The organism is Rhodococcus sp. AD45-ID, assembly GCF_003023755.1.
GTDB classification, from domain to species: Bacteria; Actinomycetota; Actinomycetes; order Mycobacteriales; family Mycobacteriaceae; genus Rhodococcus_F; species Rhodococcus_F globerula.
In genome coordinates this window covers 1,256,347-1,313,506 of record NZ_PYHL01000002.1, presented here as the reverse complement: position 1 = coordinate 1,313,506, position 57,160 = coordinate 1,256,347, and the positions used below count along the sequence as shown (strand labels likewise).

Below are 57,160 nucleotides of genomic sequence, written 5' to 3'. Positions count from 1 at the left end.
AGAACATCCTGGCTCTGCGTTTCGCGAACCAGCTATTCGATCCGATCTGGAACGCGCACTACGTCGACCACGTTCAGATCACGATGGCCGAGGACATCGGTCTCGGTGGCCGCGCCGGATACTACGACGGGATCGGCGCCGCTCGCGACGTCATCCAGAACCACCTGCTGCAACTGCTGGCGTTCACCGCGATGGAAGAGCCCATCAGCTTCGAGCCGCTCAACCTGCAAGCCGAGAAGATCAAGGTCCTCTCCGCCACCAGGCTCGCCGAACCTCTCGACGAGACCACCGCCCGTGGCCAGTACACGGGCGGCTGGCAGGGTGGTCTCCCGGTTGTCGGGCTTCTCGAAGAGGACGGCTTCGCGGCTGATTCCATCACCGAGACGTATGCGGCCATCACGCTCGAGGTCGACACTCGACGTTGGGCCGGTGTGCCGTTCTACCTGCGCACCGGTAAGCGTCTGGGTCGCCGGGTCACGGAGATCGCCGTGGTCTTCAAGCGTGCGCCGCACCTGCCGTTCGACAAGACCATGACCGACGATCTCGGCCAGAACGCATTGGTCATCCGGGTGCAGCCCGATGAAGGCGTGACCATGCGCTTCGGGTCGAAGGTTCCGGGATCGAGCATGGAAGTACGCGACGTCAACATGGACTTCTCGTACGGCCAGGCCTTCACCGAGTCTTCACCCGAAGCGTACGAGCGACTCATCCTCGATGTGCTGCTCGGCGAGCCGTCACTGTTCCCGGTGAACGCTGAAGTCGAATTGTCTTGGGAGATCCTCGATCCCGTCCTCGAACATTGGGCTGCCGGCGGCAAACCGGACCCGTACGAGGCCGGTACCTGGGGACCGGAATCCGCCGACGAAATGTTGAACCGCACCGGACGCGAATGGAGGCGACCCTAGTGATTCTCGATTTGCCGTCAACCACCACGGTCCAGGTCAGCAAGAAACTGGTCGAGGTACGCAAGACCGGCGGCGCTGTCACGTTGGGTCGTGTGTTGACTCTTGTTGTCTGCACCCGCGACACCGGCAACGCCGAAGAAGCGATCGAGGCAGCCAACGAAGCAAGCCGCGAGCACCCGTGTCGCGTCATCGTGCTGCTGCGCGGCGACGAACAAAGCGAACCACGCCTCGACGCCCAGATCCGCGTCGGCGGCGACGCCGGCGCCTCGGAAGTTGTGGTGCTACGTCTCTACGGTCCGCTGGCAGATCACGAGAGCAGTGTTGTCATCCCGTTCCTGCTCCCGGACACACCGGTAGTCGCGTGGTGGCCGCTCGAGGCTCCCGCGATTCCGGCCAAGGATCCGGTGGGCAAGCTCGCCGTCCGTCGTATCACCGACGCCACCGGCGCACCCGATCCGACGGCGACTATCAAGGGGCGACTCGCGTCGTACACTGCCGGAGACACCGATCTGGCGTGGAGCCGCGTCACGTACTGGCGCGCACTACTGGCGTCGGCGCTCGATCTTCCGCCACACGAAAACGTCACCTCTGCTGTGGTGTCCGGCCTGAAAACCGAACCCGCACTGGACATTCTGGCTGGCTGGTTGGCTGCGAAGACCGGAGTTCCGGTATACCGCCGCACCGGCGCACTGAATGTGGAGTTGAAGCTCGAGACGCGCAGCATCTCCATCAGCCGCCCACAGGAGGGCACAACTGCAACGCTGATCCGGACAGGTCAGCCGGATGCACTTGTGTCCCTTGGTCGCCGGGAGACACGCGATTGCCTCGCCGAGGAACTACGTCGACTCGATCCTGACGAAATCTACGAAGAGGCGCTGGCCGGCCTCGAGAAGGTGACATATGAGTGATGTTGTCGTAGAAAAGTTTTCGGACGCGGGCCAGTTGGTCGATGCGGCCGCCGCACGTTTGGTAGACACCATCGTCGAGGCTCAGAAGGCTCGCGGCGTTGCGTCCATCGTTCTGACCGGAGGCGGAACCGGCATCGCACTGCTCGAAAAGTTGCGCAAAACTCCCGGTGATATCGACTGGGCGCAGATCGACCTGTACTGGGGCGACGAGCGTTTCCTCCCGGCCGGCGATCCGGAGCGTAACGAGGTTCAAGCGCGCGAGGCGCTACTCGATCATGTTCCGGTCGATCCGGATCGGGTACATCCGATGGCTGCGTCCGACGGCATCTACGAAGGCGATCCAGACGGCGCGGCAACAGCGTACGAGCAGTTGCTGGGCGCGCAGGCGCACGGCAAGCAGGTCCCCACATTCGACGTACACCTGCTTGGCATGGGCGGCGAGGGACACATCAACTCTCTGTTCCCGCACACAGACGCGGTTCGTGAAGAGTCTCGTTTTGTGGTCGCGGTGACGGACTCCCCCAAGCCCCCGCCGGTCCGCATCACTCTGACTCTTCCCGCCGTTCAGCGCGCGAAGGAAGTGTGGCTGCTCATTTCCGGCGCGGCAAAGGCTGAAGCTGTTGCTGCTGCCGTTGGCGGCGCTGCAGCGGTCGACTGGCCATGTGCCGGCGCCACAGGATTGGTTGCCACCCGGTGGTTCCTCGATTCGGACGCTGCCTCGCAGTTGCCCTGATCTCAGATTCACTCCGGCCGGGAGTCGTCTTCGGGCGACTCCCGTGCCGGTGGAACTTCTGTGGCCACTCCCCCACGCCGGCCGCTACGCACAATCGCTAGCCTGCTCGAATTTCTTCGTGCCACAACCGAACTCATCGGCGTGACACCGTTTCTCCACTCGGCACTCTGCCCGACACAACGATTCATGTTCCCCCCCGGTCCATGTTCTTGAGCACTCATGAATTTTGACGCGCCCAGAGCGCTTTCGGTTCCTCCTGCGTTTCGAGGCCTTGAACGTGGCAGCGCCGGCGAGCAGAATCGGACAATGGCGTGGACACCTCAACGTGATGCCCTACGCGGGCGTGTAGCTGTTGTTGCCGGGGCAACGCGGGGCGCTGGACGCGGAATCGCCGCAGCATTAGGCGAGGCGGGCGCCACGGTTATCTGCACTGGACGGAGCACGTCCACCGGCATCCTTCAATCGGACTACCCGCGGAGCGAAACCATCGAGGAGACCGCCGCTCTGGTCACCGAATTGGGTGGCGTCGGAGTACCGATTGCCGTCGATCACCTCAAGAGCACTCGAGTTGCTGATCTCGCTGAGCAACTACGCACCGACTACGGACAGATCGACGTCTTGGTCAACGACATCTGGGGCGCAGAGTTACTCAAGGGTGGACCGGCGGAGTGGAACACTCCGGTATGGGAACACGATCTGGACAAAGGCTTTCACATCTTGCGCCTGGCGATCGACACCCACATCACCACGTCGCATCATCTGCTGCCGCTCATGATCGATCGGCCAGGTGGACTGGTTGTCGAAATAACCGATGGCACTACCGAATACAACGCCTCGAACTATCGCATCTCGGTGTTCTACGACTTGGCAAAAGTGTCGGTGAACAGGCTCGCATATTCGCAGGGCCATGAACTTGGCCCGTTCGGATGTTCCGCCGTTGCCATTACTCCGGGTTTCCTGCGATCGGAGATGATGCTCGATAATTTTGGTGTCACAGAATCGAATTGGCGCGACGCACTACTGCCGAATCGGGATGGGCCGACTGCGCCACCTGATTTTGCTCATTCCGAGTCGCCGAGATTTGTCGGACGCGCAGTGGCCGCCCTTGCCGCCGATCCGAATCGGGCCCGATGGAATCAACGATCTGTCAGTTCGGGTGAACTCGGAGCAGAGTACGGGTTCGCCGACATAGATGGTTCGAGGCCCAACTTCTGGCAGCCGAAGCCGGACTAATCGACGGCACGATGGTCGTCGCGCTTGTCCTCGACCTCACGCAATGACCACCCTTGAACAAAGCGCTTCGCGTTGACCAAATATGCACGAAGGTGGGTAGTCAATCTCGAGATTTCCCAAGGTTCCAGATTCGCCATACCTAATGGTCTCATTTCAGTACGCGTGGGTAGATCGGGGGCCTGACCCATCACTCCGGTTTGATGAACCGAGCTTCGACCGTCGGCGAAACTGGGATGAGGTGGACAATCCGTTCAGTGACCGGCACCTCCCGGATGGCAGTGATCGCCTCCCACTTAAACGCGCCACACTCATTTGTCGGCAGGTCCGGAGCGAGCAGTCCCAGGCCTTGATCGTCGACGAGCCACACAATCGGAGGTGTCGGCTGGTCCACAAAGCAGGTGCGCATTTCCGGCGGTGTATCTGATGGAAGCCGGTAGCCTGCAATAACGGCGTCCATATCGCCCTCGCGTCGTTCCTCGACCCACGACACTGAGTGCTCTACGACGCCAGCGCTCCAGTCACCCTCACAAGTGACCACTCGGACGGGCACAAAATCGGCCGGGATAGGTCGCGGTTCGGGTACCGGTGCTGCTGCCTGCGGCAAGTCCGAGAATCCGAGAAGATTGCCGGCCAGGCAGGTTGGTTCCACCAGGCCAGGCACATTCACTCGCGACGTCGGTGGCGCAACGTCGTCCGCGTTGTTGCTCGGCGCACCACATCCCACTAACAAGGCGACGGTCGCAACGCCCAGCAATTCCCGTGAACACCGCATAAGGCACCATACTGCTCAATCGATTGTCGATTGCACAGTCGACAACGCTCGGTGACGATATGTTCGACACGTGACCACAGAAAGCCCCGAGACGATCGACCAGTACATCGCGTCCTTCCCGATCGATGTGCAACCTGTGCTCGAGAGCGTCCGTCAGACCATCCACGAAGCAGTTCCCGGCGCCGGCGAAACCATCAGCTACCAGATGCCGACCTTCACGGTCGACGGCAAAAGTCTGGTGCATTTTGCCGGATGGAAACACCACATTTCGATGTATCCACTCCCCGAGGGCGACGCCGAATTCGAGAAGGCAATCGACCCGTATCGATCAGCCAAAGCGACGGCGAAGTTTCCGTTGAACAAGCCGATCCCGCTCGACCTCGTCGCGAGGATTACCGAATTGCTCGCGGCCAGACACTAACCCGGTTTTCCGAAGGCTTCCAACATCCGCGCGCGAATTGTGCATCCGCGCGGTTGATCAACCGCGCGGATGCACAATCCCCCTGCGGCAGTGGCGGTATCGAAGGTTCAGCCCGCCGGAAGCCTTGTTGCATCCAAGGCGTTAGGCCGTCTATCGGACAGTCGCGATTCCGGCCAGGATGAGATCGATGCCGGCAAGAAATTGGTCGCGGTCGTCGTGATCGCGCAACTGCGGTGCCACCTGACGTAAGAACGGGTACTCGGCTGAGTCGAGTTGTTCCCACCCCGAGGTGATTGTCGCGAGGAAGGCCGATCGATCCGTCTCGCGTGCGTGAAGGCGGGCCCCTGCGGCATACTGTCCGGCCAGCCCGAGGACATAGTTCACGAGTGCGGAAGCGCAGTCGAACTGCGCGGATTCGGGAACTCCGAGTTCTTGGAGTTGCCGGCCAACACCTTCGAACATCTGCAGCACCGCGGACTGCCACGGCTCACGTGAGAGCTGGGTGCCGACCCACGGGTGTGCGTCGATCGCGTCGAAGACATCGAGAACAGTAGTGCGGATGGTTTCCCGCGGCGTCGCCCCTGGAACGACGCCGGTCATAACACGTGTGACGACGTCGGTGGTCGTCGCTGCAAGCAGTTCGTTCTTGTTTGCAACGTGCCAGTAGATTGCGCCACTTCCGGTTGCCAGGCGAGACGCCAACGCGCGAAATGTCAGCGCGCCCTCGCCCTCGGTGTCGAGGATCTCGATCGCGGCCTCGACGATTCGCTCTTTCGACAGTGCATCCGTGCGTCGTTCGTTCCGCTGCGACTTTGTGTCCATCTGTCCATCTTGACATATCTGGAACACTGTTCCAAGATCGACAATGGAACAACGTTCCAATCTCATTGAAAGGAATTAAGACCATGACAACTCCAGTCACGATCATCGGAGCCGGCCTCGGCGGCCTCACCCTCGCGCGTGTCCTCCACGTTCACGGCATCGCTGCAACGATCTACGAGTCGGAACCCTCCAAAGGAGCCCGCACGCAGGGAGGCCAGCTCGACATCCACGAAAACAACGGACAACTTGCGCTCGCAGCGGCCGGTCTCACCGACCAGTTCCGCGCGATCATCCACGAAGGTGGCGCGGCTTCACGGATACTCGACCAACACGGCACGGTGCTCCTCGACGAACCGGACGACGGCACCGGTGGACGGCCCGAGGTGCTTCGCGGGGATCTTCGCCAGATCCTGCTCGACTCACTACCTGACGGGACCATTGAGTGGGGACGGAAAGTGTCCAGTGCCGTTTCCCTCGGCGACGGCCGGCACGAACTCACCTTCGACGACGGCACAACCGTCACTACCGACCTTCTCGTGGGCGCCGACGGCGCGTGGTCGAAGATTCGACCTCTACTCTCCGACTCCACACCCGAGTACGTGGGCACCGTATTCATCGAGACATACCTGCACGATGTTGACGAGCGACACCCTGCGACAGCCGACGTAGTCGGCGGCGGCGCTCTGTATGCGCTCGCCCCAGGTAAGGGAATCACCGCGCACCGCGAGTCCGGTGGCGTCATTCACACGTACGTTCAACTGAACCGGCCCGCCGAGTGGATTGCGAGCATCGATTTCACGGACACCGCCGCATCGATCGCCCGAGTCGCGGCCGAATTCGGCGGGTGGGCACCAGAACTCACCGCGCTCATCACCGCGGGCGAAACCGCGCTGATCTCGCGTCCGATCCACGCTCTCCCAAATGATCACCAGTGGGACCACGTTCCGGGGGCGACGCTCCTCGGTGACGCGGCGCACCTGATGGCGCCGTCCGGCGAGGGAGCGAACTTGGCAATGTACGACGGCGCCGAACTCGGGAAGGCGATTGCAGCGCATCCAGACAATCTCGAAGAGGCACTTGCCGACTACGAAGCGGCGATGTTCTCCCGCAGCCAATCGGAAGCGGCGGACGCAGACGTGATCCTGGGACTCTGCCTTGGCGACCGCGCTCCGCTCTCACTCGTCGAGTTCTTCACCGCCCCACAGCCTGCGCATTCGTAACGCTTATCGGTCGTCGCATGTCACGCTTGTGAGACATATCCGTACCGGGTACGCGATATCGACATCGAGGGATGGTCGCATGGCATACGACAAAGCACTGGCAGATCGAATCCGCGATGCACTCGTGAGCGAGGACGACGTCAGTGAGGTGAAGATGTTCGGCGGCCTGAGTTACATGGTCAACGGACAATTGGCGGTCGCAGCGAACTCTCACGGCAACCTCTTGATCCGCTGCGCGCCGGAACGCGTCGACGAACTGCTACTACACAAGGGCGCACACTGGCCTGACATGCGCGGAAAGCCGATGAGCAAAGGGTGGGTCGAGGTCGATCGCACTGGCACCAGTTCAACCGTGGAGTTCAACGCCTGGATCAAGGAAGCCCTGGATTTCGCGCACTCACAGTAGCCTCACACCTCTAATTGAACACGTTCAACTATGCCGCGTAGACTCAGTTTTGAACACGTTCAAAACTAGGAGACGTCATGAGTAGTCGCGGAACTGAGACGCGGGAAAAGCTTGTGGATACCGCCTTGCGACTCTTCCGCGACGAGGGCTTCCAGTCGACAACCATGCGCCGGATCGCAAGCGAGGCAGGCGTCTCTCTCGGAAATACCTACTACTACTTCGCCAGCAAGGACGAACTTGTCCATGAGCTGTATCTGGTCGTCCAGCGCGATCACCGCGATCGGGCACTTCCACTGTTGCGCCAGGGCGGCTCACTCACGGAGAACCTGAAGACAGTTCTGCACTCCGGACTCGATGTCATGACGCCCTATCACGACTTCGGCGGAACATTCCTGCAAAGTGCGTTACCTACCACCTCGCGATCCAGCCCGTTTTCGGTCGAGTCCACCGATGCCCGAGCAATGGCGATCGATCTGATGCGCGAGGCTCTGACTGCCTCCCACCAGCGGACACCACCCTCATTGGAGAAACAGCTCCCCACACTTCTGTGGCTCACCTATATGGGTGTGACTCTGCACTGGGTCACCGATTCGTCGCCTGGACAAGCACGTACGCGTGCATTGGTCGACGGTCTCGCCCCAGTGGTCGCGAAAACCGTCAAGCTCGCCCGCCTACCAGTGGCCAGGAGCTTGGTCGGTGACGTCGCGAAATTGATGGCCAAAGTCACTGCGCGAGAAGAGGAGACCGTGCGATGAGCACCATGAATTACGTCGTCATTTGCGGAGCGTCGGGCTATATCGGGCAGTACCTTCGTCGCTCGCTCGAAGCCAGTGGGATCAATGTTCGGACGATCGGGCGGAGCGACTCGAGTGATGCCACTTGGTCCGACGGACAAGGCGTCGTCGACGTTCTGGATGGAGCGGATCTGGTTGTCAATCTCGCCGGACGCTCGGTGAGCTGCCGCTACAACAAGCGCAACGCCGATGAGATCTTTTCCTCACGGGTGGAAACCACGGCGCAGCTTGGTCGCGCACTGGCCCGCACACCACAGCCGCCATCACTCTGGATAAATGCCAGCACCGGCACAATCTATCGAGACGCTCGTGATCGGCCGATGAACGAGAGGACCGGCGAGCTGGGAACAGGATTCTCGGTGGCTGTCGCGCGAGCTTGGGAGCAAGAGCTGTTCGAGGCACCGACAACCGTTCGCAAGGTGGCGCTTCGGATGTCGATCGTGCTCGGCGCCGGCGGCGGGGCGATTAATCCGTTCATCAATCTGGCCCGCGTCGGCTTCGGCGGAAGAATGGGCGACGGTCGGCAGATGTTCAGTTGGGTTCACGTCGACGACTTAGTTCGTTCCATCACCCACGTCTACGAGCACCACGCCATCTCCGGTCCGGTCAATGTCGCCTCGCCCGTTGCGGTGACCAACGACGTGTTGATGCGTGAGATGCGTGCATCCCTGGGTCGAGCGCGCGGGTTGCCGACGCCCGGCTGGATGCTGGAGTTCGGCGCACGCGTAATACACACCGAAGCCGAGCTAGTGCTCAAGAGCCGCTGGGTGGACCCGGGCGTGCTCGCCGATACCGGCTTCCAGTTCACGTTTCCGACGCTGAACTCGGCGCTGCACCAAATAGTTCAGGAGACTCCGCGAGGCTTGCTTCCCGTTGCTTTGGGCTGACAGTCCGGGCCAGGTCTGCACTCACGTTCAATTGAATATTGTCGAATCGGTCACAACACAGAGGGCGGTCCCTAGACTCCGAAGAAGCTAGACATGAGCAACAACGTTGTTAGAGAGAGTCGGTCCACCCAGTGACTATTCGGGTAAGTCAGCCGTATGAGCAGCAGCCGTTCGGGATTTCACCCCGGGTACCTCAAATGCCGATGCCTGCTCATTTCAGGCCGAATCTGATCGCAGCAGCGCTCTCGTGTGTCGGCATCATCATCGGCAGCATCGGTCCGTGGACGTCGTTCCTCGCGCTGGGTAGTTCCGGTATCGGCGAATGCGGCGTGATCACCCTGATCCTCGGGATCGGTGCAGCTTTCGCATTGACTCCGCTTCTTTCGAGGGGCGTCACACCGCAGGTGAAGAACCACTGCATTGGCCCCTTGGCGGGAATCGCAGTCTTGATCGTTGCCGTCGGCAACGCCGCCTGCATACTCCAACGCGGCACCGAGATCGCCGGAAAGATCATTGGACCGTCAGTGGGATGGGGGCTCTGGCTGGTCGTGATCTCCGCGCTAGTTCTGTGCATTACGTCATCGACGCTCGCGCAACTGATCAGAGCGCAGGCCACCACTTAGAGCCTCGAGATTACGAGCGGCGTTTCAACCTGACGTTCCCGGCAACCGAGCCACGGAGCATCGACGGCGTCATGAACGGACGTTGCGCTGACGCGCGGAATCTGCGCCGATCAACAGTGTTATTACGGCAAGTACCCCGAAGCCCGCCGTCAGTGTCGCGACGGCTGCCACGCCTGCGACGATCAGCGGGCCGCCCGCGTCACCGAGTTCACGTCCCAGTTCGGCTGCACCCATGGTTTGACCCATGCGCTCCTCGGGCGTCGATGCAGCAAGTGCGGCAAAGCCGAGGGGCGTGATGATGCCGGTGCCGATGCCGACAGCAACTGCCGCAGTGAGAATCCCGACCAGCCCCGGAATCATGGCAAGCGCCAGACCGGCGGCGGTGACAACCAATCCCCATGCCACACCTCGCTCGACGGTGATTTTTCCCGCGTCGAGTGCTCGGCCTGCTCGCGGTTGAGCAAATGCCGCACACAACGCCAGTACTGACACGGCCGCACCTGTTGCTATCGGTCCAAGGCCCGCATCAACGCCGGCAACTGGGAGAAACCCCACACCGACCGACAGTGCGGCAGTCGACGCCGCAAGAGCTGCGGTGGGACCGAGGAACTGACGATCACTCAGGCGACGAGCCAAATCAACCACGGTTTGCCTGGCCCGAGGTAGCGGCGGAAGCGCAGGTACCACGACCTTGGCCCAGATCGCGACAACCAGCGCGAGGACGGCCATGACTGCAAACAGAAGTGTGAGACCACCCATCCACACGATCACACCGCCCAGCAACGGGCCGAGGGTATAGCCGAGACTTTTGTAGAACCCGTAGGTTCCGAAAGCACTGCCGTGCTTGCCTTTTCGGGTCAATCGAGCCACCGAAGAACTTGCAGCCGGCGAGAATGCCGATGCTGCCGCACCTTGGCCGAGCCGCGCCAACCACAACCAATCCGTATCCGCGACAACAACAAACAGAAACGATGCTGCGGCAAACGCGACGAGCCCGCCGAGCAGGACCGGCTTGGCACCGATCCGATCTGCCAGCGTGCCGAACACAGGTTTGAGCAGGACTTCGGCGCCGTCGTACAGGGCCAGCAGCAGACCGAGATAGAGCAGCGAATTCGCCAGATCGTCGAGATCGAACACGAGGTTCGCCGCAACGGCATGGGCTCCGAATGCAGTCGTGAACCCGGCCGCGTACAGCGGCCACATCTGCCATCGCGCGCCTTCCAGCTGGGCCTTGTTGTCACTCATGTGGGATCACCGTCGTCATTGCCTTCAGGAGAGTGCAGTGCGTTGATCACTCGCTCCGAGTAGTCCTCGAACCGCACCGTGCAATGCTGGAGCGCCGCGGTTGCGCTTTCGGCATTGCTCGCGCCGAATACGTCGCGCGCCTTCAAGTCTCGATGCCAGCGACGAAGCCTGTCCAGGCTCTGCTCTTCTTCCTCGAGTTCTGCGAGTGTAAATTTCTGGATCCGGATCTCTTTGTCGAGCTCGGCCTCGTATTTCGCACAGTCCGACAGGAATTCGGTCCAGTCTTCCTCGCGGGCCGCGGTGAACATCGCGGCGAATCGCGAGTTGTCTTCCTCGCTCGCACCCGTTGCGTTGAGGAAGACAACTTCACCGGACGCGCGGTCGACAAGTTCTTTCGCACGGTCGACGCCCGCCGCGAATGCCGGAACGTTGGGCACAGCCCAGGTGCCTTGCCCGATCGACAACGCACCCACTTTGCGCAGTTCTCGCCACACGGCAACACGGTGACGCGTCGGCTCGGCGGCAATCTTGATCAGGATTATCCGCCAACTCACGGATGACTCGGAATTCACACTGGAGAATGTATCACTCGTTACATCTCAAAATGTGAAGCTCGTTTCCGTCCGCATCGCTCACTTACCCTCATCTGGGCTGCCAACACTGCTCTGAGTGGGCCTGTTTCGGTTCCGCCAGGATCGAATTGCAAAGACGGTCGACGCGACAACAGCTACCAGCCAGATACCGAAACTCACCCAATCCCAGCCCGAAGGCGACGATGTCGACGATGTCACCGCGCCGATATACGAAGGGCCGATCATGACGACCAGCCAGACCGACACCACTGTGAAGTACCACCGGTCGAGCCGTTCATTTTCGTACCATCGCTCGGCCATCAGCCGATCGTCGCACAGCACTCGTCCGCGTAGTGTGAATAAACCAGACCATCAGCGCTGGGTTCAGGAGGTGCCGTGATGATCCCGATTCCGCCTTACGGACTCGGTACCAGTTGGAAGATCTGGACGCCATGGCTGGTTCCCCTTGTGGAATGGTCGAATGCGGAGTGGTGGAACACCTGGCACTGACTCGCGGCGATCAATCAACGTACCAAAAGCTAAAGTCCCAAAAGCTAATGTCGATGTATGACAAGGCTTTCGGTAGCAAAGTTGCTGAGCATAGCGGCGCTGTTGACAACGGGTCTGGCTGGATGCGGCGCTCCGTCCGAACCATCACCGGAGAAGGTTGAAATCGGCACCGCCTACAGCTACAAGATGTACACCCACTGCGGTGCGCGGGAAGCCAAGTTCGCCGGCGAATACTGGGAAGCGGTCAACACTGATGCTCGGCGAAACAACTCGCCCTCCGGTTGGGACGACCCGTACCAGAAGGGCACTATGACCCGGTTATCCGAAACCGCAGCTGTTTTCGAGGCTGACGGGAGAGAGAAGCGCTATCTATTACGACCGGGCGCCACAACTTTCCAACAAGTCTGCTCCTGATCGCACTCACGCAGCGCCGCGACGACGCATGGAGAATCGCAGTATGCCCCCACGCCTAGGTTGGATCGGCGATTCGTTGCCCGATAGCGCGACATGGCTCGCGCCCTACCCGTACCCCGACGCAGGACCGACTGGTCACTGGTTAGCCGACCGTTACCCGCATGTTCTGCGAATCCTGCACCCGGCCTATATCCATGACGACGGCGAGCCGCGAGCGGTGACATGGTCCCAGGTCGCCACTGCCGTGGGCGCAGAGATGATTGTCGGGACGCAGTTTTCCGAGATCGTCGGAGCGTGGTTTCCCAATAGTGTCGGACGCCCGGATCCGTGCGCGACAATCGAGGGCATCTTCGACACTGAACCGGAAATGGGGTCACTGCCGCCAGAGCTGATCGATGTCGTCTACGACCACTTCGACGACGTGCAATCGGGACTGTTCTGGGATGGGTGGGGCGAGTTCCTCGACGAACCGATCCGCGGGTGTGCTCGCGTCTCGGAAGGCCTGCAAGGGTGGAACTAGCAGGTAGTCACGACAACCCGGTCCCCCGCACAACGCGCCACACGGACGCGCACCCCGAACTTTTGGTGGCCCGCGGACCAATCCTGGTGCGGCGCAACCGGGATCGACGACATGGACACGCTTGTCGTGTCCGCCGACCTCGCCCGGCTCGAATCCGTCCACGCGAACCCAGGTCTCGAAACACAGTTGTATTCACGCTGACAAAAACACTCACCATTGCATCTGCCAACCACGGTGGCGCACAGTGAAGTAGTGGAGAATTCACAGCATCGACACGCGGCACATCCGGAACGCACACCGGCTTACGGCGTCGTGATGATCATCGTGGCTCTGGCTGCGGCGATTGCCGTCAGTTTTGCCAGCCCGACATGGTTGCGGATTGCGGTGTATGTCCTGGCAGGTGCCGCGATTGCAGTCGGGTTCGTTTTTACGCTGCGAGACTACTCGAACTGAACTGCTCCCCGAATGTCAGAACTGAACTTGTCAGTCCGAGATTCGGGGAGCAGTTCACGCAGAACGATGGCTGCTATGCGGCGCTGCCCATGCTCGCTGAGTCGAAGCTGCCGAGCCCGGTGCTACCGAGACCGCTGCTCCCGACACCGCCCAGTGCGAGCGCATTGCTGCTGCCTGCGCTGAAAAGCTGGACAATTATGTTGATCACGACGGGGTCACCGGTGAGCGGAATTGTAGGCACAGGAAGACCTGCTTTCTGTTTCGCGAGTGGATACGAATGTGCGTGGGAGACAGTGAGGTCTGTCAAAGTCCGCCGACACTACTGAATTCAATGCTTCCGGCACTGCCGAACGAGACGATCGGGCCGGCACTTCCGAAACCGAGTGCGCTGGCAAGAGAGCCGAAGTCGATGACCAGGCTGCCCTGGGTGTACGGCGAGTTGATCACGATGATTCCTGTCTGCGACGTTACGGTGCGAGCGGGTGGAGCGATCAGGGCACGGGCGTCGTGGGGTCTTCGCCGCCGCCTGGAAGCGGAGCGTTGTTGGTGAAGAGAAAGCTGCTGCCCGCGTTGAACATCTGCAGGACGGTGTTCATGACGACGGCCAAAGCGCCGGTCGTTGGTGAGGCGATCATGTATTACTCCTGGCCTAAGCGGGGTGGCGGTGTGGTCACCCCCTCAGATCGTGGGGGCGAGAAACGTGCCCCTGTGCGAAGGATCTCGCACAGGGGCACGAAATGCGTCCCTAGGCGACGCCGCCGCCGTTCGTCGAGCCAGTTCCGGTGCTGCCTGCGTTGAACAGCTGCAGGATCGTGTCGAAGAAGGCACCGAGGAGGGCGTTTTCCTGGCCGTTGATCATGTCTTTCCCCTTTTTCGTTACTGGTCTGCGCGGTGATTCGCGCCACATTTTTATATCCCGGTTGTCTACTGAAAAGTGGGGTCCAGCCATCAAAAGTGGGTTGTTACCAGTGAGTTATGTGAGGTTTCACAATTTCACTGGACGGATGTCCACGTCGGTGCTGACAAAGGTCAGTGCGATCATCGCCGCACGCAGTTTAAGCAGCTCAGAGGGCAAAGTCGGGTCCAATCCGGTGAGGTGTGCAATGCGCTTGATCCGGTTGTCGACGGTGTTCGTGTGCAGGCCCAACGCTGACGCGGTGCGCTGCCGGTGCTGGTCGTTCGACAAGTGCACGGACAGCGTCTGCAACAGTTCAGGGTTGCTGTCGAGCGGCCTGAGTAGGCCGATCAGGCTGTCGCGCGCTGGGCCGGTCCGGGTCAATTGATACTCGAGCGCGAGGTCCTCCATCCGGTATGACTGCGCCGGCAGCCCGAGCCTCCGGACGAGGTGGACCAACTCGCGGGTGGTCGCCTGGGCCGCTGGGAGATCCTCGAGCGCGGCATTCTCGCCGACTGCCGTGATCTGCACCCCGATCTTGGCCGTCGCCTGACGCACGACTTGGCACACCAACCCCCAGTGTGGTGTGCCCTCGATGAGGACCAGGCCGCGTTGCGGCGCCGGGGCTTCGAGCAACTTGGCTCCGAAGTGGGCAGCAACCTTGGCTTGTGCCGCGGCGAGATCACGGTATGCCTGCAGGCGCTGATGCGCGCCGTCCCTGGCCCCCGGCCGGGGTTTCGGCAGGTTCACGAGGAGTCGCAGAACGAGATAGCGGGGTGCGAGCTCGATACCCAACTGCAACGCAAGATCAGTGGGATCGTCTCCGTCCAACATGGCTTTGACGAGGGCGCCGGCGGAGCTCCCCTCGAGCTGGGCGCCGGCAGGGATCGCCGCCAGATAGCTGACCGAGATGAATGAATGCAGGCGCTGCGCGACTGTGAACAGGAGGTGGTTGAGCTCCTTGAGGTTGGCAGAGTCCTCGACGCCCGCTCTGCTGAGGATAAGGTTCCGAATGACGCTGATGGCTTCGTCTGTTACAGCAAGGATGGCACTGAGCGGGACACCCTGGCGGGCCTGCCGGACGGTCAGGGTGTGAATACTGTCCAGGTCGCGGTCGGTCGGCAGCTTCCTGTGGTCCATGAGTTGGATCGCCAGTTGCAACCCCTGCGCGGTCACCGCAACCAAATCCTCCTGAACGGATTCCAGGTTGAGGGTTTTGAAGGTTGCGTTGGCGCGGGAGAAGTTCTTCACAAGTTCGGCCGCCAGCGGGACGAAGTCGCGGACCGCAGTGGAGGCGGGTTCGCCTCCGAGCATCAGCGGCCCCGAGGTATTCAACAGCGCAGTGGACATCGTAGACAAGCCTCCTCGAGACAAGAGTGTCGCGCGGCGCGATGGCCGGCGGCTCGACGCGTCAGGGAATGAGAAACCCGCCGCGGTGCCCGAATTGAGGACTTTAGCCGCTTGCGTCTGCCGTTCCCGATTACGTCAGGCGATGTGATGTCTACCACATGAACGGTCGTCCAATTGTCAAATGAGACAATTTGGATTTCTGGTCGGTCGGCATGACATGGTCACGCCGACCGACTACACCGGAGGCTCCCGGCGTGGGCAAAATGACCGCTATTTAGCCGCTGTTCCGCAGCGCCGTGGCCAGGCCGTTCATCGTCAGCTGAATACCGCGCCGGACCTGGTCACTCTCGTCACCTGATCGATATCGCCTGATCAACTCGACCTGCAAGTGATTGAGCGGTTCGAGATACGGGAAACGGTTGTGGACGGAACGTTCCAGGCCTGAATTATCAGCAAACAAATCGCCGTAGCCGGTGATCTCCTTGTACATCCGAACGGTTCGCGCATGCTCGTCGGTGATCATGCCGAAGACTCGATCACGCAGTTCTACGTCGGGAACCAACTCCGCGTAGCGGGCCGCCAAGCCCATGTCGGATTTCGACATCACCATCGCCATGTTCGAGAGCACAGTCCGGAAGAACGGCCACTTCTCGTACAAACGCGTCAGCGTCGCCAAACGCTCCGGGTTGCCGTCGATCCATCGCTCGAAAGCCGCGCCTGTGCCGTACCAGCCTGGCAGCATGACGCGTGACTGACTCCAGGACAACACCCACGGAATCGCACGCAGATCGGAGATCGCCTTGGTCTGCTTACGCGAGGCGGGTCGGCTACCGATGTTGAGTGCCCCGATTTCTGCAACCGGCGTCGACGCCTCGAAGTACTGGACGAATCCCGGTGTGTCATGGACCAATTCGCTGTACGCGGTACGCGCCAGGGCAGCAAGCTCATCCAGAACGGTGTACGCCGCCTCGGCGTCGCTTCCGAGCCCTTCGACGTCGAGCAACGTCGACTCCAACGTCGCAGCGATGAGCGTCTCGAGGTTGCGATGAGCCAACCGCGGCTCGGCGTACTTCGCTGCGATCACCTCACCCTGCTCGGTGATCCTCAGCGAACCTTCGACAGCTCCGGGAGGTTGCGCAAGAATTGCCTCGTAGCTGGGTCCACCACCACGCCCGACGGTTCCGCCGCGACCGTGGAAGAGCCGCAACCGGATTCCACTCTTCCGTGCGGCGTCGACCAGATCGAGTTCTGCGCGGTACAGCGCCCAATTGGCAGCCAGGTAGCCACCGTCCTTGTTGGAATCGGAGTACCCGAGCATCACTTCCTGGCTGTTGCCCCGGGACGTCACGATGGCTCGGTAAATCGGAATGTCGAGCGTGGCAAGCAATGTTGCCGCGCCGCCCTGCAAGTCCTCGATCGTCTCGAACAGCGGAACAATGCCGATGGGGCATGACGGCTCACCACCAACACCCGGATCGAGAACTCCCACCTCCTTGAGCAGGACCGCGGCCTCGAGCATGTCGCTCACGGAGCTGCACATGCTGATGATGTAGTTGGGAACAGCACCGGCGCCCAGAACTCGAACTGCCTTGGCACCGGCGTGCATGATCGCCAGTTCCTTGGTCGTCAGTTCGGAGAACTCCGCATCCGGCGACGTCAACGGCCGACGGGTGGTCAGTTCCGCCGAGAGCAGGTCCACTTTTTCCGATTCCGACAACGACGCATAGTCCGGGTGAACACCCGACCAGGCCAACAACTCGGCAACGACGCTCTCATGAACTTCGGAGTTCTGCCGCATGTCCAGACCCGAGAGGTGAAACCCGAACACCTCCACGGCTTCTCGCAAACGTTCGAGGCGATCATCGGCTATCACCGCGTCACCGTTGCGGCGCAGTGACGTGTCGATGACAGCTAGATCGTGCTGAAGTTGCGCGGGTTCGCGGTATGCCTCCAGCCCGGAGTCGCCGCCGTGCGCGGGCATCTCCCCCAAGATGGAAAGTCCTGTGGCGGTGAGGCGTCCACGGATTCCTCGGATTGCGCGACGGTAGGGTTCGTCCGCCCGGAACACCGAATCGTCACCCGAGGTCGATGCCAGAAGATCCAATTCCGGTGTCACCGTGACCAACCGCGCCGACATCGACAGCTCGCGCTCTAGATGTTCGAGTTCGGCGAGGTGATGCTCGATTGCCGTGGCCGCCGCTCGGGTCGTCGCGCGATGCACGATCTCCCCCGTCACATAGGGGTTTCCGTCGCGGTCACCGCCGATCCAGGAACCCGGACGCAAGATCGGCTCACGCAGGAGGTCTGCGTCGGGCCACCGGCTTCGAAGCGCCTTGCGCACTTCGGCGTTGATTTTGGGAATGACTTCGAACAGGGCTGCGTCGTAGTAACGCAATCCGACTTCGATCTCGTCCTGGATTCGTAGACGCGAGAGCCGGATCAGCGCGGTCTGCCAAAGAGTAAGAATCTGCCGACGCAAGTCCAGGTCGACGTCCGCGGTTTCCCCGACGCTCAACGCCGTGCGTTCGCGGTAGCGCATCAATTCGGTGATGCGAGACTGTGTCTCGAAGACTGTCCGTCGACGCGTTTCCGTCGGATGAGCTGTGATGACCGGTGAGACAAGGGCGCCGCGCAGTGCATCTTCGACAGTCGCGGAGTTGATGTCCGCACCGTCGAGTTTGCGGTAGGTAGCGGCCAGTGTGCTGTCACGCGGTGGTTCGCCGGCATTGATGTGAATGGCGCGCCGACGCTCACGGTGGATGTCTTCGGCCAGGTTGGCGAGCAAGGCGAAGTGGCTGAACGCACGGATCACCGGGATAGCGTCGGCGGTGCTGACTCCAGCGAACAACGAGACCAGTTCGGCGCGGTCAATTTCGGAACGGCGTACTCGGAACGATTCCACCCGGGCGCGTTCAACAAGATCGAATACGGTGTCGCCGGCCTGTTCGCGAACAATCTGCCCCAGGATCCCGCCGAGAAGCCGAATGTCCTCACGCAGTGGCTCGGTGGCCTCGCGTGGTGTTTCACGATGCTGATTCGAGACGAATTCGGTCATCGTTCAATTATCAACGGAAACGCAGAACCCCGCTCGATGGCGGGGTTCTGTGTGAAATACGTGATGGGAGGCGATCAGGCGAACTTGATCTCCAGGCCGATGCCGACGATCGAAATGACCCAGATCAGAGCGGTGAAAACAGTCAATCTGTCGAGGTTCTTCTCGACCACTGTCGATCCGGACAGGCTGGACTGGACACCGCCGCCGAACAGGCTCGACAGCCCGCCGCCCTTGGCCCGATGCAGCAGCACCAGCAGAATCAAGAGCAAGCTGGTGATGACCAGCAGGATATCCAAGAACAGTTCCATGTCTGTCTACGGCCACCAATCCAATAGGGACAACTACAACCGATAACACCATACAGGCGATCACAGCTAACCCGACCACATACCCGTGCGACAGGTTGTCTCGTTCGGTGGTACCGATCACAACGCCGAGTTTCCGGCCCGCTAGTTTCGAAGTGACGCGACGTTACCTTCGGAAGGCTTGTTCTGATGCACACCGACACCACTGGTCCCACAACACACGAGAGCACTCCGCGTCTCGCTTCCGTCCACAACTTCCGAGATGTCGCCGGAAACGGATACTCGACATCAAGCGGGACCACCATGCGGCGCGGTGTCTTCTACCGTGCCAACGTCCTCATCCCCACCGGGGCGGATCTGGCTGTTGTCGAATCGTTGGGCCTGACCGCCGTCTACGACGTTCGCTCCGAGGCCGAGGCTTCGGAAACCCCGGACACCATTCTCTCGGCAGCCAAGTACACACACATCCCGATCCTTCCGGGAACAATTCAGAACTCGGCTCTGGCAATCCGCACCGTCGACTCTGCGCAGGATTTCATGCGCGAACTCAATCGCAGTTTTGTGACCGACGACGCGACCCGCGCCGGGTTCTCCCAATTGCTTACCGCGCTCGCGACAACACCGGGACCCCAGTTGTTCCATTGCACCGCCGGAAAGGATCGCACGGGTTGGGCAGCAGCGTTGCTGCAGACTCTCGCAGGGGTTCCGCAGGAGACCATCGTCGACGATTATCTGCTCACCAACACCTACTCCGCGGCTTACGTCGACGCGGCTGCCGAGCGTATTGCTCAAACGGCTGCGATCGGTCGGGCCGACGTGGTTCGTGTCATGTTGACCGTCGAGGAGAGTTACCTCGGTGCAGCCTTCGAGCAGGTGGGCGCCAGCTACTCGTCAATTGAGAACTATCTGCACGACGGACTCGGCCTCACCGCCGACACCATCGACGCACTCGGCTCAAAACTGGTTGCCTGAGAATGCAAAAACAGTGGGCGCGTAACCATTTCGGTTACGCGCCCACTGTTCTTTTCAGATCACATGCTAGCTAGGCAGTGGCCCGCCCGCTGCAATCGCAGACAACGTGGCAAACTCGTCCGCCTTGAGTGACGCGCCGCCGACAAGAGCGCCGTCGACGTCGGCCTGGCCGACGATCTCTCCGACATTCTTGGAGCTGACGCTGCCGCCGTACAGGACTCGTACGCCTGCAGCCACGTCAGCGTCGGCGAGTTCGGCGACCGTGCCGCGAACCGCTGCGCACACTTCCTGAGCGTCCTCAGCAGAAGCGACTCGACCGGTGCCGATTGCCCAGACAGGCTCGTACGCGATGACGATCTTGGAGATCTCCTCCGCGCTCAAGCCGGCCAGAGAACCCTTGAGCTGCTCCACGTTGTAGGCGACGTGGTTGCCCGCTTCGCGAATCTCGAGGCCCTCACCGATGCACACAATCGGTGTGAGGTCGTTCTTCAAGGCAGCCTTGGTCTTGGCGAGGACAAGCTCGTTGGTCTCACCGTGCAGGGTGCGACGCTCCGAGTGTCCGACCACGACGTAGGTGCATCCGAGCTTGGCCAGCATGGAGCCGCTGATCTCGCCGGTGAATGCACCGCTGTCCTGAGCGGAGACGTCCTGCGCGCCGTACGTGAGCAGGAGCTTGTCGCCCTCGATCAGCGTCTGGACGCTACGGATGTCGGTGAACGGCGGGATAACCGTGACGTCCACTTTGTCGAAGTACTTCGCAGGCAAGGAGAACGCGATCTTCTGCACCAGGGCGATAGCCTCGAGGTGGTTCAGATTCATCTTCCAGTTGCCGGCGATCAACGGCTTACGTGCCATGTCGGATCAGCCTTCCAGTACTGCGATGCCGGGAAGCTCTTTACCCTCGAGGTATTCGAGGGAAGCGCCGCCGCCGGTGGAAATGTGCGAGAAGCCTTCGTCCGGGATTCCGAGCTGGCGGACAGCCGCAGCAGAGTCGCCGCCGCCGACGACGCTGAACGCGCCCTTGGCGGTTGCTTCGACGATTGCCTCCGCAACACCGCGGGTGCCGGCTTCGAACTTCGGGAACTCGAACACGCCCATCGGGCCGTTCCAGAACACCGTCTTGGCTCCGGTCAGGATCGCGGCAAAGCGCTTGACCGACTCCGGTCCGATGTCCAGACCCATCCAGCCGTCGGGAATCTTGTCGAACGGAACGATCTTCGACTCGGCATCAGCCGAGAAGGAGTCCGCGACAACAACATCCTGAGGGATGTGGATGACGTCCGCGTACCGGTCGAGGAGGCTCTTGCAGGTCTCGATCATGGACTCTTCGCAGAGCGAATTGCCAACGGACACACCCTGAGCCGCGAGGAACGTGTAGAACATTCCGCCGCCGATCACCAGTGTGTCGACCTTGGGTGCCAGTGCCTCGATGACGGCCAGCTTGTCCGAGACCTTGGAGCCACCGAGCACCACTGCGTACGGACGCGCCGCGTCCTGCGTGAGCTTGGCGAGCACCTCGACCTCGGCGCCGACGAGGTAACCCGCGTAGTGCGGGAGCAGCTTCGCGACGTCGAAGACCGACGCCTGCTTGCGGTGAACAACACCGAATCCGTCGGAGACGAATGCGCCGTCATCACCGACCAGCTCGACGAGAGCCTTGGCGAGCTTGACCCGCTCGGCTTCGTCATTGCTGGTCTCGCGAGGGTCGAAACGGATGTTCTCGAGCATCAGGACGTCACCGTCGGTGAGTCCTTCGGAACGAGCCAGCGCGTCCTGTCCCACGACGTCACCGGCGAGTTGCACGTTGCGACCGAGGATTTCGGCCAACTTCGCGGCAACCGGTGCGAGGGAGAACTTGGGATCGGGCTGACCGTCGGGGCGCCCGAGGTGCGCGGTCACGATGACCTTCGCTCCACCCTCGGCAAGTGCCCGCAAGGTGGGAGCGGACGCGACGATGCGGCCCGGGTCCGTGATTTCTCCGCCATCCAACGGGACGTTGAGGTCGGAACGCACCAGTACGGTGCGCCCCTCGACCCCAGCGTCCAGCAGATCCTTCAGCGTCTGAACTGCCACTGTTATCGAAACTCCGCTCAGAGTGACTTGGCGACGAGGCCGATGAGGTCGGCGAGGCGGTTGGAGTAGCCCCACTCGTTGTCGTACCAGGAAACGATCTTGACCTGGTCGTCGATGACCTTCGTCAGACCCGAGTCGAAGATCGACGAGTGCGGGTCGGTGACGATGTCCGACGAGACGATCGGTGCGTCGGTGTACTTGAGGATGCCCTTGAGGGGGCCCTCGGCTGCAGCCTTCATCGCGGCGTTGATCTCGTCAGCGGTAGCCGACTTCTTCAGGTTCGCGGTGAGGTCGGTGACCGAACCCGTGGGGATCGGCACGCGCAGTGCGTAACCGTCGAGCTTGCCGAGCAGCTGCGGGAGAACCAGGCCGATTGCCTTGGCAGCGCCCGTGCCGGTCGGAACGATGTTGAGAGCGGCTGCGCGGGCGCGACGGAGGTCGCTGTGCGGCGCATCCTGAAGGTTCTGATCCTGCGTGTACGCGTGGATCGTGGTCATCAGACCCTTGACGATGCCGAACTCGTCATCGAGGACCTTGGCGATGGGGCCGAGGCAGTTGGTGGTGCACGAGGCGTTGGAGATGATGTTCTGGCTGCCGTCGTACTTGTCGTCGTTGACGCCCATGACGATGGTGATGTCTTCACCCTTGGCCGGAGCCGAGATGATGACCTTCTTCGCGCCGGCTTCGAGGTGTCCCTTGGCCTTTGCTGCGTCGGTGAAGATGCCGGTGGACTCGACGACGACGTCGACGCCCAGCTCGCCCCAGGGAAGCTCGTTCAACGGGCCGCGGTGTGCGAGGGCCTTGATGCGCTGATCGCCGACGACGATCGTGTCGTCACCGTCGAGCGACACGTCGTACGGCAAGCGGCCGAGGATGGAGTCGTACTTCAGCAGGTGAGCGAGCGTCGCGTTGTCAGTCAGGTCGTTGACTGCCACGATCTCGATATCGGTGGTTCCGAGCGCCTTCTGCGCATCCACCGCCCTGAAGAAGTTACGTCCGATACGGCCGAAACCGTTTACGCCAACCCGGACAGTCACAATTCGCTCCTTTGACCATGATTCTGGTGTGCAACTTGACCCACGCAGTTCCGAATCCGTGTGTGCACGACGCGGACGTGGGGTTCATCGGTCGATGTGACCCTTACCCTAATGTGCTTGGCTCCAGAGTGCGCAGCCCACCCTGAAGACCCCGCCGGCGAGGGACCATCATCCCTCTTCGAGTAGCTCCGAGTTGACTGCGGATTCAGTGTCCGGAATGCCGGTTTCCTTCGCCTTGCGATCGGCCATCGACAGCAGACGCCGGATACGCCCCGCGACAGCGTCCTTCGTCATCGGCGGGTCAGCGAGCTGTCCCAACTCCTCGAGCGACGCCTGGCGGTGTTCGACGCGCAGGGCACCTGCGGCAGCCAAATGATCCGGAACATCCTCACCGAGGATTTCCAGGGCCCGCTCGACGCGCGCGGCGGCCGCCACCGCAGCCCGAGCCGAGCGTCGCAGATTGGCGTCGTCGAAGTTCGCGAGCCGGTTGGCCGTTGCCCGCACTTCGCGGCGCATCCGACGCTCTTCCCAGACGAGCCGAGTGTCCTGAGCGCCCATCCGGGTCAGAAGGTCACCGATCGCCTCACCGTCGCGGATCACGACGCGATCCGTGCCACGCACTTCGCGGGCCTTCGCCGAGATCCCGAGACGACGAGCAGCACCGACCAGCGCGAGTGCCGCTTCGGGCCCGGGGCAGCTCACTTCGAGCGCCGAGGACCGGCCTGGTTCGGTCAGGGAACCGTGCGCGAGAAAAGCTCCGCGCCAAGCTGCTTCGGCGTCACCGACGCTTCCGCCGACAACCTGAGCCGGCAGGCCGCGGACCGGCCGGCCACGTAGATCGAGAAGCCCGGTCTGGCGTGCGAGGGCTTCGCCTTCCTTGGCAACGCGCACGATGTAGCGGGCTGATTTTCGCAGCCCACCCGCGCTCAACACGTGAACGTCGGCGCTGTAGGTGAAGAGATCGAAGATCTCGCGGCGTAGCCGACGCGCGGTGGATCCCAGATCCACCTCGGCCTCGACGACAACCCGGCCACCGACGATGTGGAGTCCGCCGGCAAATCGGAGCAGTGCGGAGACCTCAGCCTTTCGGCAGCTGACCTGAGTCACCACTAACCGGCTCAGTTCGTCCTTGACCTCCGCTGTCATTGCCACGAAGTGTTCTCCCTCTGTTCTGCTGTTGAATGATCGGTGCCGGCCCCATTGGCCGGTTCGAGAGTGCCTGTCCGCCCGGTCAGTTGGGCGAGGGCCTCGGCGAGTTTCACCGGATCGTGGATATGCGCCGAACCCGCCGCGGTATCGGCGACGTCCGCATATCGGACTTCGGCGTGAAACTGTTGCGCTGCCCGCGCCAGATGTTCACGTTCCCGTCCCGGCGGAACCGACGCAGAATCGACGACGACGTAGTCAACCCGGAAATCGGGCACATGCTGGGAGAGTACGTGCAGGTGACGCTCTGCCGAGAATCCGGCCGTCTCCCCAGGTTCCGGAGCAAGATTGAGAACGAGCACCTTTCGGGCTTCGGTGGACGAGAGAGCCTCGACCAATTCCGGGACGAGCACGTGTGGGATGACACTGGAAAACCACGAGCCAGGTCCGAGCACCACGAGGTCAGCTCGTCCGATGGCAGCCACCGCGTCGGGACTCGCGGGCGGATTTGCCGGCAACAGACGCACGCGCCGCACCTTTCCCGGCGTGGTCGCCACTGCAACCTGACCGCGGATACACCGGCTGACGCGAGGGTCTTCTTCCAAACCCTGAACGTCGGCTTCGATGTCGAGCGCGATCGGCGACATGGGCAGCACCCGCCCGCGCACCCGCAACAGTCGCGCCATCTCGTCGAGCGCCTGAACCGGGTCGCCGAGCACCTCGGTGAGGCCGGCCAGAATCAGGTTGCCCACCGAATGCCCGGCCAACGCGCCGACACCACCGAAACGGTGCTGGATGGTGCGCGTCCAGTCCCTGACATCGGGTTCGTCGGCAGCCAACGCCGCCAGCGCCATCCGAAGGTCACCAGGCGGGATCACACCGAGTTCGGCGCGCAAGCGACCGGACGAGCCGCCGTCGTCTGCGACAGTGACCACGGCAGTCACGTCGAAGGTGAGTCGGCGAACAGCTTGCAGCGTCGCAAACAGTCCGTGACCACCACCGAGAGCGACGACCGCGGGCCCCCGAAGATCCTGCCCCGTCGAACCGCTCATTCGCGGCCCAGATCTCGGTGCACGATGCTGACCGCGATGTCGGCCTCACTGCCCAACTTGCGTGCAAGAGCCTCGGACATGGCCACACTTCGATGTTTCCCACCGGTGCAACCCACAGCAATTGTCATGTAGCGCTTTCCTTCTCGACGATATCCGGCGATCGTCAGGTCGAGCAGATGCAGATAGGTGTCGAGGTAGTCTTCGGCGCCGTCCTGAGACAGGACGTAATCGCGAACGCCGGCCTCCTGGCCGGTGTGATCGCGGAGTTCGGGAATCCAATGCGGATTGGGCAGGAAACGCACGTCGCACACGAGATCCGCGTCGATGGGCAAACCGTATTTGAACCCGAACGACTGCACGGTGACCTTCATGGTTCGGTTCGCCTCGACCCCGAAAGCCGTTTCGATCTTCTGCCGCAATTGATGTGCCTTGAGCGCAGACGTGTCGATCACCAAGTCGGCGGCAGCCTTGACCACGGCCAACTGCCGACGCTCCGCAGCGATACCTTCTGCGAGTGTGCCGTCGACGCCCTCGTTCTGCAGCGGGTGGCTACGGCGAACCTGCTCGAACCGCCTGATCAGAACGTCGTCGGACGCCTCCAGATAGAGGACACGCGTGTGAATCGGCGCGGCCTCCAATTCCGTGAGGACCGAGCCGAGATCGCCGGTGAACAGTCGAGACCGCACGTCGATCACCACGGCAAGTCGGTCAACCGGTGGATCAGACGTCAGGCTCAATCCGACCATTCGCGAGATCAATTCGGGCGGTAGGTTGTCCGCTACATACCAGCCGAGGTCTTCGAGGACCTTGGCTGCAGTACTGAGTCCGGCGCCGGACAATCCCGTGACCAAGAGAAAGTCCATGGTTCGGCTGTCGTTTGCGCTGTCTGTGGTCACTCGGCACTCTGCCCCGTCGTCGATATGGATGGTTCGCTCGACACGGAGTCCGGTACCTGCCGAACCAGCTGATCCGACATTTCGAACTCCACGTCCTGTTTATCATCCCCTACCCCGCCCGGCAGCGCTTCCGCTCGGTTGACGGTCTGCGCAGGTTCGCCGCCCAAAGCGTCGAGAACGGCCCGCGCCGTAGCGGCACCGATGCCGGGGACCTCCATGATTTCCTCGACGGTCGCGGTCTTGAGATTTGCCACGGAACCAAAATGGGACACGAGCGCGGTTCGCCGGGTCTCCCCCAGTCCCTTGACCGAATCGAGCACCGACGCCGTCATGCGCCGCGAGCGCTTGCTGCGGTGGAACGTGATGGCAAAGCGGTGCGCTTCGTCGCGGATTCGTTGCAGCAAGTACAGCGATTCACTGGTCCGAGGCAGGATCACCGGATCTTCCTCGTTGGGCACCCACACTTCTTCGAGTCGTTTCGCGAGTCCGACGACGGCTACGTCGGTGACGCCGAGCTCGTCGAGCACGGCGGCGGCGGCATTGACCTGCGGCGCACCACCGTCAACCACAAACAGATTGGGCGGATAGGCAAAGCGTCGTGGCCGACCGGTCTGAGGATCGATCGCCGCTTCCGGTGCCAGGTCGCCGCCGTCCGCGTCCATACCTGCGGCCGAATTGGCCAGGATTCCGAGGTCACGGTTGTGTCGGAGGAACCGTCGACGCGTGATCTCGGCGATGCTCGCGACGTCGTCCGAGTGCCCGTCGCCTGCGGCTTCCTTGATCGCGTAATGGCGGTAATCGGATTTGCGGGGCAAGCCGTCCTCGAACACGACGAGCGAGGCAACGACGTCGGTGCCCTGAACGTGACTGATGTCGACACACTCGATTCGCAGCGGCGCCGAGTCCAGATCGAGGGCTTCCTGGATACCTTGAAGCGCGGCCGATCGTGACGTGAAATCTCCCGCTCGCTTGAGTTTGTGTTGCGCCAGAGCTTCTTTCGCGTTGCGCTGCACGGTTTCGGCGAGATCCTTCTTGTCGCCGCGCTGCGGAACTCGCAGCTGAACCTGAGAACCGCGAAGGGTGCTGAGCCACACCTGGATCTCGGCGGCGTTGGGAGGGAGTACCGGAACCAGCACCTCGCGAGGAACGGCGCTCGAACCCGATTCCGGGTCGCTCCCCGGTTCGAGGGATGCCTGCTCGCCGTAGAACTGGGTCAGGAACTGCTCGACCAGAATCGGGAGGTCGGAGTCTGCGTCGAGAGCTGCCCAGTCGATGGCGTCACCGGCCTTCTCCACTACCCAGCCGCGTTGACCCCGCACCCGACCGCCGCGCACGTGGAATACCTGGACCGCGGCCTCGAGGTCATCGGTCGCAAACGCGACGAGGTCGGCATCGGTGCCGTCGCCGAGCACTACGGCTTGTTTTTCGAGCGCCTTGCGGAGGGCTCCGATATCGTCGCGTAGTCGCGCCGCAGTCTCGAAATCGAGGTCATCGGACGCCTGCTGCATTTTCTTCTCGAGGTCACGCACCAACTTGTCTGTCCGCCCGGCGAGGAAGTCGCAGAAGTCCTCGACGATCTGCCGGTGTTCCTCGGGGCTGACACGGCCCACACACGGCGCAGAGCACTTGTCGATGTACCCGAGCAGACACGGTCTGCCGATCTGGTTGTGGCGCTTGAACACTCCGGCGGAACACGTGCGGGCCGGGAACACCCGAAGTAATAGGTCGAGTGTTTCTCGGATGGCCCACGCGTGCGAGTACGGACCGAAGTACCTGACACCCTTGCGCCGTGGACCGCGGTAGACGAACAGCCGCGGAAACTCTTCGTTCAGCGTGACCGCAAGAACGGGATACGTCTTGTCGTCGCGATAGCGAACATTGAACCGCGGATCGAACTCCTTGATCCAGTTGTATTCGAGTTGTAGCGCTTCGACTTCGGTGCTGACGACCGTCCACTCGACGCTGCCGGCCGTGGTCACCATCTGCCTGGTGCGGGGATGAAGCGTCGTGACGTCCGCGAAGTACGAGTTCAGACGCGAACGAAGGCTCTTGGCCTTGCCGACGTAGATGACCCGACCATGCGGATCACGAAATTTGTAGACGCCAGGCGCCACCGGGATTGTTCCGGTGGCGGGGCGATAAGTCGAAGGATCCGGCACAGTTCCACGTTAGTCGTCGCCACCGACCGATTCGGAAACACGCAGGTGGTGTCCGACGAATCGGCCTGGCGAACGTCAGTTGCTTTCGTGTGCTGCCGGGGCGTAGCGGTCAGCGATTTCGCGCAGCTTCACGACGGCGTCCACCGCGTATTCGCGGTCGTTGGACTGGATCGCCATAACCGGCATGTACTCGTCGTCCGGCAGTTCGATCCTGGCCCACGCGGCACCGTCAGGGAACGACAGGCCTTCGAACAGATCCCACTCGACGATCTTCTCGCCGAGAATGTTGCGAACCGCGATACCCCGTTGACCCGCTCGCACCCGAGGGCGGGTGAGCAGCAGAACACCACCGGCGAGAACACAGCCGATCGTGGCCATCGCAAGCTGATCGGCCGCGCGGAAGTACACGCCGGTCGATCCGCTTCGCAGCGAGACTGCCAGAGTGACGTGGACGATGACCAGGAGAGCCGCAACCCCGATCGCGTATCGCGTCGACTTGCGCGGTTTCGCGATCAGTTCCCAGTTGTCGTCAGGTGTGCTCATCGAAACGAATCCTCAGTCCATGGCTGTCGTAGGTGGCGCAAGGTGACCGCCGTATCCAATGCTGCGGCACAGGCCTGCGCACCCTTGTCCTCGACACTACCGGGCAAACCGGAACGATCCAGGGCCTGCTGTTCGGTATCGGTGGTCAGGACGCCGTTGCCGACCGGTGTGCTCTCGTCGAGCGAGACCCGCGTCAGACCAGCTGTCACCGCGTCACAGACGTACTCGAAATGCGGTGTACCACCGCGAATGACCACACCGAGCGCAACAACGGCATCGTGCGTCCTGGCCAACGCCTGTGCAACGACGGGCAGTTCGATGGCGCCGGCGACGCGGATCAACGTCACATCTTTGATCTGCGCCTCTGCGGCCACCCGCTGAGCACCCGCGATCAGCGCTTCGGAAATTGTCGCGTGCCACTGCCCCGCAACGATCGCCAGTTTCAAGTCCTTCGCTTCGGCGATAGCCAGCTGGGGCTGTCCCTCACCGCTCATACCGCACCGTCCTGCTTGACGGCTTCCTGAGCGGCTTCGTACTCGTCGAGTCCGATCAAATCGTGGCCCATCCGGTCGCGCTTGGTGCGCAGGTACGTGAGGTTCTCGGCGTTGGCACGCAGCGGCATCGGAACCCGGTCGGTTATCTGCAGTCCGTAACCGTCCAGGCCGACACGCTTGGCCGGGTTGTTGGTCAGCAGACGCATCGACGAGATGCCCAGATCTACGAGGATCTGCGCGCCGATGCCGTAGTCACGGGCGTCAGCGGGGAGCCCGAGTTCGAGATTGGCGTCGACCGTGTCTGAGCCGGCGTCCTGCAACTGGTACGCCTGCAGCTTGTGCATAAGGCCGATTCCGCGACCCTCGTGTCCGCGCATATACAGAACGACGCCGCGGCCTTCCTGAGCCACCATGTCCAGCGCGGCATCGAGCTGCGGACCACAATCGCAGCGCAGTGAGCCGAACACGTCACCGGTCAGGCACTCGGAGTGCACGCGCACGAGAACATCGCTGCCGTCACCGTCGGGGCCGGCGATGTCGCCGCGCACCAGCGCAACGTGTTCGACCTCGTCGTAGATGCTGGTGTAGCCGACTGCGGTGAACTCACCGTGACGCGTCGGGATACGGGCTTCGGCAATGCGGACGACGTGCTTTTCATGCTTACGACGCCACGCGATGAGATCGGCAATCGAGATCAACGCCAGGTTGTGCTCGTCGGCGAACACGCGCAGCTCGTCCGTCTGAGCCATTGCGCCTTCGTCCTTCTGACTGACGATTTCGCAGATGACACCGGCGGGACGAAGATCAGCCATGCGAGCCAAATCGACTGCGGCTTCGGTATGTCCGGGACGACGGAGAACTCCGCCTTCCTTCGCGCGCAGCGGTACTACGTGGCCGGGACGGGTGAAATCGTTGGCACCGGAGTTGGGATCAGCCAACAGGCGCATGGTCGCAGCGCGATCCGACGCCGAGATACCGGTGCCGATTCCCTCACGGGCGTCGACGGTCACCGTGTATGCAGTGCCGTGCTTGTCCTGATTGGTCGCATACATCGGGGGCAGGCCCAGACGGTCGCAGTCGTTTCCGTCGAGCGGAACACAGAGATAACCGGACGTGTACCGAACCATGAACGCCACCAGTTCAGGAGTGGCTTTCTCTGCGGCGAAGATCAGGTCGCCCTCGTTCTCACGATCCTCGTCGTCCACAACGACAACAGCTTTACCTGCAGCGATATCTGCTACTGCGCGCTCGATACTGTCGAACCTGGTCACGTGCTCGCACTCCAAAGTCTTGACTACTAGTCATCATCGAAAACAACGAGTACATCCGATGTGGATGCACCGACAACCCTACTGGCCAAGCCTACTGACCAACCCTGTTACCAACCCTACGACCGTCCGTCAAGACCCGATCGAGGCGGTCCTACCTACCGGCCGCGTGCAACCGTTCGACGTATTTCGCGATCACGTCGACCTCGAGATTGACCGGTGTGCCGATCGTCGCGGTTCCGAGTGTCGTCAACTCCAACGTCGTCGGGATCAGCGAGATCTCGAAGTACTCGAACCCACGCTCACCACCGAGCGCAGACACCGTCAGGGACACACCGTCGACGGTGATCGACCCCTTTTCCACGACGTACCGCGAGATGGACTCGGGCAGCGAAATTCGCACGATCTCCCAGTTCTCGGACGGCGAACGCGAAATGACGTGACCGGTACCGTCGACGTGGCCCTGCACGAGATGTCCGCCGAGACGGCTGTTGAGTGCTGCTGCGCGCTCGAGATTGACGCGGCTGCCGACTGCCAGGCTCGCGAGGCTCGAACGGTTCAGCGTCTCCTGCATGACGTCTGCAGTGAAGGAACCGTCGTCGAGTACGTCGACAACCGTGAGGCAGACGCCGTTCACCGCGATCGAATCGCCGTGACCGGCGTCGGAGGTGACCAACGGTCCGCGCACCGTGAAGCGTGCGGCGTCGACCAGTTCTTCCTTGGCGACAACTTCGCCGAGTTCTTCAACAATTCCAGTGAACACGCTTGCCTACTCCTCGTTCCCCGGAGCGGAATTCTCCGGAACCAGACTCAACAAAATATCGGGGCCGATCGTTACCGCGGACTCCAAGTGGAACCGGCGGGCGTCGGCGATGGTGTGTACTCCCGCGTCGACCAGCGCCGACGCTCCCCCGCCGAGCAGGATCGGAGCGATGTACGCCTCGATGACGTCGACATACCCTGCGGCCAGGAATGCGCCCGCCAGGCGTGGTCCGCCTTCGAGCAGCACGTCCGTGTATTCGGTGAGCGCCTCGACAACCTCGTCGATACTCTCCGTATTCAAGATCAGCGTCGGAGCCGCGTCGTCGAGAATCCTTGCAGTCGAGGGTATTTCACGCTTCCCGACTACCACGCGCACCGGCTGATGGGCCGCGAGGTCCCCCGTCGGCTGACGCGCGGTCAACCAGGGATCGTCCGCAAAGACCGTGCCGGTACCCACCACGATTGCGTCGACCTGCGCCCGCTGGGCATGTACGCGTGCTCGAGCAGCCGGACCCGTGATCCATTGACTCGTGCCGTCTTCGGCAGCGCTGCGGCCGTCGAGGCTCGCCGCGTACTTCCACGTGATGTGCGGACGGCCGGTGCGCTGTTTGTGCAGCCAGGCGCGCAGCGGACCCGCTTCGACCTCAGCCGCTCGTAGTCCGGACGTGACCGAGATTCCGGCGCGCATCAGCGTCGCCGCACCGCCGGACGCTTCAGGATTGGGGTCGCCGACGGCATAAACCACGGCCGCCACACCGGCGTCGATCAATGCCTGTGAACACGGCCCGGTCCGCCCCTGATGGTTGCAAGGTTCGAGCGTGACCACCGCCGTGCCGCCGCGCGCTGCCCGGCCGGCTTCGGTAAGAGCCACGATCTCCGCATGCGGACCACCTGGGGGCTGAGTCATGCCCACGCCCGCAATGGTTCCGTCGGCGCCCAGAATGACGGCACCCACGGGCGGGTTGGGGCTGGTGAACCCGCGTGCGGAATCAGCAGCAGTCAACGCGATCTGCATTGCGGCGTCGAGATCAGAACTCGACACCGGAACAGCCTTTGCCATGTCGGTGTTCTCAGACCGACAGCGTCAGGTGCGGCGACGCGGATGCGGCCTGCGCACGAAGCTTGCGCACAGCTTCTCCGGGGTCACTCGCGCCGTACACGGCGCTACCGGCGACAAAGCAATCGATGCCCGCTTCTGCGGCCTGTTCGATAGTGTCCGCGTTGATGCCGCCGTCGATCTCGACAAGCAGTTTCAGCTCGCCCGAGTCGACGAGCTTACGAATCGTGCGGGCCTTCTCGAGGACCTGCGGCATGAAGGACTGCCCACCGAAGCCTGGCTCGACGCTCATGATCAGCAACGTGTCGAAATCTTTGAGGATTTCGAGGTAAGGCTCGATGTCGGTTCCTGGCTTGATGCTCAGACCTGCTTTGGAACCGGCAGCGCGAATGTCGCGGGCAACCGAACGCGGATCATCGGTGGCTTCGGCATGGAACGTGACGTTGTATGCACCGGCCTCGGCATACGGCGGCGCCCAGCGCTCGGGGTTGTCGATCATCAGATGGCAGTCGAGCGGAATATCCGTTGCCTTGAGCAGGCTTTCGACCACCGGAAGACCCAGTGTCAGATTCGGAACGAAATGCGCGTCCATCACGTCGACGTGAAGCCAATCAGAACCGGCAACGGCGGCCGCTTCGTCGGCGAGGCGTGCAAAATCGGCGGACAGAATGGACGGTGCAATCATCGGGGAAGCCACGTGCCCGAGTTTAGCCGTGGCGTCTGCGCCCCTGTGCACGCCCGTCGGTGCGGTCGAAAATCTGTCAGTGCTTGACTGCGGCGCGAAGCTTGCGCACCTTCGACGGAGCCTTGATCCGCCATGCGTCCTCGAGCATTTCCGCCAACTGATCCTCATCGATCAGTTCGAGGTGCACCAGGATCGAACCGTGCCCGTGGTAGTGATCCGTCGTGAAGAACGGCGCTTCCCCACTGGCGAGCAGCGCCTCTTTCTCGTCCAGACCACACATCACGACCAATGCGCCCTCGGCTTCGGTTCGCAAGCGCGCAAATGTCTTGCCTGCCACCTTGAGTGCCGGGGTGTTGTACGACGTCGATTCCTCCACTGACGGAAGCGCCGAAGCGAGTACGACAACCTGTTCCCACGTAACCATGGAGGGAACCATACGACTCCGGGGGCCGGAAGTCACCTCCCCACCCCTGTGCGCCGTTTTGGTAGGTCCCGCTACCAAAACGGCGCACAGCTACCTACGCCAGTGGTTTACGCAATGCCGCCATGAACATTGCATCCGTGCCATGGCGGTGCGGCCACAATTGAACCGAATTGCCGTCGCCGACGTCCGGCACACCTGGCACCAGCTCCTTGGTGTCGAGTTCGACGACGCCATGACGGCGGACCGCATCGGCAACAACGGCCAGCGTTTCCGACAAGTGCGGCGAGCACGTGGAGTACAGCACCACACCACCGGGACGCACCAATTCGATTGCCGCGGCGAGCAATTCACGCTGCAACTTCACCAGCGGGGCGACATCCGACGGTTGGCGACGCCACCGCGCTTCCGGACGCCGACGCAACGCGCCCAGTCCGGTGCACGGCGCGTCGACGAGGATGCGGTCGTAGCCGGGTTCGAGGCCAGACTCGCGGCCGTCCGCCACGTGTACGTCGACGGGTAGCTCACGGGTGGTCTTGCGGATCAGTTCCGCGCGGTGGGCGACGGGTTCGACGGCGTCGAGGCGCCCACCGTCGATTCCTGCCAGCGCTCCGAGAAGCGCTGCTTTGCCGCCTGGACCAGCGCAGAGATCGAGCCAGCGGCCACCGTCGTCACCGTCGAGCGGTGCGAGAGTCAGGGCGCGAGCAACCAGCTGGCTGCCTTCGTCCTGCACACCGGCCAAGCCCTGACGCACCGCATCGAGCTGGCCAGGATCGCCGCCGTCCAGATGCACGGCGTACGGCGAGTACGGGCCGATCTCGCCGCCGGTGACCAGCGCCAGCTCTTCGGCCGAGATTTCGCCGGGCCGCGCAACGAGGTGCACGGCGGGACGGGCGTCGTCGGCAATCAGGACGTCTTCGAGTTCACCGGCCGCAGCGCCGAGCGAATCGGCGAAGACCTGTGCGATCCACACCGGGTGCGCGTGCTCGAACGCGAGGTGCCCGATCGGGTCCTTCGGCGCCAGCAGTTCCACCCACTCGTCCTGAGTGCGTTCGGACACCCGGCGCAGTACCGCGTTGACGAATCCTGCTCGCCCCTGGCCGGATTCAGCGCGTGCGAGGTCGACGGACGTCGCGACGGCAGCGTGCGGCGCGACGCGCGTGCGCAGCAGTTGGTAAGAACCCAACCGCAGCACGTCGAGAAGGTTGCCGTCGATTTCCTCGATCGGACGACCCGACGCGTGCACGATCACAGCATCGAGCAACCCCTGCGCGCGGGCAGCGCCGTACGCCAGTTCTGTTGCCAAGGCAGCATCGCGGGAGTCGAGTTTGCGATCGCGGAGCAATCCGGGCAGAACCAAGTTTGCGTAAGCGTCGCGCTCACGGACCGCGCGCAGCACGTCGAGGGCTGCGAGACGCGGCTGATCGAGTCCAGCCGTCGGATCGGGCCGTTCTGCCTGCTTCGGCTTGTTGTTTCGCGACCCGTTCCGCTTGTCGCCGGGGCCTTGGGCCTGGCGGGCTGGTCGTCGTGATTCGGTCATGCTGCTCGTACCTCCGCGTCGAGTCGGGCACCGCGTGCCCAGTCCCCTGCCGACATCAATTTCTTGCCCGGGGGCTGTATCTGCCCGAGTCGCACCGCCGTCGTAGCGGTACCGATGTAAAGACCGTCCTTGCGTACTGCGATCTCGCCGACTGCCAGCACGTCGTCAGTCAAGGTGACCGGTCCGAGCTTGACCCGCAGGTCACCGATCATCGTCCACGCGCCCGGCGCAGGCGTGACCGCCCGAATGTGGCGGTCAACGGCCGCAGCGGGACGATCCCAGCGCACCCGGGCCGCGTCGACGGTCACCTTCGGCGCGTACGAGACGCCGTCGTCGGATTGAGGAACCGCCGTGATTGCACCGGCTTCGATTCCGTCGAGCACTGATTCGAGCAGGCCGGCGCCACCTTCGGCCAGTCGCCCTAGGAGATCGCCGGCAGTGTCAGTATCGCGGATGCGTTCGGTCATCACGCCGTACACCGGTCCGGTGTCCATGCCCGCTTCGAGGCGGAAGGCGCTGGCACCGGTGACCTCGTCACCGGCGCTGATCGCTGCCTGTACCGGCGCAGCACCACGCCACGCGGGAAGCAGCGAGAAGTGCAGATTCACCCAACCGAACTTCGGGATGTCGAGTACGTTCTGCGGCAACAGATTTCCGTAAGCGACAACGGGCGCACAGTCCGGCTCGTAGCTTTTCAGCTCGGCCGCGAATTCGGGATCTGACGCCTTGGCGGGAGTCAACACCGGAATGCCGTGTTCGTCCGCGAGCATGCCGATGGGTGACCGGGTGACTTTCCGTCCGCGACCGGCGACGGCGTCAGGACGCGTCACCACGGCAACGACCTCGTGATTGGCCGACTCGATGAGTCGACGCAAGGACGGGACGGCAGGTTCCGGCGTTCCGGCGAATACAACGCGCATGTCAGCCCTCCCTATTCTCAGGGCTGCAGAGACTGTGATCAGCTCGCTGGCCGCTCGAACGTGGTGGACTGCAAGTCACGAAAGCGCTCCCGGATTTTGTACGAATGGAACCCTCAGTCTAGGGAGTGCTGAGCCCAGCTTGTACCGCGCGGCATATCGGTCGTGACTGTCGGCAACTTCTGGGGTCGTAATCGATTGCAGAAGTCAGGAATTTGCGTCGATCACCACTTGCGGAATATCGGTGCCGAGCGGGACGGCCGTACACGGTGCGTGCCGCTCGGCATCGGGATCGAGGGAGGTGCGGATGATGTCGATCACGTAAGGGTCGTACGGCATCCGGAAGTGCCCGGTCAGGTTCTGCGGGCACAGGTCCTGCAGGACGATGTTCTCGGCGCCTGAGTCCCGCAACGCGATGTTGCCTGACGGTTGGATCACTTCGTCGACCTGCGAGCCGATGGTGGTGAACTGCACCCCTGGCACGGTGTCGCCGCCGTTGTTGAGACTGCGCAGCAGATCCGATCCCTCCATCTGCTCACGCACGGCAACCGAGAAAGTGTCCTCGACAAATTCTTCGCCGCCGGGTATCGCCCGTACGAGCGGCACGAGCCCGAACATCACACCGCCGTACGTCGGCGAGGCCAGCCCGATCCAGTGGTCGACAAACTGCGAACCACCAAGTTTGTTGGTGTAGTACCGAGTTACCGTGGCGCCCTGCGAGTACCCGATGACATCGACGCGATCAGCGCCCGTCCTCGATCTCACCTGATCGACAAAGGCACTGAATTCGCTTGCACTCGAGACGATGTCGCCGACGCCGAAGGTATCTTCCTCAGGATCCCCGCCGTAGTTGAGTACAAAAACGCAATAGCCGTCGGCAACGAGGGCCGGCGCCACAGCCGCCCAGTCGGTGTACGCCTGAGTGTCCGTTCCATGTGCAAGCAACACCGGACGTGGATGCTCGGCCGTGGGCCTGCAGTCGAAATTATTGGACCCGGCCGGCGCCGAATCGGGGTGAGTCTCTGCATATGCGGTTGCCGCGTGACGGCTTATCTGTGCCGGTCCGACGTGTGTGGGAACGCTCGCCCCGGACTGCGCGCCGGCAACACTTGGTAGCGCCACCAGACAGGCGCTAGCCAACAACAATCCTGCAATTCTTGTTCTACCCGACATAGTTCAGCACTCCCGCCCCGATCCCGATCCACACCAAGGCCAATCATAAGTGCAGACGAACACGCATCCCTAGCTGGTCACTGCCGGCTTCCGGATGAAGAACGAGCCTGCCACCGCGATCAGGGATATGACGCCACCCCACATGAATGCTGTGTGGATACCCGATTGCTGCGCAGCGACATCGGTCGCACCATCGGCGAGTTGTGAGGCGGCTGTGTTCGACATAATTGTGACGAACAACGCGGTTCCCGCCGCACCGGCCAACTGCTGACCGGTATTGAAAATTGCACTGCCGTGGGAATACAACTCCGACGGGACCGATCCGAGCGACGACGTCATCAGCGGAGTCATCACCAATGCCAGACCCACCATCAGCATCGAATGGATGCCGACAACCATCGGCAAGCCGGTCTCCGTGTCGAGGAGCGTCATCAGCCACAACGCGGCGCTGACCACGACAACACCGGGGATGACCAGCGGGCGCGGACCGACGCGGTCGAAGACCCGACCGACGAACGGTGCCAGGATGCCCATGAGCAAACCACCGGGGAGAAGCAACAAACCGGTCTTCAACGTGTCGAGGCCGAGCACATTCTGCAGGTACAACGGCAGCAGAATCAGCGCACCGAACAGGGCCATCATGCTGATCGCCAACATGGCCAATCCGATGCTGAACGTCGGCGTGAGGAATGGCCGCATGTCCAGGAGGGCACGCCCGTCCTCCTGCCGCGACAACTGACGCAGAACAAACACGACCAGCGCCACGACACCGACAACCAGCGGTACCCACACCGGCACGCCGGATCCCTCAGCGGAATGTCCGAGACTACCGAGTCCGTAGACGATGCCACCGAATGCCAACGCGGACAATACAACCGACAACCCGTCGAACGGTGCTGCGCCGGTAGTGGTGAGGTTCTTGACCAACGCGGAGCCGATGGCAAACGCAACCAGGGCGATCGGCAACACAAGCCAGAACATCCAGCGCCAGTCCAGCGATCGCAGGATCACACCGGAGAGTGTCGGACCGATCGCCGGAGCGACGGCGATCACGATGGAGATGACGCCCATCATGGCGCCGCGCTTATGAGCGGGAACAACACGCAGGACCGTGGTCATGAGGAGTGGAAGCATGATGGCGGTACCACCGGCTTGGATCACTCGACCCGCCAGAAGAAGTTCGAATCCGGGTGCGGACGCCGCGAGGAGCGTGCCGACGCTGAAGAGCGTCATCGCTGCTGCGAATACTTGCCGGAGAGTGAATCGCTGGAACAGGTAGCCCGTCGTCGGAATCACGACGGCCATGGTCAGCATGAATCCAGTGGTCAGCCACTGTGCTGTGCTGGCGGTGATATCCAGGTCCACCATCAAACGTGGCAGTGCCACGCTCATGATCGTCTCGTTGAGGATCATCACGAATGCTGCGACGACCAGCACGGTGATCAACAATTTGCTACCGCGGTCGAGGTCAACCGATTCCGGTTGGGCTTCCGTCTCTTGAATATGCATGCGCTACTGAGAACTCTCTGGTCTTAGAAGACAAATCAACTTATTTAACTGACAATATCAATCATCTTGAGAGTCACTGTCAAGTTGATTTCGGCTGGTAAGTTGAGCCACATGGAGGACTGCGGATGACCACACACGACAGCGTCCAGGTCCCCGCGGCAAAACGCGCTCCCGACCTACGGGAACGCCGCCGCCAGGAAACTCGCCTCGAGATATCCCGGGCCGCCCTGGAACTTTTCGAACTCCACGGCTCGTCGGCGACGACGGTTGACGAAATCGCGCGCCGCGCCGGAGTCTCACCCAGCACATTTTTTCGATGCTTCGCCACCAAGGAAGACTCGGCCCTCAGCGTCGAGGTCGAGTTCGAGACGGAGATCGTCGAATGGCTCGATGCGATCCCTGCCGACGACGTGACTCTGACAGGGATGCAGGAAATCTACGGGAACATCATCGAGAGACTGGAGGCCTCGCCTGACAGGCGAGATCGAATACTGCGAGTTCGACGCCTCCTCGCATCCGACCCCCATCTGTGCGCATCATCATTTGCCACAGAATCCATGGCACTGATCCAACTGACGGACCGAGTTGCCATCAAACTCGGCGGCGAGAATGCCCGCCCTTACGCTCGACTACTCGTCGAAAGTGCCGCGATGACAACACGTATCGCGGTCGATACCTGGGCAGAACGCCTGGACAACGGCGCCGAGGCTGATCTGGCACAGATTTACCGGAGCACGTGCGAAGATCTGCGACGCGCCGCAGCGAGCTGATCGACAGCGAGATCAGGCAGACGAAGTCGGGGAATCGACAGCGCGGGCCGGTCCCATGTTGCGCGAGAACATGATCCCGACAAGAAGGACCAATCCTGAAACTGCGATGAACCATCCAGTCCGGTGCAGACCAGCGTCGTCGATCTGATGACCGGCCGTTACCTGCAACACCACAACCGCAAGATTCGCGCCGATGAACGCAACTGTGCGGTAAACGCCGATAGCTGCACCAACTTCGTCCACGGTTGTCACCGCATTGATCAGGCTTTGATTGCCGATGTTGTTGAAACCGTTCGGTATACCAAGTACCGCGGCAACAAGGAGAAGCACCAAGACCGGTGCAGTCGAGCTTTCGACCGAAGCGATCAACACCCCGCCGACCAGCAGCGCACACGTACCGACAAACAGAGTGCGACGGGCGCCGTACCGCCGGTATGTGCGAGACCCGATCATGGTGGCCACCACGCTGACCCCCGCGACGGGCAGCATCGTCAAGCCGGCCTCGATCGGGCTCATCCCCCGCGCGTACTGCAGCCATTGCGGAATTCCGAAAAAGACGCAGTAGAAGCACGTGTACGTGAGCAATGTCCGACCCAGAGTGGCACTGAGCGAGCGATTACGTGCCAGGGCCTCGACATCCAGAAACGGCTCCGGAGCGCGGTGCTCCCACCAGACAAAGAGACCGAGTCCCGTCACCGCAACGGGAAGCAGCCACCACGTCGGGTTCCCCGGCAACGAAACCAGCAGCACCATCGTCGACGTGATCGTCACGAGGAACAATCCGATTCCGACCACATCGAGAGCATGGAGCGCTTCCCGAACCGACACTCGCCCACCGCCGGCAAAGCCCACGTCAGCACGCATAACCACAACAGCACTGAGCACTACGACGGGAAGATTCACCCACAGGATCGATTGCCACCCGAAAGCCCCCACAAGGAGACCACCGACAGTGGGACCAAGAGCTGCAACGGACTGACTGCAGACAACCAACGTTGCAATCGCCGTACGCGGCTGGCGCCCGTAGCGCTCGGAGTAGCTGCGGACCATGGTCATCGCGTTGGGCATGTGGGCTGAAATGCCGAATCCGAGGATCACGTACGCACCGATCAACCAACCGACATTCGGGGCAAGCATCCCGACGCACGATCCGATGGCGACCAGGGCTAAGCCTCCAAGAAATACCCGACGAGCGCCCAGCAATGCACCGAGCCGACCCATCATGGGGGCACCAACAGCGGTCGTGATGTACATCGCGGAGATGATCCAGGAAACGCCGCCGTTCGAACCGAACTGAGCGGCGATACCAACAATTGCCACGGCAATCATCGACGAATTCAGCGGTTGCAGAATGCTGCCGGTCGCTGCCGCACCACTCACCCGGAACGGAACAGGCAAGGCCTTGGTATCTGCCTGGTCCTCGACGGCGGTCATGCGCGCATCACTGACTCCTGCGCCGGTGTTGTATCGGTCGACTCAGCCGCACGCCGCAGCAAACGTCCTGCGAGATAAAGCAACTCACGTTCGACGTCGGTGAACTCCTCCGTCAGCACGGACGTAAGCCATTCACTACGGGCGGCGCGGTCCACGTCCAGGGTCCTACGGCCGATGTCCGTGATCGAGATCAAACTCGCGCGAGCATCATGTGGATCGACGGTGCGCGTCACCATCCCCTTCTCCTCGAGGAGAAGCACAGTCCGGGCGATTGTTTGCGGGACTACCCGCTCCAAATCGGCAAGCGCACGCGCACTCATCGCGCCCACCCGATCCAGATGCGCAAGTGCCTGCAGTTGGGTTGGAGTCAACAAATGCCCGGAACTCTTCGTCCGAATCCTTCGACTGAACACCGCCACGTCTTCCCGCAGCCGGTCGGCACGTTCGTCCATGCGATTCTCCCTAGTCTCATTAGCCAGGGTAGCTGCTTATTTCTTCTAAGGTCTTGGATGTGACCTGTCTCTATCGAAATTTTTTCAACAGACTATCTGTCAAATTTTGCGAGGTGACGTGACGTTGCGAGCCCAAACTGCGATGTAGACCCCGGATTGCTGATCCGACGGATCGGATCCACAGAATCCTGGGATTCACCCGAGATGACCGCCTACGAGAACGAAGACCACTTGCAGCGGATCGTCGCAACCGACCCGCAGTACGTACCCGGTGTCCCCGAAGGCGCTTTGACTGTTCGCGAGCTTTCGACCACGGCAGGCCCCGCAGACGTGTGCATTATCAGCCCTGACGGCACGATCACGATCGTCGAGTGCAAGCTTGCATCGAACTCCGAGCGACGCAGAATGGTGATCGGGCAGGTTCTCGATTACGCATCCGCGATCTGGGTCGATGGTGCTAAATCGTTCAGGGAGCAATGGAATCGTCAGCGGGGTGATGATCTTGCCGCGCTCGGGGAGACTGCACTCGAACAACTCGACCTCAACATCACAGAAGGCCGCATCGACCTGTGTCTTGCCGTCGACCGTATCGACAACGACCTCAAACGCTTGGTCGAATTCCTGAACCGAATAACTCGCGACGAAGTGGCAGTCACCGCTCTTCAGCTGACTTATGCCCGACACGGGGACATCGAATTCCTGATGCCTTCCACCTACGGCGGCGAAATCGCAGCCGTTAAAGCCCGCAGTTCTGGCCCCTCGACATCCTGGACCACACAATCATTCCTCGACGCACTCGACGCCACGTCCGACCGCGTCTCCGCCCAGCGGATCTTCGAACTTCTCGAAAATCTCGATGACATCCGCGGACCGCACAATGCCCTGTGGTTCGGCAATCGTCCGGGAGGCGGCATCTTCTTGTACCCCTATGGACTCCGGTACGCACCCATCCAATTGTGGATCAACAAAACCGGCCAACTCATGGCCTACGGAACCTGGAACCAATACGAGGTTGTACGTCAGCACCCGGGTTTCGCCGAACTAGCCGGATTGATCGGGCAAGACCACCACTCCACCGCAAAAGGCTTCGCAATCGCCGACGTCGATCTCGACGAACTTTGGCACGTTGTGCTGCGTTGTGCAATCGAAATCAACAGGTCCGACGCTTAAGACAGCAATCCCGGGAGACCACGCAGGGGCTCCCGGGATTACGACTGAATATTCAGTTGATAGTCCTGCTTACAGCAGCCCGGTAATTACAGCAGCTCCGAAATTTCCTCGGCGATCTGCTCGGGGGTGACCGTCGACTCGAACCGGCGAACTACCGCTCCGTCACGATCGACGAGGAACTTCGTGAAGTTCCACTTCACTTCGTCGGTACCGATCGCCTCGGGGCGCGTCTTGCTGACATGCTCGAACAGGAATCCGATTTCGGGCCCGAACTCACCGGGTGCCTCGCTGCGGAGGTGCTCGTACAGCGGGTCCGCGTTGTCGCCGTTGACCTCGATCTTTGCGTACACCGGGAAAGTGACGTTGTAGGTCGTGCTGCAGAACTCCTGGATCTCAGCGTCCTGGCCAGGCTCCTGATCTCCGAACTGATTGCTCGGGAATCCGATGACCCGAAGGCCGCGGTCCTTGTTCTCCCGGTACAGGGCATCGAGGCCTTCGTACTGCGGTGTGAATCCACACTTGCTTGCCACGTTGACGACCAACAGAAGGTTGCCCTTGTACTGGCTCAGATCCTCGGTGGATCCGTCGGCAGCCTTGACGGCAAAGTCGTGGACACTCATGAACTCTCCTGATTATCGAAGTGATTATATTGCTACCCAAGGTAGTTCATGCTTCGCCGGCGATAGTGACCGGACACACCAACACGAGTGCCGCACTCAACTGTCGGTATCGGTGGACCCGTCGTCGGCAAGAACGCGATACAACGCTCGACGCGCTTCGATCAGAACATCGGCAGCGGCCTTGACCTGCGCTGGTGTACCCACTGCGGCGACCTGACCGGCAGCACCCATCAGTTGCCCGATCAGCTCACGCAGATCCTGCTCGGGAGCGCCGACGCTGTCGCGAACCTCGTCCCACGGTGCACCGAGATCCGCCCGGTGCTGCTCGACGTACGCGGCACCTTCCTCGGTGAGTTTTGCAGTCTTCCGTCCGGCGACCTTGTCGATGATCACGAGGCCTTCGTCTTCGAGTTGCGACAGTGCGGGGTAGATCGATCCCGGACTCGGCTTCCACACTCCGCCACTGCGTTCGACGATCTGTTGAATCAGTTCGTAGCCGTGCATCGGTTCTTCGGCAATGAGGAGCAGAACAGCCGCGCGAACGTCACCTCGACGCCCGCGCCCGCCGCGTCCGCGCCCACGCCCGAAGTGCGCGCCGGGACCGAACCCTGGGCCAGGTCCGCCGTCGGGCCCGAACCGCCCTCGACGATGCCCGCGCCCACGGTCGCCGTCGGGAAAATGCCTGTCCATTGTTGCTACCCTTCGCCGATATCGCTGATAGTTCGACGATATATCGCACAGATCGAAGGTGCAATGTCTCGAGCAGTAAAGGTGCAATGTCTCGAGCAGTATCAGCCCACCGTCGAACGCAGTCCGTCTGCGAGCTTTTCCAGTGCGTCGATCTCGCGGATCCCTGGATCCATCTCGGCCCCGGACAATGTGACGTAGTTGCGGTTCCGCACGGCAGTCATCTGCGCGGTCACCGGATTCGATTCGAGAAAGGCGATTTTTGTTTCCAACGAATCACCGTCTACTCGCCGACGGTGAAGGTCACCGAGCACCAACACATCCGGGTCGCGGTCGGCTACCGCCTCCCAACTCACTTCCGGCCAGTCGTCGGACAGATCCGCAAATAGGTTGACGGCGCCTGCCTCGTCGGCAAGAAGACCTGGGGCCGAACAACATCCGGCCATGTACGGAGCCTCGAGTCCGGAGAACCAGAAAGCGAGCGTTCTTCCCGAACCGGCAACACCGGCCGCCGCTTCCGATAGCCGCGACTGCAGTTCGGCAATCAACTCTGCGCCACGATCCTGCACGTCGAAGATCGCCGCAAGCTCACGAATCTCCCGGTACAGCGTGTCGATGGTCAGAGTCGCGGTACGCGAGACGTTCTCCCCCTCCACGACGGCATCGGTACAGACAGACGGCGACTGATACGTGGGAATTCCCAGTTCCGCGAATCGGGAGCGTTCCGCGACAACGGCGGAGGTGAAGGTGTGGGCGCTCGCCGACGTCACCAGATCGGGTTCGGTGTCGAGTACCACTTCGAGCGATGCGTCATTGTCGGCCAGTCTCGGCACCAGGTCGTTCTGGGCCGCGAGAGGAGCGAGAACAGGATCGAACCAGGTGGAGGTGCCTACCATCCGGTCGCCGAGACCGAGCGAGAGCAAGATCTCCGTCGCACTCTGGTACAGCGACACAGCTCGTTGCGGCGCCGAATCGAATGTCACTGACACACCACAATTTTCGAGTGTCAACGGGTAACTTGTAGGGCCCGCTGCATCAGCAGCAACGGTAGTCGGGGTCGCGGCGTCCGGCGCAGTAGCGCTGGAGCACCCGGTCAGTAGTGCGGTGGTGCAGAGCAATCCGGTCGCGGCAGTGAGTGCGCGTGTCAGTGGTGCGGTGGGCACGGAAAGTCGTCCTTCGATCAGGGGCTCGGTCGCGGAGCCCGACATGTGGCAATCGCCATCCTCGATGTGGTGCCGGACGAGTATTCGGACTCGTGGGAAATCCCATCGCCGTTGCGCGTCAGTTCCGGATTCTCACCGGTATTCCCTCGTCAGACAGTGGTCAGTATAGGCAGCACACATCCGCAATCATGCAAAGCGCCAGGCCACCAAGAAATTTCTCAGCCGATTCGACGCGGGTCAATCTGAATACGCACAGGTCCGGAGGATTTTCGGGCGCTCCGGGCTGCGCGAGCATGAGCTAGAGCGTCAGCCAGTGCCCGGCCGTCCTTGCGCGGCACTCGAATCAGCAGACGCTCGGGAGCTACGCCCGCCTCGTCCTCACCGGAATACGGAAGCCTCTCCCCCGCAGGCAATTCCACAGGACCGAGGAGAACCGCGCTCGCAGGCAGATCGGCAGAAGCGACCAATTCAGTAATCGCGGCGCTACCACCGTCGATGGCCGCCAGATGGACGGCAGGCGGAAAGCCGACCTCGTCGCGTTCGTCGAACTGACTGCGGGCGTGCCCAACCGGATCCCACCGGACCAAAGCCTGAACTGTCGGGATTCCCGAATCCGCGACGACTACTACCTCGCCACCGTCGGACAGTGGAATCACCAAGGCGGCGGCAGACATCCAGCGCCGCAGAGTCTCTTCCTCGGCGCGAAGATCTGCGCGCCCGAGCAATGCCCACCCGTCGAGCAACAAAGCAGCACCATAGCCCCCGGTCATCACCGGTTCCGCGCCGACGGTCGAGACCACCAGCGCCGGGCCCTGGGCAACTTCCTTGACCACATCGCCGCCACCGGACAGCACAACCTTCACCCCGGGGAACGCGCGACCGAGTTCCTCAGCTGTTCGGCCCGCCCCGACCACAACGGCACGCAGCGCCTTGGCTCCACACGCATGGCATCGGTAGGCCGCGTCGGCGACGCCGCACCAGCGGCACTCGGGAATTCCGGCACCGTCGGGACCTGCTGCAGATGGCAACGCCAACGGTCCGTTGCAACGACGGCACCGCGCCGGCGCCCGGCACTTCCCGCACGCGAGTGTCGGAACGTACCCACGACGCGGCACCTGCACCAACACGCCACGGCCGTCGGCCAATGCTCGCCTGGCCGCGGCAAAAGCGATCGCCGGCAACCGTGCTGCCCTCGCACCGGGGTCGCGGGCCAACGCGTGATCGCTATCCGCCAATGCGGTGATCTTGGGTGAGCAGTGCCTGACAACATCCCGAGCGGCAACCAAATCGTGGGCCCACCCCGAATCTACGAGCACCTGAGACTCCGCAGTTCGGGAGAAACCGCCGATCACCACGGCGCACCCGGCCACATGCGCCCGCAATACCGCGGACTCACGGGCGTGCGGGTAGGGCGAGCGGGGCTCGGACAGGTTGTCGTCGCCGTCGTCCCACACGACAACAAGGCCGGTGTCCGGCGTGGGGGCAAAAACGGAGCTTCGCGTGCCGACGACGATGCGGGCACTTCCGCGAAGCGCCGCAAGCCACCGCCGATAGCGCATAGCCGGGCCAAGTCCCGCTGAAAGTCCTACTACCGCTTCAGGTCCGGATACTTTCTCGCAGGCGGCAAGAACTCGATCGAGATCACGCTGATCCGGAACGACGATGACCGCACTCTTGCCTGCCGACGCCACCGAACCGGCGAGTTCAGCCAACCGCAACGGCCAATCCTCACCGGGCAATGCCTGCCACACCGCTCGCGGAGCACGCAGTTCGCGGACAGCGGTGACAAACGCGTCGCCGTACTGATAGAGGTGCCAGCCTCGTTCGTCCAACGTAGGCGCGGCGATCTCGCCGCTCGGTTCCCACGGCTCGCCTTCCACCTTGGCGTGACGCGGCGGAACGGCTAGTCGAAGCACGTCGGCCCGGGTGCCTGCATAGCGCTCGGCAACGCGGTCGACCAGGTGCGCTATCTCGACGGTGAGAACTCGCTCGGCCGAAATGACACGTTCGAGCCACCCGAATTTGCCCTGATGATCGCTGGTCGCCTCGCGGGAGACGATGAAACCGTCGACCAGACGACCAGCAAAGCGGATGCGCACCCGTACACCGGGTTGCGCATCCGCTTCGAGTTCACGGGGAACGAGGTAGTCGAACTCTCGGTCGAGGTGGGCGAGCGGGAGCATCGGGAGCACCCGGGCAACCGGATCAACCTCTGCCGCTACTCTTTCCGCGCCCACCCGCGCCCCGTCTGTACGTCAGTTATCAGAGACCTGCTGCGCTGCGCAGCTTGTCCGCACGATCCGTGCTCTCCCACGGGAGATCGATGTCGGTGCGTCCGAAGTGACCGTACGCCGCAGTCTGTGCGTAGATCGGACGAAGCAGATCGAGATCGCGGATGATCGCTCCGGGCCGCAAGTCGAATACCTCGGTGATGGCCTGCTGGATCCGAGCCGGGTCGGTCTTCTCGGTACCGAACGTCTCGACGAACAAGCCGACCGGAGCAGCCTTGCCGATCGCGTAGGCAACCTGAACTTCGATGCGATCGGCGAGGCCGGCCGCAACGGCGTTCTTGGCAACCCAGCGCATTGCGTATGCCGCACTGCGGTCGACCTTTGACGGGTCCTTGCCGGAGAATGCGCCGCCGCCGTGGCGAGCCATTCCGCCGTAGGTGTCGACAATGATCTTGCGTCCGGTCAGGCCGGCGTCACCCATCGGGCCACCGAGCACGAACTTGCCCGTCGGGTTGACGAGCAGACGCACGTCGGAGGTGTCCAGATCAATGACATTGATGTCTGCGAGCACCGAGTTGAGCACCTTCTCGCGAAGGTCAGGGGTCAGCAGGTTGTCGAGGTCGATGTCTGCGGCGTGCTGGGTGGAGATGACGACGGTGTCGAGACGAACCGGCTTGTCACCGTCGTACTCGATGGTGACCTGAGTCTTGCCGTCCGGACGCAGGTACGGCAAGACGCCGCTCTTGCGAACCTCGGTCAGACGACGCGACAAGCGATGAGCCATCGCGATGGGAAGCGGCATCAGTTCCGGCGTATCAGTGGTGGCGTAGCCGAACATCAGGCCCTGATCGCCGGCGCCCTGACGGTCGATTTCGTCGTCGAGAGTTCCGTCGACCCGAGCTTCGTGCGAATGATCAACGCCCTGAGCAATTTCCGGGGACTGCGCACCGATCGCGACGTTGACACCGCACGAGTTGCCGTCGAAGCCCTTGGCGGAGCTGTCGTACCCGATCTCGAGAACGGTGTCGCGGACGATCTTGGGGATGTCGGCGTATGCCGTGGTCGTGACCTCACCGGCGACGTGAACCTGGCCAGTGGTGACGAGTGTCTCCACGGCGACGCGGGCACGCGGATCCTGCGCGAGGATCGCGTCGAGGATGGAGTCGCTGATCGCGTCACAGATCTTGTCCGGGTGCCCCTCGGTGACGGACTCGCTGGTGAATAGCCGACTGCCGGACTTGCTCACAGATCTCCCTCTCGACGCCTTGAGTTCATGACTACAGCTTATTGAAATAACACGACCACCGTGTGGTGGCCGTTTTGTCGCTTATTCAGGGTGTAGCTGCGCCGACGATATCCGTTGAACGCTCGGCGCAACACCCTTACGCTCACCCGAAACGGGTGAGAAGCCCCTCACCCCGCTACGGGAATAACGTAATGAGCGCATCCAGCACGCGGCTGGCCATCAACGCTTTCGAACCGTGTTCCAGTGCCGCCTCGGATCCGTCGGAGCCGAGAAGCCAACCGTCGTTGTGATCAACTTCGAATGCCTTGCCCTCGCCGACTGCGTTGACCACAAGGAGATCGCAGCCCTTACGAGCAAGTTTCGAACGGGCGTAACTCAGGACGTCACCGTGTGCGTCACCGGTCTCAGCCGCAAATCCGACGATGACGGTGTCCGCGGCAAGGTCACCGGCCCGACGCGATTCGACGAGGCCGGCAAGGATGTCCGCGTTGCGCGTCAGGGGGATCGAGTCGGGCTCGTTTGCACCCTTCTTGATCTTGCTTCCCTCCACCGTGGTGGGCCGGAAATCGGCGACGGCAGCGGCCATGATGATGCCGTCCTGTCCGGGGGCATGCTTCTCGACGGCCAATCGAAGATCTTCGGCGGTCTTGATGTGGACGACGTCGACAGCTGCTGGATCCGCTAGATCGGCCGTGTATCCGGCGATCAGCGTGACCTGTGCACCTCGCTGCGCAGCCAGGCGAGCCAGGGCGTATCCCTGCTTGCCCGAACTGCGGTTGCCGAGGAAACGAACCGGATCGAGCGGTTCGCGGGTACCACCGGCGGTGACCAGAACTCGACGACCTTCGAGGTCACGAGGCAAAGCGTCGCTGCGCTCGAGGAGCAACGACGCGAGGCCCACGATCTCGTCGGGTTCGGGCAAGCGACCAGCACCGGTGTCCTTGCCGGTCAATCGTCCTGATGCCGGTTCGATCACGTGGACTCCGCGCGAACGCAGGGTCGCGACGTTGGACACCGTTGCGGGGTGTTCCCACATTTCGGTGTGCATCGCCGGAGCGAAGACGACGGGACAACGAGCGGTCAACAATGTTGCGGTCAACAGATCGTCAGCTCGGCCCATGACGGCACGTGCCATCAGATCGGCGGTAGCCGGCGCGATGACAACAAGGTCCGCTTCCTGCCCGAGTCGGACATGCGGCACCTGCGGTACATCGGCGAAGACACCGGTGTGCACCGGATTGCCGGAGAGCGCCTCGAAGGTTGCTCTGCCGACAAATTCCAGTGCGGACTCGGTGGGAATCACGCGAACGTGGTGACCACTCTCGGTGAAGCTGCGGATGATCGCGCACGCTTTGTACGCCGCGATACCCCCGCCGACACCCACAACGATGCGTTTACGCGCCGTACCGGAAGTTTCCGCTACTCCCCCGGTGCCCGAAACCGATTCGGGAGCGGCAGACGACGTGCTCACTCGCCTTCGGTGTGCTCGAGCAGATCAGCGTGGATTTCGCGCAGCGCGATGGAAAGCGGCTTTTCCTGCAGACCCGGCTCGACGAGGGGGCCGACGTACTCGAGGATGCCGTCACCGAGCTGGTTGTAGTAATCGTTGATCTGGCGAGCACGCTTGGCCGAGTAGATGACCAGGGCGTACTTCGAGGAGGTGCGTTCGAGCAACTCGTCGATCGGCGGGTTGGTGATGCCGAGCGGAGTGTCGTAGGCAGGCAGAGCGCCCTGGCTTGCGGCGGACGCGGCTGAAGTGCTGCTCACTCTTGTGTCTCCTGAATTAGATCTTGAATGAAGGCCTACATGAATCGATTTTATGCACCTGGATGGATGAAAATCAGTTCCCAACCAACAAGGATACCAACTCATCGCAAGCACGGCTTACATCCTCGTTCACGATGACCGTGTCGAACTCGTCCTGGGCGGCCAATTCGACTCGCGCCGTCTCCAAGCGCCTCGCGACGACCTCGTCGGATTCGGTGCCTCGCCCGGTGAGTCGCTGGACGAGAACATCCCAACTCGGCGGAGCCATGAACACCAGGAGAGCTTCGGGTTTTGCCTTGCGTACCGCACGGGCTCCGGCCAGATCGACCTCGACCAGTACGGGTCGTCCTGCTTCGAGAGCTTCTTCGACGGGAGCCGCTGGTGTGCCCGATCGCTGCAGTCCGCCGTGAATGTCGGCCCATTCGAGGAGCTCACCGGAATCGATCATCCGCTGAAACTCGTCGCGAGTGGTGAAGCGGTAGTCCTTGCCGTCCACCTCACCCGGGCGAGGATCGCGGGTCGTTGCCGACACGCTGAACATCAACTCGGGCAACCGAGTCCTCAGTTCGCGGACCACACTCGACTTACCGACAGCCGAGGGGCCGGCTAGTACAACCAGCCGACCCCTCCGCACTGCAGTCTTGCTCTCTGACACAGCCTCAGCACTCATAAGAAACTGTTTTCGCAGCGCTCATCACTACTGTTGCGCCAGTTTTTCTCACGGTTCGACTCAGACCTCGAAGTCGAACTTGGTGAGCAGAGCCCGACGCTGACGATCACCGAGGCCGCGGATGCGACGGGTCGGAGCGATCTCCAGCTCGGTCATGATCTCCTGAGCCTTGACCTTGCCCACCTTCGGCAAAGCCTCGAGCAGTGCAGAAACCTTCATCTTGCCCAAGATTTCGTTGTCTTCGGCGTCCTTGAGGACCTCTTTAAGGTCGGTGCCGCCACGCTTCAGGCGCTCCTTGAGCTCAGCCCTGGCCTTGCGGGCAGCAGCTGCCTTCTCCAAAGCAGCAGCGCGCTGCTCATCAGTCAACTGGGGAAGGGCCACGGTTCCTCCGTCTCGTCGTGTGCAAATTTTGTCTATTCCACTGGATAACCAGCAGCGATAGCGACCGTACTCACGCCTGGCGCGAATTGCTAACCCACCCCCCGCGGTCCGGTGCAGATCACGGTGGGTTATGCGCTCTGAAACGTATCTCGAAATCGATGTGCACGACAGCGCTATCTCGACCGAAACAAAACAACATGGACGTTAATATGATTGCGAAAACTATTGTAACACAGGGCTTTTCGGTAAATCTACCGAATAGCACCCAAGGTTGCCCCAGGCGTCGGCCGCACCGCCACCAAACGTGCCCGGTGCCACAGTCAAATTTTTCGACGCAATTCGACGCGTTTGCGCGTGTCGCGAGCGAAACTCACGCAGAAAGCGAAGATTTCGGATCGCCGGCGCTCGCGTCGACACCGGCATTTCGGTCCGCACCCGGTACGACCAACGCTACGAGGACAGCAAACGCAACCCAGAGTAAAGAATTCTCCAAGACAAAGCCGACAACCGGGACGTCGAGGTCTGCGCCGACGCGCGGCAACCGGAACAGCACCACTGCTGCAGTCAGTGCAACGGCGGCCAACGACCAGGCGGGAATCGTGCTCCTCCCCCGCGGCGGCGTCAAGAGCACGCCAACGGCTGGCACCAGCCACACGAAATGATGGGTCCACGCGATAGGTGTCACTACAGCGGCAAGCAGCGCGACCACGGTAAACGCCGCCAGATCCCCGCGTAAGCGCTGTACACGCCGAGTCGCAAGAATCCCCAGCCCGGCAAGAACAACACACGCAGCCAGCCACACAGGCCCCACCATGGCGTCGGGAAGCACCCGCAGCGCCATTCCACGGAGCGACTGATTTCCGAAGACCGCCGGGTCTCCAACGGCGACGCGTCCCGACAGCGATGCGATGTCACCGAAGTAGTCGAGGCTCGCTCGTGGCAGTATCGCGAAACCTACGGCGGTTGCTCCCGCAAAACCCGCAACGCCGCCCGCAAAGGCCTTCCACTTCCCGGTGATGACGTAGTAGCCGAGGTAGACGATGGGCACGAGTTTGACAGCTCCGGCTATGCCGACCAAGACGCCCTCGGGCAGCCACTTCGGCCGCGCGAGGACGTCGATCAGGCACAGGAACGTCAGAAACAGTCCAACCTGCCCGTACCCGAGGTGATCCGAAATCGGCGACGCAATCGTCCACAGAATCAGGAATCCCACATAGACCGACAGCGGTCGCTTACGTGTGAGCGGCACTCCCCGGTAGCTCAGTACGATGATCGCGGCCAGCATCAGAAGACTGATGAAACTCCACGTCCACTGCATGAAACCCCAGGTGCCGATCGCCACCGGGACGGCAACGACGGCGGCAAACGGTGGATACGTGAACGGCAATCGGGCGTTGAACGAGCCGTCGTAGAGGTTTGTGCCATCCAAGACGGCCTGCCCGGCCGTCCGGTACACCGCAAGGTCGTCGCCGTGTACACCGGTTAGAGCCTGAAACGCGGTGGCCAACAACCCACACACCACAACAAGCACCCCGACGCGCCACCAGCGACGCGTCCACAATCCGTCCAATCCACTCACCGCAGGACGGTACCACCGCGATCCGACACCACTGGATACGTCGTGATCGCTCACGGATCAGTTCGCCAACGCTGCTTCGATCTCGTCCCGATCACGCATGGCTGCCTCGCGGAGCGCCGATATAGACGGTCCGTACTTGAGAACACCGCGCGACGAGTTCGGCAGGAGCAACTCCGTCGAACCGGCAAAGATCTCGGCCAGATCGGCGGCCGTCGCACCTTGAGCGCCGAGTCCCGGAGCCAGGATCGGACCGTTGAAGTCGGTCAGGTCCAAGCCGTGATCGCGAGTAGCGCCTACAACCAGTCCCACGGTGTCACGGCCGTCTGCGTTGGCGGCAACGGCGTCGTCGACAATCGACTGCGCCACCGACACACCACCGGCGGAGGATTGCTGCAATCCGCCGCCCTCGGGGTTGGACGTGCGCGCGAGCACGAAGATTCCGCGCGCGTTCTCGCGGGCAAGGTCCAAGGCCGGAGCCAAGGCGCCGAACCCGAGGTACGGCGACACCGTCACCGAATCCGAGGTCAGCGGCGATTCACCGAGCCACGCATGTGCATACGCATCCATGGTGGAACCGATGTCGCCGCGCTTGGCGTCAGCCACGACGAGCGTCCCGGCGTCGCGAAGAGCCGCGATCGTGCGTTCGAGCACGGCGAATCCTGCACTGCCGTACGCCTCGAAAAAAGCAACCTGCGGCTTCACGAGTGCAACTTCACCGGTGAACGCTTCGACGCAGATGTCCGCGAACTTCGCCAAGCCGTCAGCGGAGCGGGGCAAGCCCCACGCGTCGAGAAGAGCTGGATGCGGGTCGATGCCCACACACAGCCGCCCCCGGTCCGCAGTCGCGGACCGAAGGCGCTGACCCCAACTGAGGGTCACGACTGTGCGGACGGTTGACGCAGTCCGGCGTGCAGTTCCTGCAAGGAGTGAACGCCGATGTCGCCGCGCAGAACAGCTTCGATGCCCTGAACGGCAGCCGAAGCGCCCTGCACTGTCGTGATGCACGGAATGTTCGACGCCACAGCGGCACTGCGGATCTCGTAGCCGTCGACGCGTGGGCCGGAGTTGCCGTACGGGGTGTTGATGATCATGGCGACCTCACCGCTGCGGATCTGGTCGACGATGGTCACAGCACCCTCAGGCACCTCTTCACCGGACTGCTTGTACACGTTGGTGCACTCGATACCGTTGCGGCGCAAGACCTCTGCGGTTCCGTCTGTCGCGAGGATCGTGAAGCCCAGGTCCGCAAGACGCTTGACCGGGAAGATCAGCGAACGCTTGTCCTTGTTGGCAACCGAGACGAACACGGCACCTTCGGTGGGTAGCGATCCGTAGGCAGCGGTCTGCGACTTGGCAAAGGCAGTGCCGAAGTCGAAGTCGATGCCCATGACCTCGCCGGTGGACTTCATCTCCGGGCTCAGCAGGGTGTCGACACCGGTTCCGTCGGCGCGGCGGAACCGGTTGAACGGCAGTACTGCTTCCTTGACCGCGATCGGTGCGCCGGCCGGGGTGTTTCCGCCGTCGCCCTCTGCAGGCAGGATTCCGCTGACCCGCAGTTCGGCGATCGATTCGCCGAGCATGACGCGAGCACAGGCCTTGGCCAACTGCACAGCCGTCGCCTTGGAGACGAACGGGACGGTGCGGCTGGCGCGCGGGTTCGCCTCGAGGACGTAGAGGATGTCGTCCTTGAGTGCGTACTGCACGTTGAGTAGGCCCTTGACGCCGATTCCCTTGGCCAGAGCCTCGGTGGAGCGGCGAACGTTCTCGAGGTCTGCACGGCCCAGCGTGATGGGCGGCAGCGCACATGCCGAGTCACCGGAGTGGATGCCGGCTTCCTCGATGTGCTCCATGACGCCCGCGAGGTACACCTCGGTGCCGTCGCAGAGAGCGTCGACGTCGATCTCGACCGCATCTTCGAGGAAGCGGTCGACCAGCACGGGGCGGTCGTCGGAGATTTCCGTGGCCCGGGAGATGTAGTTGGCGAGTGAAGCCTCGTCGTACACGATCTCCATGCCGCGTCCACCGAGCACGTACGACGGACGCACCAGCACCGGGTAGCCGATGCCTGCCGCGATGTCGCGGGCGCCGTCGAACGTGGTGGCTGTACCGAACTTCGGTGCGGGCAGACCGGCTTCGGTCAGCACTCGACCGAACTCGCCGCGATCCTCGGCGAGGTCGATGGCAGCGGGGCTGGTTCCGACGATCGGAACGCCTGCAGCTTCGAGGCGCTTGGCCAACCCGAGCGGAGTCTGGCCACCGAGCTGGACGATGACGCCGGCAACGGTGCCCGACTGTGCTTCGGCGCGGTAGACCTCGAACACGTCCTCGAACGTGAGCGGCTCGAAGTACAGGCGATCAGCGGTGTCGTAGTCCGTCGAGACGGTCTCGGGGTTGCAGTTGACCATGACGGTCTCGTAGCCGGCCTCGGACAGAGTCTGCGCAGCGTGGACACACGAGTAGTCGAACTCGATGCCCTGACCGATGCGGTTGGGGCCTGATCCGAGGATCAGGACCTTGGGACGCTCGGTCTGCGGGGCGACCTCGGACTCGGCGTTGGGGTCGAGTTCGTACGTCGAGTAGTGGTACGGCGTCTTGGCTTCGAACTCTGCGGCGCATGTGTCGACGGTCTTGTAGACCGGGCGGACACCGAGCTCGTCACGCAGAGCGCGAACGCCGTCCTCGCCGCCGAGTTCGGGGCGCAGGGCCGCGATCTGACGATCCGAAAGACCGTGATACTTGGCCTGGCGCAACGCAATTTCATCGAAAGTTTCTGCAACGCGCAGCTTTTCGCCGAGTTCGTGGATCTGCTGGAACTGATCGAGGAACCACGGGTCGATCTTCGTGGCGTCGAAGAGCTGCTCGATGGTGGCGCCGAGGGCAAATGCCTTCTCGATGCCGTACATCCGGCCGTCCTGCGGAACGCTGATATCGGCAAGCAGAGCTTCGAGGCTCTCGGTTTCAACCTCGGGGCCCGTCCAGTAACCCGCACGCTTGGTCTCGAGCGAGCGCATGACCTTGCCGAATGCCTCGGTGAAGTTGCGGCCGATGCTCATTGCCTCACCCACCGACTTCATCGTGGTGGTCAGAGTTCCGTCGGCGCCGGGGAACTTCTCGAACGCAAAGCGAGGAGCCTTGACGACGACGTAGTCGAGCGTCGGCTCGAAGCAGGCCGGGGTTTCCTTGGTGATGTCGTTGACGATCTCGTCGAGCGTGTATCCGATGGCCAGCTTGGCGGCCATCTTCGCGATCGGGTACCCGGTCGCTTTCGATGCCAGTGCCGACGAACGGGAGACGCGCGGGTTCATCTCGATGACAACCAGGCGGCCGTCGGCCGGGTCCATCGCGAACTGGATGTTGCAGCCGCCGGTGTCGACGCCCACCTCACGCAGGATGTCGATGGAGAGGTCGCGCATCGCCTGGTACTCGCGGTCGGTCAGCGTCATCGCCGGGGCGACCGTGACGCTGTCGCCGGTGTGGACACCAACCGGGTCGACGTTCTCGATGGAGCAGACGATCACGACGTTGTCGCGACTGTCACGCATGAGTTCGAGTTCGTATTCCTTCCAACCGAGGATTGATTCCTCGATCAGGACGTTGGCGGTCGGCGACGCAGCCAGACCGCCGCCGGCGATCCGGTTGAGATCGTCGACGTTGTACGCCATACCGGAACCGAGGCCGCCCATGGTGAAGGACGGGCGCACGACAACCGGGTAGCCGAGTTCGGCAACCGTGGCGTGTACTTCGTCCATCGTGTAGCAAACAGCCGACTTCGCGGATTCGCCGCCGACCTTGGCAACGATGTCCTTGAACTTCTGGCGATCCTCGCCGCGCTGGATGGCGTCGAAATCGGCACCGATCAGCTCGACGTCGTACTTCTCGAGGATGCCCTGCTCGTGCAGCGCCACAGCGGCGTTGAGAGCAGTCTGACCGCCGAGCGTCGCGAGGACGGCGTCGATCTTGTTGCCCTGCAACGCTTCCTTGGCGATGACCTTCTCGAGGAACTCGGCCGTGATCGGCTCGACGTAGGTAGCGTCGGCGAACTCGGGGTCCGTCATGATGGTGGCCGGGTTGGAGTTGACCAGGCTGACGCGCAGGCCCTCCTCCTGGAGGACGCGGCAAGCCTGGGTGCCCGAGTAGTCGAACTCGCAGGCCTGACCGATGACGATCGGACCGGAGCCGATTACCAGGATGTGCTTGAGATCTGTACGGCGTGGCATTAGTTCTTGACTCCGGTTTCTTTCCG

60 protein-coding genes and 1 riboswitch (2 of these 61 running past the window's edge) are annotated in these 57,160 nt (G+C 62.2%); of the genes, 16 read left to right on the top strand and 44 right to left on the bottom strand.

The window, feature by feature from the left end; genetic code table 11:
• The 4 genes from zwf to C7T36_RS22395 form a co-directional block, all read left to right on the top strand.
• Positions 1-905, top strand: partial view of a glucose-6-phosphate dehydrogenase gene (gene zwf / locus C7T36_RS22410; RefSeq protein ID WP_033232114.1) — the 3' portion only. The gene continues 640 nt to the left of window position 1, outside the view; 905 of the gene's 1,545 nt are visible here — the last part of the coding sequence; its start codon lies off the left edge, out of view; it ends in the stop codon at positions 903-905.
• Positions 905-1,813: a glucose-6-phosphate dehydrogenase assembly protein OpcA gene (opcA, locus tag C7T36_RS22405; protein ID WP_092808104.1), complete on the top strand. Its 909-nt coding sequence runs from the start codon at positions 905-907 to the stop codon at positions 1,811-1,813. The genes zwf and opcA overlap by 1 nt, the downstream gene beginning before the upstream one ends.
• Positions 1,806-2,546, top strand: a complete 741-nt coding sequence (gene pgl, locus C7T36_RS22400) for a 6-phosphogluconolactonase (protein WP_033232116.1) — start codon at positions 1,806-1,808, stop codon at positions 2,544-2,546. The genes opcA and pgl overlap by 8 nt, the downstream gene beginning before the upstream one ends.
• A 306-nt stretch (positions 2,547-2,852) precedes the next feature.
• Positions 2,853-3,779: an SDR family oxidoreductase gene (locus C7T36_RS22395; RefSeq protein ID WP_045067696.1), complete on the top strand. Its 927-nt coding sequence runs from the start codon at positions 2,853-2,855 to the stop codon at positions 3,777-3,779.
• Here the strand turns inward: C7T36_RS22395 and C7T36_RS30260 are convergent.
• Both C7T36_RS30260 and C7T36_RS22390 read right to left on the bottom strand, forming a co-directional pair.
• Positions 3,776-3,916 (bottom strand): hypothetical protein, encoded by a 141-nt coding sequence (locus tag C7T36_RS30260; RefSeq protein WP_155276677.1) that lies wholly within the window; start codon positions 3,914-3,916, stop codon positions 3,776-3,778. The two genes, C7T36_RS22395 and C7T36_RS30260, sit on opposite strands and share 4 nt — an antisense overlap.
• Before the next feature lie 50 nt (positions 3,917-3,966).
• Positions 3,967-4,551 (bottom strand): hypothetical protein, encoded by a 585-nt coding sequence (locus C7T36_RS22390; protein ID WP_045067695.1) that lies wholly within the window; start codon positions 4,549-4,551, stop codon positions 3,967-3,969.
• A 70-nt stretch (positions 4,552-4,621) separates the two neighbouring features.
• Between C7T36_RS22390 and C7T36_RS22385 the strand changes: the two genes are divergently transcribed.
• On the top strand, positions 4,622-4,972 hold the full coding sequence (locus C7T36_RS22385) for an iron chaperone (RefSeq protein ID WP_045067694.1): 351 nt from the start codon (positions 4,622-4,624) through the stop codon (positions 4,970-4,972).
• 150 nt (positions 4,973-5,122) lie between these two features.
• On the opposite strand, the gene C7T36_RS22380 is transcribed toward C7T36_RS22385, so the two are convergent.
• A complete protein-coding gene (locus C7T36_RS22380) occupies positions 5,123-5,794 on the bottom strand; it encodes a TetR/AcrR family transcriptional regulator C-terminal domain-containing protein (protein WP_045067693.1) in 672 nt (223 codons plus the stop codon).
• Positions 5,795-5,877: 83 nt separating this feature from the next.
• Between C7T36_RS22380 and C7T36_RS22375 the strand changes: the two genes are divergently transcribed.
• From C7T36_RS22375 to C7T36_RS22355, 5 genes are all read left to right on the top strand, one after another.
• Positions 5,878-7,014, top strand: a complete 1,137-nt coding sequence (locus tag C7T36_RS22375; RefSeq protein ID WP_045067692.1) for an NAD(P)/FAD-dependent oxidoreductase — start codon at positions 5,878-5,880, stop codon at positions 7,012-7,014.
• 79 nt (positions 7,015-7,093) lie between these two features.
• Positions 7,094-7,420, top strand: a complete 327-nt coding sequence (locus tag C7T36_RS22370) for a TfoX/Sxy family protein (protein ID WP_045067691.1) — start codon at positions 7,094-7,096, stop codon at positions 7,418-7,420.
• Positions 7,421-7,497: 77 nt separating this feature from the next.
• On the top strand, positions 7,498-8,175 hold the full coding sequence (locus tag C7T36_RS22365) for a TetR family transcriptional regulator (protein WP_045067690.1): 678 nt from the start codon (positions 7,498-7,500) through the stop codon (positions 8,173-8,175).
• Positions 8,172-9,101 carry a TIGR01777 family oxidoreductase gene (locus tag C7T36_RS22360; RefSeq protein ID WP_239654726.1) on the top strand — a complete coding sequence of 310 codons (930 nt, stop codon included), beginning with the start codon at positions 8,172-8,174 and terminating at the stop codon, positions 9,099-9,101. Before C7T36_RS22365 ends, C7T36_RS22360 begins: the two co-directional genes overlap by 4 nt.
• A gap of 197 nt (positions 9,102-9,298) precedes the next feature.
• A complete protein-coding gene (locus C7T36_RS22355) occupies positions 9,299-9,724 on the top strand; it encodes a hypothetical protein (RefSeq protein ID WP_202025587.1) in 426 nt (141 codons plus the stop codon).
• Between the two features lie 69 nt (positions 9,725-9,793).
• On the opposite strand, the gene C7T36_RS22350 is transcribed toward C7T36_RS22355, so the two are convergent.
• Both C7T36_RS22350 and C7T36_RS22345 read right to left on the bottom strand, forming a co-directional pair.
• The gene (locus C7T36_RS22350) at positions 9,794-10,969 is read right to left on the bottom strand and encodes an MFS transporter (protein ID WP_045067689.1); all 1,176 of its coding nucleotides are present in this window, start codon (positions 10,967-10,969) and stop codon (positions 9,794-9,796) included.
• On the bottom strand, positions 10,966-11,541 hold the full coding sequence (locus tag C7T36_RS22345) for a Chromate resistance protein ChrB (RefSeq protein ID WP_239654725.1): 576 nt from the start codon (positions 11,539-11,541) through the stop codon (positions 10,966-10,968). The genes C7T36_RS22350 and C7T36_RS22345 overlap by 4 nt, the downstream gene beginning before the upstream one ends.
• A gap of 567 nt (positions 11,542-12,108) precedes the next feature.
• Here C7T36_RS22345 and C7T36_RS22335 point away from each other — a divergent pair.
• From C7T36_RS22335 to C7T36_RS22325, 3 genes are all read left to right on the top strand, one after another.
• On the top strand, positions 12,109-12,465 hold the full coding sequence (locus C7T36_RS22335) for a hypothetical protein (protein ID WP_052683534.1): 357 nt from the start codon (positions 12,109-12,111) through the stop codon (positions 12,463-12,465).
• A gap of 43 nt (positions 12,466-12,508) precedes the next feature.
• Positions 12,509-12,985, top strand: a complete 477-nt coding sequence (locus tag C7T36_RS22330) for a hypothetical protein (protein WP_045067688.1) — start codon at positions 12,509-12,511, stop codon at positions 12,983-12,985.
• 252 nt (positions 12,986-13,237) lie between these two features.
• Complete coding sequence (locus C7T36_RS22325) at positions 13,238-13,438, top strand: hypothetical protein (RefSeq protein ID WP_106939789.1); 201 nt, start codon at positions 13,238-13,240, stop codon at positions 13,436-13,438.
• 73 nt (positions 13,439-13,511) lie between these two features.
• Here C7T36_RS22325 and C7T36_RS30255 read toward each other — a convergent pair whose 3' ends face one another.
• From C7T36_RS30255 to secG, 6 genes are all read right to left on the bottom strand, one after another.
• Positions 13,512-13,679, bottom strand: coding sequence for a hypothetical protein (locus C7T36_RS30255; protein ID WP_165826287.1), 168 nt, complete (start codon positions 13,677-13,679; stop codon positions 13,512-13,514).
• Between the two features lie 62 nt (positions 13,680-13,741).
• The gene (locus C7T36_RS30250; RefSeq protein ID WP_165826289.1) at positions 13,742-13,885 is read right to left on the bottom strand and encodes a hypothetical protein; all 144 of its coding nucleotides are present in this window, start codon (positions 13,883-13,885) and stop codon (positions 13,742-13,744) included.
• A gap of 44 nt (positions 13,886-13,929) precedes the next feature.
• Positions 13,930-14,073 (bottom strand): hypothetical protein, encoded by a 144-nt coding sequence (locus C7T36_RS30245; RefSeq protein WP_165826291.1) that lies wholly within the window; start codon positions 14,071-14,073, stop codon positions 13,930-13,932.
• A gap of 350 nt (positions 14,074-14,423) precedes the next feature.
• Positions 14,424-15,683, bottom strand: coding sequence for a CdaR family transcriptional regulator (locus C7T36_RS22320; RefSeq protein ID WP_033232125.1), 1,260 nt, complete (start codon positions 15,681-15,683; stop codon positions 14,424-14,426).
• A 274-nt stretch (positions 15,684-15,957) separates the two neighbouring features.
• On the bottom strand, positions 15,958-18,738 hold the full coding sequence (ppc, locus tag C7T36_RS22315; protein ID WP_045067687.1) for a phosphoenolpyruvate carboxylase: 2,781 nt from the start codon (positions 18,736-18,738) through the stop codon (positions 15,958-15,960).
• Between the two features lie 74 nt (positions 18,739-18,812).
• The gene (gene secG / locus C7T36_RS22310) at positions 18,813-19,046 is read right to left on the bottom strand and encodes a preprotein translocase subunit SecG (RefSeq protein WP_033232127.1); all 234 of its coding nucleotides are present in this window, start codon (positions 19,044-19,046) and stop codon (positions 18,813-18,815) included.
• Positions 19,047-19,232: 186 nt separating this feature from the next.
• Between secG and C7T36_RS22305 the strand changes: the two genes are divergently transcribed.
• On the top strand, positions 19,233-20,015 hold the full coding sequence (locus C7T36_RS22305; protein WP_033232128.1) for a tyrosine-protein phosphatase: 783 nt from the start codon (positions 19,233-19,235) through the stop codon (positions 20,013-20,015).
• Positions 20,016-20,081: 66 nt separating this feature from the next.
• Here C7T36_RS22305 and tpiA read toward each other — a convergent pair whose 3' ends face one another.
• The 18 genes from tpiA to C7T36_RS22215 all read right to left on the bottom strand — a co-directional run bounded on the left by tpiA (position 20,082) and on the right by C7T36_RS22215 (position 38,747).
• Positions 20,082-20,870 carry a triose-phosphate isomerase gene (gene tpiA, locus C7T36_RS22300; RefSeq protein ID WP_033232129.1) on the bottom strand — a complete coding sequence of 263 codons (789 nt, stop codon included), beginning with the start codon at positions 20,868-20,870 and terminating at the stop codon, positions 20,082-20,084.
• 6 nt (positions 20,871-20,876) lie between these two features.
• Complete coding sequence (locus tag C7T36_RS22295) at positions 20,877-22,088, bottom strand: phosphoglycerate kinase (RefSeq protein ID WP_045067686.1); 1,212 nt, start codon at positions 22,086-22,088, stop codon at positions 20,877-20,879.
• A gap of 17 nt (positions 22,089-22,105) precedes the next feature.
• Positions 22,106-23,125: a type I glyceraldehyde-3-phosphate dehydrogenase gene (gap, locus tag C7T36_RS22290; protein WP_033232131.1), complete on the bottom strand. Its 1,020-nt coding sequence runs from the start codon at positions 23,123-23,125 to the stop codon at positions 22,106-22,108.
• 168 nt (positions 23,126-23,293) lie between these two features.
• Positions 23,294-24,271 (bottom strand): DNA-binding protein WhiA, encoded by a 978-nt coding sequence (whiA, locus tag C7T36_RS22285; protein ID WP_172935629.1) that lies wholly within the window; start codon positions 24,269-24,271, stop codon positions 23,294-23,296.
• A complete protein-coding gene (gene yvcK / locus C7T36_RS22280) occupies positions 24,268-25,323 on the bottom strand; it encodes a uridine diphosphate-N-acetylglucosamine-binding protein YvcK (protein ID WP_033232133.1) in 1,056 nt (351 codons plus the stop codon). Before yvcK ends, whiA begins: the two co-directional genes overlap by 4 nt.
• Positions 25,320-26,219, bottom strand: coding sequence for an RNase adapter RapZ (gene rapZ / locus C7T36_RS22275; RefSeq protein WP_033232134.1), 900 nt, complete (start codon positions 26,217-26,219; stop codon positions 25,320-25,322). Before rapZ ends, yvcK begins: the two co-directional genes overlap by 4 nt.
• A complete protein-coding gene (gene uvrC, locus C7T36_RS22270; protein ID WP_072782526.1) occupies positions 26,216-28,378 on the bottom strand; it encodes an excinuclease ABC subunit UvrC in 2,163 nt (720 codons plus the stop codon). The genes rapZ and uvrC overlap by 4 nt, the downstream gene beginning before the upstream one ends.
• 75 nt (positions 28,379-28,453) lie before the next feature.
• Positions 28,454-28,921: a PH domain-containing protein gene (locus tag C7T36_RS22265; RefSeq protein WP_033232135.1), complete on the bottom strand. Its 468-nt coding sequence runs from the start codon at positions 28,919-28,921 to the stop codon at positions 28,454-28,456.
• Positions 28,918-29,415: a 6,7-dimethyl-8-ribityllumazine synthase gene (gene ribH, locus C7T36_RS22260; protein ID WP_045067685.1), complete on the bottom strand. Its 498-nt coding sequence runs from the start codon at positions 29,413-29,415 to the stop codon at positions 28,918-28,920. The genes C7T36_RS22265 and ribH overlap by 4 nt, the downstream gene beginning before the upstream one ends.
• A complete protein-coding gene (locus tag C7T36_RS22255) occupies positions 29,412-30,686 on the bottom strand; it encodes a bifunctional 3,4-dihydroxy-2-butanone-4-phosphate synthase/GTP cyclohydrolase II (RefSeq protein ID WP_033232137.1) in 1,275 nt (424 codons plus the stop codon). The genes ribH and C7T36_RS22255 overlap by 4 nt, the downstream gene beginning before the upstream one ends.
• 151 nt (positions 30,687-30,837) lie before the next feature.
• Positions 30,838-31,446 (bottom strand): riboflavin synthase, encoded by a 609-nt coding sequence (locus C7T36_RS22250; protein WP_033232138.1) that lies wholly within the window; start codon positions 31,444-31,446, stop codon positions 30,838-30,840.
• A 6-nt stretch (positions 31,447-31,452) separates the two neighbouring features.
• Positions 31,453-32,505 carry a bifunctional diaminohydroxyphosphoribosylaminopyrimidine deaminase/5-amino-6-(5-phosphoribosylamino)uracil reductase RibD gene (ribD, locus tag C7T36_RS22245; RefSeq protein WP_033232139.1) on the bottom strand — a complete coding sequence of 351 codons (1,053 nt, stop codon included), beginning with the start codon at positions 32,503-32,505 and terminating at the stop codon, positions 31,453-31,455.
• Between the two features lie 10 nt (positions 32,506-32,515).
• The gene (gene rpe / locus C7T36_RS22240) at positions 32,516-33,199 is read right to left on the bottom strand and encodes a ribulose-phosphate 3-epimerase (RefSeq protein ID WP_033232252.1); all 684 of its coding nucleotides are present in this window, start codon (positions 33,197-33,199) and stop codon (positions 32,516-32,518) included.
• A gap of 64 nt (positions 33,200-33,263) precedes the next feature.
• Positions 33,264-33,611: an MmcQ/YjbR family DNA-binding protein gene (locus C7T36_RS22235; protein ID WP_045068047.1), complete on the bottom strand. Its 348-nt coding sequence runs from the start codon at positions 33,609-33,611 to the stop codon at positions 33,264-33,266.
• Between the two features lie 94 nt (positions 33,612-33,705).
• Positions 33,706-35,148 carry an RsmB/NOP family class I SAM-dependent RNA methyltransferase gene (locus C7T36_RS22230; protein ID WP_045067684.1) on the bottom strand — a complete coding sequence of 481 codons (1,443 nt, stop codon included), beginning with the start codon at positions 35,146-35,148 and terminating at the stop codon, positions 33,706-33,708.
• Positions 35,145-36,068, bottom strand: coding sequence for a methionyl-tRNA formyltransferase (fmt, locus tag C7T36_RS22225; protein WP_045067683.1), 924 nt, complete (start codon positions 36,066-36,068; stop codon positions 35,145-35,147). The genes C7T36_RS22230 and fmt overlap by 4 nt, the downstream gene beginning before the upstream one ends.
• 204 nt (positions 36,069-36,272) lie before the next feature.
• On the bottom strand, positions 36,273-37,238 hold the full coding sequence (locus C7T36_RS22220; RefSeq protein ID WP_045067682.1) for a triacylglycerol lipase: 966 nt from the start codon (positions 37,236-37,238) through the stop codon (positions 36,273-36,275).
• A 69-nt stretch (positions 37,239-37,307) separates the two neighbouring features.
• The gene (locus C7T36_RS22215) at positions 37,308-38,747 is read right to left on the bottom strand and encodes an MDR family MFS transporter (protein WP_045067681.1); all 1,440 of its coding nucleotides are present in this window, start codon (positions 38,745-38,747) and stop codon (positions 37,308-37,310) included.
• 125 nt (positions 38,748-38,872) lie between these two features.
• Here C7T36_RS22215 and C7T36_RS22210 point away from each other — a divergent pair, with 125 nt between their 5' ends.
• The gene (locus C7T36_RS22210; RefSeq protein ID WP_045067680.1) at positions 38,873-39,517 is read left to right on the top strand and encodes a TetR/AcrR family transcriptional regulator; all 645 of its coding nucleotides are present in this window, start codon (positions 38,873-38,875) and stop codon (positions 39,515-39,517) included.
• A 12-nt stretch (positions 39,518-39,529) separates the two neighbouring features.
• Here C7T36_RS22210 and C7T36_RS22205 read toward each other — a convergent pair whose 3' ends face one another.
• Together C7T36_RS22205 and C7T36_RS22200 are read right to left on the bottom strand one after the other, a co-directional pair.
• Positions 39,530-40,951 (bottom strand): MFS transporter, encoded by a 1,422-nt coding sequence (locus C7T36_RS22205; protein ID WP_045067679.1) that lies wholly within the window; start codon positions 40,949-40,951, stop codon positions 39,530-39,532.
• Positions 40,948-41,403, bottom strand: a complete 456-nt coding sequence (locus tag C7T36_RS22200) for a MarR family winged helix-turn-helix transcriptional regulator (protein WP_045067678.1) — start codon at positions 41,401-41,403, stop codon at positions 40,948-40,950. Before C7T36_RS22200 ends, C7T36_RS22205 begins: the two co-directional genes overlap by 4 nt.
• Before the next feature lie 204 nt (positions 41,404-41,607).
• Between C7T36_RS22200 and C7T36_RS22195 the strand changes: the two genes are divergently transcribed.
• Entirely contained in the window at positions 41,608-42,573 is a 966-nt protein-coding gene (locus C7T36_RS22195; RefSeq protein WP_106939788.1) for a hypothetical protein, read from the top strand.
• Between the two features lie 86 nt (positions 42,574-42,659).
• Here the strand turns inward: C7T36_RS22195 and C7T36_RS22190 are convergent, their stop codons facing one another.
• The 13 genes from C7T36_RS22190 to carA all read right to left on the bottom strand — a co-directional run.
• On the bottom strand, positions 42,660-43,193 hold the full coding sequence (locus C7T36_RS22190) for a glutathione peroxidase (RefSeq protein WP_033232146.1): 534 nt from the start codon (positions 43,191-43,193) through the stop codon (positions 42,660-42,662).
• A gap of 96 nt (positions 43,194-43,289) precedes the next feature.
• Positions 43,290-43,883 carry a PadR family transcriptional regulator gene (locus C7T36_RS22185; protein ID WP_045067677.1) on the bottom strand — a complete coding sequence of 198 codons (594 nt, stop codon included), beginning with the start codon at positions 43,881-43,883 and terminating at the stop codon, positions 43,290-43,292.
• Positions 43,884-43,984: 101 nt separating this feature from the next.
• Positions 43,985-45,043, bottom strand: a complete 1,059-nt coding sequence (locus tag C7T36_RS22180) for an ABC transporter substrate-binding protein (RefSeq protein ID WP_239654724.1) — start codon at positions 45,041-45,043, stop codon at positions 43,985-43,987.
• Between the two features lie 57 nt (positions 45,044-45,100).
• Positions 45,101-45,242, bottom strand: a riboswitch (cobalamin riboswitch).
• A 19-nt stretch (positions 45,243-45,261) separates the two neighbouring features.
• The gene (locus C7T36_RS22175; protein ID WP_181317499.1) at positions 45,262-47,280 is read right to left on the bottom strand and encodes a primosomal protein N'; all 2,019 of its coding nucleotides are present in this window, start codon (positions 47,278-47,280) and stop codon (positions 45,262-45,264) included.
• 25 nt (positions 47,281-47,305) lie between these two features.
• Positions 47,306-48,520 (bottom strand): methionine adenosyltransferase, encoded by a 1,215-nt coding sequence (gene metK / locus C7T36_RS22170; RefSeq protein WP_033232149.1) that lies wholly within the window; start codon positions 48,518-48,520, stop codon positions 47,306-47,308.
• Positions 48,521-48,695: 175 nt separating this feature from the next.
• Positions 48,696-49,991, bottom strand: a complete 1,296-nt coding sequence (gene coaBC / locus C7T36_RS22165; RefSeq protein ID WP_033232150.1) for a bifunctional phosphopantothenoylcysteine decarboxylase/phosphopantothenate--cysteine ligase CoaBC — start codon at positions 49,989-49,991, stop codon at positions 48,696-48,698.
• A complete protein-coding gene (gene rpoZ, locus C7T36_RS22160) occupies positions 49,988-50,287 on the bottom strand; it encodes a DNA-directed RNA polymerase subunit omega (protein WP_033232151.1) in 300 nt (99 codons plus the stop codon). The genes coaBC and rpoZ overlap by 4 nt, the downstream gene beginning before the upstream one ends.
• A 73-nt stretch (positions 50,288-50,360) precedes the next feature.
• Positions 50,361-50,957, bottom strand: coding sequence for a guanylate kinase (gene gmk, locus C7T36_RS22155; protein WP_033232152.1), 597 nt, complete (start codon positions 50,955-50,957; stop codon positions 50,361-50,363).
• Between the two features lie 60 nt (positions 50,958-51,017).
• Complete coding sequence (mihF, locus tag C7T36_RS22150; protein WP_033232153.1) at positions 51,018-51,338, bottom strand: integration host factor, actinobacterial type; 321 nt, start codon at positions 51,336-51,338, stop codon at positions 51,018-51,020.
• Between the two features lie 370 nt (positions 51,339-51,708).
• A complete protein-coding gene (locus C7T36_RS22145) occupies positions 51,709-52,917 on the bottom strand; it encodes a glycosyltransferase 87 family protein (RefSeq protein WP_239654723.1) in 1,209 nt (402 codons plus the stop codon).
• 57 nt (positions 52,918-52,974) lie between these two features.
• The gene (gene pyrF, locus C7T36_RS22140; RefSeq protein ID WP_084702805.1) at positions 52,975-53,796 is read right to left on the bottom strand and encodes an orotidine-5'-phosphate decarboxylase; all 822 of its coding nucleotides are present in this window, start codon (positions 53,794-53,796) and stop codon (positions 52,975-52,977) included.
• Positions 53,793-57,134, bottom strand: a complete 3,342-nt coding sequence (gene carB / locus C7T36_RS22135) for a carbamoyl-phosphate synthase large subunit (protein ID WP_033232156.1) — start codon at positions 57,132-57,134, stop codon at positions 53,793-53,795. Before carB ends, pyrF begins: the two co-directional genes overlap by 4 nt.
• A protein-coding gene (gene carA, locus C7T36_RS22130; RefSeq protein ID WP_033232157.1) for a glutamine-hydrolyzing carbamoyl-phosphate synthase small subunit crosses the window boundary here: on the bottom strand, positions 57,134-57,160 show its end. 1,149 nt of this gene lie beyond the right edge of the window; only the last 27 of its 1,176 coding nucleotides appear in the window; its start codon lies beyond the right edge, outside the window — the gene reads right to left on this strand; its stop codon occupies positions 57,134-57,136. The genes carB and carA overlap by 1 nt, the downstream gene beginning before the upstream one ends.

Coding starts and splice junctions, on each gene's coding strand:
- C7T36_RS22390 (WP_045067695.1), bottom strand. CDS start 4,551: ATGCGGTGTTCACGGGAATTGCTGGGCGTTGCGACCGTCGCCTTGTTA.
- C7T36_RS22190 (WP_033232146.1), bottom strand. CDS start 43,193: ATGAGTGTCCACGACTTTGCCGTCAAGGCTGCCGACGGATCCACCGAG.
- C7T36_RS22355 (WP_202025587.1), top strand. CDS start 9,299: ATGCCGATGCCTGCTCATTTCAGGCCGAATCTGATCGCAGCAGCGCTC.
- fmt (WP_045067683.1), bottom strand. CDS start 36,068: ATGCGCGTTGTATTCGCCGGAACGCCGGAACCTGCCGTCCCGTCCTTG.
- C7T36_RS22365 (WP_045067690.1), top strand. CDS start 7,498: ATGAGTAGTCGCGGAACTGAGACGCGGGAAAAGCTTGTGGATACCGCC.
- C7T36_RS22375 (WP_045067692.1), top strand. CDS start 5,878: ATGACAACTCCAGTCACGATCATCGGAGCCGGCCTCGGCGGCCTCACC.
- C7T36_RS22395 (WP_045067696.1), top strand. CDS start 2,853: ATGGCGTGGACACCTCAACGTGATGCCCTACGCGGGCGTGTAGCTGTT.
- C7T36_RS22200 (WP_045067678.1), bottom strand. CDS start 41,403: ATGGACGAACGTGCCGACCGGCTGCGGGAAGACGTGGCGGTGTTCAGT.
- C7T36_RS22350 (WP_045067689.1), bottom strand. CDS start 10,969: ATGAGTGACAACAAGGCCCAGCTGGAAGGCGCGCGATGGCAGATGTGG.
- C7T36_RS30245 (WP_165826291.1), bottom strand. CDS start 14,073: ATGATCGCCTCACCAACGACCGGCGCTTTGGCCGTCGTCATGAACACC.
- gmk (WP_033232152.1), bottom strand. CDS start 50,957: ATGAGTGCTGAGGCTGTGTCAGAGAGCAAGACTGCAGTGCGGAGGGGT.
- carB (WP_033232156.1), bottom strand. CDS start 57,134: ATGCCACGCCGTACAGATCTCAAGCACATCCTGGTAATCGGCTCCGGT.
- ribD (WP_033232139.1), bottom strand. CDS start 32,505: ATGGCAAAGGCTGTTCCGGTGTCGAGTTCTGATCTCGACGCCGCAATG.
- C7T36_RS22320 (WP_033232125.1), bottom strand. CDS start 15,683: ATGTCCACTGCGCTGTTGAATACCTCGGGGCCGCTGATGCTCGGAGGC.
- whiA (WP_172935629.1), bottom strand. CDS start 24,271: ATGACAGCGGAGGTCAAGGACGAACTGAGCCGGTTAGTGGTGACTCAG.
- yvcK (WP_033232133.1), bottom strand. CDS start 25,323: ATGAGCGGTTCGACGGGGCAGGATCTTCGGGGGCCCGCGGTCGTCGCT.
- C7T36_RS22215 (WP_045067681.1), bottom strand. CDS start 38,747: ATGCATATTCAAGAGACGGAAGCCCAACCGGAATCGGTTGACCTCGAC.
- C7T36_RS22335 (WP_052683534.1), top strand. CDS start 12,109: ATGACAAGGCTTTCGGTAGCAAAGTTGCTGAGCATAGCGGCGCTGTTG.
- secG (WP_033232127.1), bottom strand. CDS start 19,046: ATGGAACTGTTCTTGGATATCCTGCTGGTCATCACCAGCTTGCTCTTG.
- ppc (WP_045067687.1), bottom strand. CDS start 18,738: ATGACCGAATTCGTCTCGAATCAGCATCGTGAAACACCACGCGAGGCC.
- C7T36_RS22370 (WP_045067691.1), top strand. CDS start 7,094: ATGGCATACGACAAAGCACTGGCAGATCGAATCCGCGATGCACTCGTG.
- C7T36_RS22360 (WP_239654726.1), top strand. CDS start 8,172: ATGAGCACCATGAATTACGTCGTCATTTGCGGAGCGTCGGGCTATATC.
- C7T36_RS22195 (WP_106939788.1), top strand. CDS start 41,608: ATGACCGCCTACGAGAACGAAGACCACTTGCAGCGGATCGTCGCAACC.
- C7T36_RS22305 (WP_033232128.1), top strand. CDS start 19,233: ATGCACACCGACACCACTGGTCCCACAACACACGAGAGCACTCCGCGT.
- C7T36_RS30260 (WP_155276677.1), bottom strand. CDS start 3,916: ATGGCGAATCTGGAACCTTGGGAAATCTCGAGATTGACTACCCACCTT.
- C7T36_RS22185 (WP_045067677.1), bottom strand. CDS start 43,883: ATGGACAGGCATTTTCCCGACGGCGACCGTGGGCGCGGGCATCGTCGA.
- C7T36_RS22220 (WP_045067682.1), bottom strand. CDS start 37,238: ATGTCGGGTAGAACAAGAATTGCAGGATTGTTGTTGGCTAGCGCCTGT.
- C7T36_RS22230 (WP_045067684.1), bottom strand. CDS start 35,148: ATGACCGAATCACGACGACCAGCCCGCCAGGCCCAAGGCCCCGGCGAC.
- C7T36_RS22205 (WP_045067679.1), bottom strand. CDS start 40,951: ATGACCGCCGTCGAGGACCAGGCAGATACCAAGGCCTTGCCTGTTCCG.
- C7T36_RS22235 (WP_045068047.1), bottom strand. CDS start 33,611: ATGGTTACGTGGGAACAGGTTGTCGTACTCGCTTCGGCGCTTCCGTCA.
- tpiA (WP_033232129.1), bottom strand. CDS start 20,870: ATGGCACGTAAGCCGTTGATCGCCGGCAACTGGAAGATGAATCTGAAC.
- C7T36_RS22210 (WP_045067680.1), top strand. CDS start 38,873: ATGACCACACACGACAGCGTCCAGGTCCCCGCGGCAAAACGCGCTCCC.
- pgl (WP_033232116.1), top strand. CDS start 1,806: ATGAGTGATGTTGTCGTAGAAAAGTTTTCGGACGCGGGCCAGTTGGTC.
- C7T36_RS22265 (WP_033232135.1), bottom strand. CDS start 28,921: ATGAGCACACCTGACGACAACTGGGAACTGATCGCGAAACCGCGCAAG.
- ribH (WP_045067685.1), bottom strand. CDS start 29,415: ATGAGCGGTGAGGGACAGCCCCAGCTGGCTATCGCCGAAGCGAAGGAC.
- C7T36_RS22380 (WP_045067693.1), bottom strand. CDS start 5,794: ATGGACACAAAGTCGCAGCGGAACGAACGACGCACGGATGCACTGTCG.
- C7T36_RS22330 (WP_045067688.1), top strand. CDS start 12,509: ATGCCCCCACGCCTAGGTTGGATCGGCGATTCGTTGCCCGATAGCGCG.